The following is a 56590-nucleotide window of genomic DNA, read 5'->3' as shown; positions in this document are numbered from 1 at the left end:
GTCTCGTGGGCGGTGCCACGGGGTGTGCCGACGTCGCCGAAGGAGAACCGCCTGGCCGTTCACACCGAGGACCATCCGCTCGAGTACGCGAGCTTCTCGGGCAGCATTCCCCGCGGCGAGTACGGCGGTGGCACCGTCAGCATCTGGGACGCCGGAACGTACGAACCGGAGAAGTGGCGGGACGACGAGGTGATCGTCCGACTCTCCGGCCGCCGTGTGCAGGGCCGGTACGCCCTCATCCGCACCGCGGGCGACCAGTGGCTGATGCATCTGATGAAGGACGACGGCGACGGCGACCGGACCGGGTTCCCGCGTGGGCTCGCCCCGATGCTCGCCACCGCGGGCCGTCTCGACGGCCTGGACCCAGGCGAGTGGGCGTTCGAGGGGAAGTGGGACGGCATCCGGCTGATCGTCGAGTTCGACGGCACCGCAATCCGTTTGCGGGGCCGGGCGGGCAACGTCGTCACCGAACGATATCCGGCGTTGCAGTCCCTCGCGCGGACGCTGGACGGGCACCGGGTGGTGCTCGACGGGGAGGTCGTCAGCCTGGACCGGCAGGGGCGGACCAGCTTTCCCGCACTGCAGGCCGGCGGAGTGCCGCAGTTCTGGGCGTTCGACGTGCTCTATCTCGACGGAATCTCCCTCTTCCGCAAGAGCTACGACGATCGTCGTCGCATTCTGGACGCGCTGGCCGCGGCGGTCGACGGATTGGTGGTGCCGCCCCAGCTGGAGGGGTCGGTCGACGACGTCGTCGCGCAGAGCCACGATCTCGAGGGCGTCGTCGCGAAGCGCCGCGATTCGATCTATCTGCCGGGCAAACGGGGATCGGCGTGGATCAAGACGAAGAACTGGCTCACCCAGGAGGCAGTGATCGGGGGCTGGCGTCGTGGCCGGGGCGCTCGCGGCGGGGTGCTGGGGTCGCTGCTGCTCGGCATCCCCGACGCGGACGGCCTGCGCTACATCGGGCGGGTCGGAACCGGATTCGGAGAGCGGGAACTCGAACGCCTCACCGCGATGCTGGCACCCCTCGAGTGCGCGACGAGTCCGTTCGTCGGGGAGGTCCCGGACGTCGACCGGGACACGGTGTGGGTGACACCGGCCGTCGTCGGAGAAGTGCGGTATCGGGAACGTACCGAGGCCGGCCGACTGCGGCACCCGAGCTGGCGCGGGGTGCGGGAGGACAAGCGCCCCGACGACGTGCGGGTCGAGTGACCAGGGTGGCCGGTGACCTCGGCGTAGCCGGATCGCGGTGCCCGCTCCGTTAGGATGACTGCGGCGAATGCGACGGACCGGCCGTGTGTCGGCCCCCGGCGCGATGGCTGTCGCCGCAGTTTCCGTGGGGACCACTTCAAGGCAGAGATGAGGGCAGATGCCCCGCAAGCAGGAACATGCCGACCGTTACAACGACGCGTTGGTCACGCTAGCCGCTGCGACGCACCGCCCCGCCAATATCGTCGACGTGGCCGACGGCTACGCGATTCGGGTCGACTTCGAGTTCAACCGCTATGTACTGGCAACAAACGATCGTGGCGGCTTGACCAGCGACGTCGATGCCATCGAGGTGTGGTCGGTGGCGTTCTACCAGCAGTGTGACTCCGCCGCGGACGAGTTGCTCGCCGAGGCCAGTCACGAGTGGCTCGCCGACGCGTTCGACCTGGCCCTCGATTCGCTGCGGAACTCCGAGAACTGGATCGACGCGGACGCGAAGTTCGGAGAACTCACCAAGCCCGGTCCGGCATCGGATGACGTGCTCCGCTGACCGGGGCGAATTGTCGTAGAAGTTTTCGAGGGTGCCCTCGGCAGGATTCGAACCTGCGACACCGGCTTTAGGAGAGCCGTGCTCTATCCCCTGAGCTACGAGGGCGGGGGCGAAGTGAACGCGTGATCGAACCATCGCGCTGTTCCGCAGTAGGGAGTGTAGCGGCCGGGGGCGGTCCGGGATGAATCGGTCGCAGCGTCCCCGGAATCGGGATCGTCCTGCGTGTGCGCCTGCCGGGCCGAAACCGTCCGGGTAAAGATCCGGTAACGCTAGCCAGGACCTATATGAATTTGTTACTTTGGCCCGGCAGCAAGATCGAGTGCACTCCGGAAGTGTGCGGCCGTAGACGAATTGACGAGGTAGCTGACTGTGGGACGCCATCGCCGGACGGAAGCCGACGCTGTGATCTTCGAGCTCGACCCGACCGCCGTGCGGGGACGCCACCGCTGCGAGGCCTCCGGCCCGAGCGCCGGCCTGAAGGCTGCCACGGTCGCCGCGGCCACGGGTGCGATCCTCACCGCCGGTGCGCAGCTCGGCGCAGGTAGCGCCGCCGCCGACACCGTCGGAGCGCCCGCCCAGGTCCAGCTTCCCGAGGGGCTGCTTCCCGCGGGTCTCGAACTCCCGACCCTGCCTCAGGTCCAGTTGCCGGTCCTGCCGCAGCTGCCCTCGCCCGACCAGGCGATCGCCGCGTTCAAGGCCACGCAACTGCCGGCGGAACTGCCGCAGCCGGTCCAGCAGGCCGTGCGTGATCTCACGGCCGCGGCCGAGTCCACGTTCGGTTCCCTCGATCAGGTGACCAAGCCCCGGGCCGTGAAGCCGGTCTCCGGCACGCTCACCTCCGACTTCGGCCCCCGCTGGGGCAGCCACCACGGCGGTCTCGACATCGCCGCGCCGATCGGCACCCCCGTGTACGCGGCCGCCGACGGCGTCGTCGTCGACGCCGGGCCAGCCTCGGGCTTCGGTCTGTGGGTGCGTGTCAAGCACGACGACGGCACCACCACGGTGTACGGCCACATCAACGACTACCAGGTGACGACCGGCCAGCATGTGTCCGCCGGCCAGCAGATCGCCACCGTCGGTAATCGGGGCCAGTCCACCGGCCCGCACCTGCACTTCGAGGTGTGGAGCCCGGGCGGTGCCAAGTTGGATCCCTCGGCGTGGCTCGAGGAGCGCGGCGTGGCGGTCACCTGGCGCGGTGCCTCCACCACCATGTGAGTCAGGCAGTCGGGGCCGTGGTCCGACGGGATGCGTAGGACAGGCCGCAGGCGGTCATCACCTGACCGAGGCTCAGCGGGCCCTCGGCGCCTCGGGCGCGGGAGAATCGACCGTCCGGTCGCACCCACAGTCGGATCGACGCGTCCACAGAGCCCACCGAGTCCGTAGCGTCCGTAGCGTCCGCGCGTCGGAGCACGTACTCGTCGCAGCCGTCGGGGGAGGGCAGCGTCTCACGCACCACGTGCTGGGCGAATGCGAGTTCGATCAGGTCGTCGATCACGAAGGCTGCTCCTCATCTCCTGAATCGACCGGGGTCGATGCGTCACCCCTCGGTAACGGAGATTAGGTTAGCCTTCGCTACTGATGTGTTGTCAACCCTCGTGACGTGCAGGTGAGCGAAGCAACTCCGACGGCCACCTAGCGGACGGACAACGCCACCGAGGCCTCACCGGTGTAGGTGAGGAACGTCAGCGACTCCTGGAAGTACAGCTCGACCGTCTCGGAATCGTGCGACAGGTAGCCGATCGACAGGTCCTGGCCGATCTGTAGGTCGAAGTCGCCACCACGGGAGGTCAGGACGAAGGCGCCGTCGATCGCCGGCGCCCAGATGATGTCCCCGTCGATGAGACGCTTGATGTGCTCGCGGATCGGGTAGCCGTGATCGGACGTCTCGCTCACCTCCGTGTACGCCTCCGCGCTCAGCAGCACCGAGTACGGGCCGTCGACACCGGCCAGGCGGAGCTCGGACAGTGCCTGGCTGATCATCTCGGGCACGTCCCGCACGTCCTCGGGCAGTTGCAGCGGCGCGTTCGACGAACTTGCCCGGATGCCCTCGATGCCGGCGGCGGCATAACCCTCGAAGATCGCCCGGTCCTCGGCGAAGGCGATCCTCTTCGCGGCCTCCTTCACGGCATCCCAGTCGGAGTCCTGCGCGCCGCGTTCGACGTTGTCGATTTCTTCGCGCGACAGCGTGAACGGCACCCGCAACTCGACGAGCGGGGCGACCCGGCGCTGACGGGCCAGGACGCCGGAGGCGGGAGCCTCGATGGTGGTGGTGCGGCCGAGGCCGACGGCGGAGAAGTCGGTGCCGTGCGGACCCGAGACGTCGACGACGAGGCGTCCCGCGATGTGCCGCTTGAATGTTCGGGACGCCTCCTCCTCGATCGACGCCCAGGCGGCGTCGGTGATGGGGGCGAGACCGCGGTAGAGGTTGTTCATCGTGTGGAACTCCTTCTCAGACTGCCAATTCCGAGTGATCCGTCAGCGGCGGGAGACGGGCTCGTGCCTTCGGTGTCGGCCTGCCGGATGCCCGGCGCCGGAGGGAGGGAGTCGAGGAACTCGACGGTGGGGGAGAAGAACAGGCTGCCGGTGACGGCCGTCGAGAAGTCGAGGATGCGGTCGGTGTTGCCCTCGGGCTTGCCGATGAACATGTTGCGCAGCATCTCCTCGGTGACCGACGGCGTCGCGGCGTAGCCGATGAAGTAGGTGCCGAACTCTCCGTCGCCGAGGCTGCCGAACGGCATGTTGACCCGCAGGATCTGCCGCTCGTCGCCGCTGTCGTCGGTGACGGTGTTCAGGGCGACATGGGAATTGGACGGCTTGACGTCGTCGGCGAGTTCGATGTCGTCGAGCTTGGTGCGTCCGATGACGCGTTCCTGCTCCTCGGTGGAGATCGCGTTCCAGGAGTCCATGTCGTGCAGGTACTTCTGCACGATCACGTAGCTGCCACCGGTGAAGTCGGGGTCCTCGTCGCCGACCAGCGCCGCCTCGGCGGCCTCGATGCTCTCGGGGTTCTCGGTGCCGTCGACGAACCCGAGCAGGTCGCGCTGTTCGAAGTAGCGGAAGCCGTGCGTCTCGTCCACGACGGTCGCCGCGCCCCGCAGCCGTCCGACGATCTTCGACGCCAGTTCGAAGCACAGGTCCATCGACACCGCACGGATGTGGAACAGCAGGTCTCCGGGCGTCGCGGGAGCGTGGTGCCGACCGCCGTCGAGTTCGACGAACTCGTGCAGTTCGGCGGGCCGGGCGCCGTCGAACAATCGGTCCCACGCGGACGAACCGACCGAGGCGACACACACGAGCCCGGAATCCGGGACCCGGAATCCGACCGCCTTGCGTAGGCCGTCGACGTCGGAGAGCAGATCGCGCGTCACGGATTCGCCGCCGTCGTCGACGGTGAGGACGAGGAAGATCGCCGCGGGGGTCAGCGGCGTGAGGATCAACTGAGCTCGGGCCACACCTCACGTTAGAACAGACCGCGCGGCTCCGTCGCCCGTGCGCCATTTCGGTAGCCGGAACTACCGGAAATGGCGCACGGGCGCGAGGGGCCTCTAGGCGGTGGCGCCGGCCCAGCTGTCCGGGCCGAACACCTCGTAGTGGATGTTCTCCGCGGGCACGTCGCGCGCGATGAGCGACTCCTTCATCGCGAGCATGAACGGCAGCGGACCGCACAGGAAGGCGCGGGTGCCGGGCTCGAGCGTGACGTCGGTCAGATCCGCGCGTCCCACCCGGGTCCCGGCGAACGCCTCGCGGGCGCCCAGGTCCTCGTACCAGCGGTGCATCACGCCCGACGGCAGCCGCTCGACCAGTTCGGTGAGCTCCGCGCGGTGCGCGTGCTGGGCGGCGGACCGGTCGGCGTGCAGCACCGACACGCTGCGCTTGTCCTCGGTGGACGCGAGGTGCTCGAGCATCCCGATCATCGGGGTGCAGCCGATACCGGCCGAGACCAGCAGCAGCGGGGCGTCGTCGTCGGGCAGGACCAGGTCGCCGAACGGTAGCGAAACGCTCAGCTCGTCGCCCTCGAAGACGTTGTCGTACAGGAAGTTCGACACCTCGCCCGCGGGGGCAGCGCTGCCGTCGGGCAGGGCCTGTCCGGCGATGCGCTTGACGGTGATCCGCCACTGCGCGTCGGTGGGACCGCACGCGAGGCTGTACTGCCGGATCTGGCGGGCGCCGTCGGGCAGGTGGACGGCGACCGAGATGTACTGACCCGGTGCGAACGTCGGCAGGGCCGAGCCGTCGGCGGCGGCGAGGGTGAACGACACGGTGTCCGCGGACTGGTGAGCGCGCCCCGTCACCCGGATTCTGCGCCACACGTCGCCGGCCTCGACACCGGCCTGCTCGTACAGCCCGGCCTCCATCGCGATCAGCGTGTTCGCCATCAGCCAGTAGACCTCGTCCCACGCGGAGGCCACGTCCGGCGTGACAGCCTCGCCGAGGACCTCGACGATGGCCTCGAACAGGTACTTGTGCACGATCCAGTACTGGTCCGCGGTGATGCCGAGCGACGCGTGCTTGTGCGCGATGCGGGACAGGATCGTCTGCACCCGCGCCGGATCGGGATCGAGTTGCAGGGTCGCGAACGCGGCGATGGCGCCGGCGAGTGCCTTCTGCTGCTCGCCCTGCTGCTGGTTGCCACGGTTGAACAGGTCACGCTCGAGCTCGGGGTGAGCTGCGAACAGCTTGCGGTAGAACAGCGTCGTGATGTCGCCGATCGCGGCGCCCACTGCGGGCAGCGTGGCGCGGACGGTTTCCTTCGAGGCCTCCGAGAGCATCGGATTCTCCTGTCGTTCGAGTGGGGTTACTGCTCGACGACTGCCGGAACGGTGGGTGCCGGCAGCACGGTTGTGAGGGCGGTTGTGGTGAGGTCGCGGACGGTCATCGTGTCCAGAGCTGCGTAGAACGCCGACTGGGCTTCGCGCAGTGCCGAACGCAGGAGGCAGCCGCGACGCAGGGGGCACGGTTTGTCGCCCTCGCACGTGACGACCTCGCCGTCGCCCTCGAGTTGCCGCGTCAGCCAGCCGAGCGACGCGCCGCGGCCCAGTTCGGTGATCGAGAGGCCGCCACCGCGCCCCCTGCGCGTGGTGACGACGCCCAGCTCACTCAGCCGTGCAACAACTTTCGTGGCGTGCGTGTACGACACGGCAAGCTGCTCGGCCACCGCTCGGGTGCTGGGAGCGTCGGCGGCGGGCTGGTCGGCCGCCAGTCGCATGACGATCCGCAGGCCCAGATCGGTGAACTGCGTGAGCTGCATGGCTACGACAGTAGAAAATTGGAATCTCAGATTCCAATTCAATGTGACGCGCATCGCCGTCCGATCTGCGAAGTCCCGACCTTCGCCCCCACGGGGTGGGTACTAAGTCCCGAACTACACGGGACTCATGCATCCCCGCGTAATCGCACTCGAGTGACTAACGTCGAAGGCGGCACCACGATCGGCTCGACCCGAGGCTGGGTCGGCCACGAATGCCACACCGATTCGTCGTCAACGGAAGAGGGTGAGCGGGATGACCGCACAGGGCACGGAGCAGGGCACCAGGGAGCCGTCGGCCGCACGGGACGCCAATTCGGTGGTCGTCGGGGTGGACGGTTCGACGTCCGCAGAGGCGGCCGTCACGTGGGCGGCACGGATGTGCGCGGCCCGCAACCTGTCGCTGCGGATCATCCACGCCCTCGACTTCTCGCCCTACACCTACGGGGCGCCGTACCTCGACGTCGCGGGCATCTACGGCTGGATGGAGGATCAGGGCAAGGAGATCCTCGGTCGTGCCGCCGCGGTGGCCCGGGAGGTGTCCGCGGATCTCGACATCTCCACCGAGGTCTCCACGATGGGCGGTGCCCGCTGGCTGGTGTCGCTGTCCGAGGACTCGCGGGCGCTGGTCCTGGGTGCGTCCGGCAGTGGCGCGGCGGGCGGTATCGGATCCACCGCCGTCAACGCCGCGAGCCACGGTGTGTGCCCGGTGGTCGTCGTCCACGAGCGGGACGGCAAGGTCCCCGATGAGGGTCCGGTCGTGGTCGGCATCGACGGCAGCCCCACCAGCGAACGTGCCATCGGCGTCGCGTTCGAGGAGGCCGCGCAGCGCGGGGTTCCGCTCGTCGCGATCCACGCCTGGAGCGACACCCCGCACGGGACGCTCGCCGGCGGACACCGCGGGATCCGCGACCCCCGGGCATTCGAGGACACCGAACGGGAGGTGCTCTCCGAGCGGCTCGCCGGATGGTCCGACCGGTACCCGGACGTGGACGTCCAGCGCGAGCTCTACATCGACGGCCCCCGCACCCACCTGCTGGCGTGGTCGCAGAAGGCGCAACTGGTGGTGGTGGGCAGCCGCGGCCGCGGTGGTTTCCGGGGGCTCCTACTGGGATCGACCAGCAACGAGCTCGTGCAGAAGGCGCAGTGCCCGGTGATGGTGGTTCGGCCCGAGCGGTCGTAGAGTCCACTACGCCGTAACGTCGGTCACAGACAGATACGAGAGTGGGGTCGCCGAAGTGCGCATCGGTATGGGCTTGAACTACAGCGGAGGTTTCGCGGAGACCGTCGACGAGGTCGCCGACCTGGAGCGGGCGGGCCTGGACATCGTCTTCGTCCCCGAGGCGTACTCGTTCGACGCCGTCAGTCAGCTCGGCTACCTCGCCGCCAAGACGTCGAAGGTGGAACTGGCGTCGGGGATCTTCCAGATCTACACCCGCACCCCAAGCCTGACGGCGATGACGGCGGCCGGCCTGGACTACGTGTCGGACGGCCGCTTCGTGATGGGTATCGGGGCGTCGGGACCGCAGGTGATCGAGGGCTTCCACGGTGTCAAGTACGACGCCCCGCTCGGACGCACCCGCGAACTGGTCGACATCTGCCGTCAGGTGTGGCGCCGGGAGAAGGTCGACTACCAGGGCAAGTACTACCAGGTGCCGCTGCCCGCGGATCAGGGCACGGGCCTGGGCAAGCCGCTCAAGCTGATCAACCACCCTGTGCGCGAGCGCATCCCGATCGTGATCGCCTCGCTCGGGCCGAAGAACGTCGCGCTCACCGCCGAGATCGCCGAGGGCTGGGAGCCGATCTTCTTCCACCCGGAGAAGGCGGAATCGGTGTGGGGCGAGGCGCTCGCGGCCGGCAAGGCGAAGCGGGATCCGAGCCTGGGTGACCTGCAGATCTACGCGGGCCCGGCGCTGGCGATCGGCGACGACGTCGAGCCGATGCTGCAGTGGATCAAGCCGCATCTCGCGCTCTACATCGGCGGCATGGGCGCCAAGGGCAAGAACTTCTACAACGATCTCGCGTGCCGCTACGGCTACGAGGAGGAGGCCGAGAAGATCCAGGACCTGTACCTGGCCGGCAAGAAGGACGAGGCTGCTGCGGCCGTGCCCGACGAGTTGGTGCGGGCGGTCTCCCTCATCGGAACCGAGAGCTTCGTCAAGGAACGTGTCGCCGCGTTCGCCGCGGCCGGTGTGACGACACTCAACGTGACGCCGATGGCGGCGGACCGTCCCGGGCGCGTGAAGCTGATCGAGCAGTTGCGGGCCATCGTCGACTGACGGCCGGCACCGAAGATTTGGACGCAGGACCGTCGAAACCGGGACAATGGTGCCCGACCGGTCTGTATGGGCGAAGGAGAATCTGAATCCAATGAGCGCAACCGAAGCGATCGTCGTCGCCGTCGACGGATCCGAGGCGGCATCGAACGCGGTGGTATGGGCGGCTCGGGCCGCCTCGGTGCACCAGCGCCGCCTGCATATCGTGACCGCAGTGCACATCCCCGCGTTCTACTACTCCGAGCCGTACCTGGCTCGTAGCTTCCAGGACGAGTTGCGTGACACCGCGCGTTCGCGTCTCGACAGTGCGCAGGTCCTGGCGAAGCAGTCCGTCGAGGACCTGCCGTCGATCGAGATCACCACCGAGCAGCTCGAGGGCCGGCCGGCGCCCGTACTGATCGACCTGTCGAAGCAGGCGTGGATGGTGGTCCTCGGTTCGCACGGCCACGGCGAGATCACCGGGCTGGTCGTCGGTTCCGTCACCGCTGCGGTGGCTGCGCACACCGCATGTCCCGTCGCGGTCGTCCGCGGCCGCACCCTCGACGGGCGTCCGCCCACCGAGGGCCCGATCGTCGTCGGCGTGGACGGGTCGGAGTCGTGCAAGCCGGCTGTCGCGGCTGCGTTCGAGGAAGCCGCGATGCGCGACGCCGCACTGGTCGCGGTCAACGTGTGGAGCGATGTGAGCGTCCAGCCGTCCCTCGGCGCCACCCCGGACGACCCGCACTGGAGCAGCATTCAGACCGGCGAGGAAGTTGTGCTGGCGGAGCGGCTCGCCGGCTGGCGGGAACGTTATCCGGACGTCGTCGTCGAGCGCGTCGTCGCTCGGGATCGGCCGGTGCGCGTGCTCAGCGAGTACGCCGAGCAGGCGCAGCTGGTCGTCGTCGGCACCCGCGGCCGCGGCGGCTTCAAGGGCATGCTGCTCGGATCCACCAGTCGCGCGATGCTGCACACCGCCGACTGCCCGGTGCTGATCGTGCCGTCGGGCAACGTCGACAAGTAGTCGTTCTCGTCGACGGCGGGGCTGCGGACAGGATCCGGCCCCGCCGTCGACGAGTCTCGCCACCCCGTCCGAGGAACACGACATACCGGTGCGATGCGTGATCGTGCTGCGGCTCCGGGACCGGACGGCTTAGCCTGGTTCTGCGCCCGATGTCGTGGACGATCGCGCGGACGATTGCGTGGATCCCGGGTGCTCCGCCCGACATTCTGGAGGGACAGCGATGAAGATCGTCGTGATCGGTGGCACCGGGACGCTGGGGTCGAAAGTGGTCGACGCACTGCGGGAGCACGGCGACGACACCGTCGCAGCATCACGGAAGGCCGGGGTCGACACGCTCACCGGGGAGGGCCTCGCCGAGGCTCTGGCCGGCGCCGACGTGGTGGTCGACGTGTCCAACTCACCGTCCTTCGAGGACGGTCCGGTGATGGACTTCTTCACGACGTCGACCACCAACCTGCTGGCCGCAGCGAAGTCCGCCGGTGTCGGCCACTACGTCGCGGTGTCCATCGTCGGCGCCGACCAGTTGCCGTCGAGTGGATACCTGCGCGCGAAGGTTGCCCAGGAGAAGCTCATCGAGGCGTCGGGGATTCCGCACTCCATCGTCCGCGCCACCCAGTTCGCCGAGTTCACCGACCGGATCACGGCCTCGATGACCGTCGGTTCCGAAGTGCGCGTACCGGACGCGCTCATCCAGCCCATCGCCGTCGACGATCTCGCCACCGAGGTCGCGCGTGTGGCCGAAGGTGAACCGTCGGGTGGCATCGAGAACATCGGAGGGCCCGAGAAGATCTCGTTCGAGCAGATGGCTCGCGAGGTCCTGGCCCGGCAGGGCGAGTCCAAGACCGTGGTCGTCGACCCCGAAGCGGGTTACTTCGGCACACTGCTTTCCCGGGACAGTCTGGTCGTCGCCTAGCGTCCGCTCCCGGACGGTGTCAGGGTGCGGTAGCCGGCCTCGTTGAGCTGGTGATGGCGCCCCCACCGCAGCTCGGTCCACTCGGGGTCGGTGTGCGCGGCCACCAGCGCGGCCGTCGTCGCCGAGTGCAGATCGAACTCGAGGCCGCGTCGTAGTTCCCGTGCCTCGGCCGGGTCGGATGCGGCGTCGATCTGTGCGATCGTGGCCGCGACCCGGGCGTCGGCGTCGTCGAGGATCCGGCGGTACGACGCGGGCAGCACCCTCCACAGAACGACGACGGCGACGATGACCCCGATCACCGTTTCGAGCAGCCGATCCCGCGTTACCGCGGTCAGGTCGTCCGGTGACCCGAGCCCCGCGAGGAGCAGCGCGAGGATCGTGATGAACACCATCGCCACTCCGTAGTTGCGGACGAGGTACGCCTGGATGCCCGCCATCGACGCGGCCAGCACCAGCACCAGCGCCGTCCCGGTCGGGTCGATCGGGGTCAGGGCGGCGAGGATGACCAGGCCCAGCACGGTTCCCGCGAAGCGGTGCGCCGCCCGATACGTCCCGAGGATCCGGTCGGGGCCCTGGTGCAGGATCATGGCCGCGGTGATGACCGCCCAGTCCGGTCGGGCGACACCGAGAATCATCGCGGCCGCGCCCGCCGCCGGGCAGGCGACGAGGAGGCGCACGACGATGAGCGTCGATCGGCCGCGCAGTTGCGCCGCCCGGCCGAGCCGGAATCGGATGGTCGGCCGCGGTGCGGGAACGCGCCGCGACAGGTCCTCGCCGTCGGCGTCGAGAACCGCCGGGCTGCCGTGCAGCAACGAGACGCAACGGTCCTGGACGGTCAGCAGGTCCCGGGTGAGCGGGTGGTCGCGCGCTGCGATGCCTGCGTCGTGCAGGCACTGCCACGCCGCGTGGACGGCCTTGACGGCCGCATGCCGTCGCGCCGCCGATCCCTGATCGTGATCGAAGGCATCGACCGCGTCGATCGCCGATGCGACCGCTGCGCGTTCGGGGGTGCGTGGCCGCAGGAGACAGCCGGACATCGCGATGGGCACGGCGGTGACCGCCCCGACGACCGTCCAGCCGACGACGTGGCCGACGGGAACTCCCGCCGCGGGCAGCGCCGATGCGATCTCCACCGAGAGCAGAGGGAGGAACGCGCCCGGGGCGCCGATGCGAAGCGCGTCGACGGCGAAGGCGGCGAGGGCCACGAACACCGACATCACGAGTACCAGCGCCATCGGCCACAGCGCGGACCCACCGGCGGACGCCGCGTCGTGGACCGCGCTGCCGACGGTCGCGCCGAGGGCTGCCGCGACCACCATCACTCCTGCGGCGGCCGAGACGGCCCGCCAGCGCACCCGGTACGGCCGGCCTTCTCCGTACACGACGGCGAAGGCGCCGAGCGCCGCCGTCGCAGCCGCGAGGTCGTGACCGAGCGCGACACCGAGCAGGCCGGGCAGCGCGACGGCCGCGGCTGCCCGCGCCGTCCCCGGCCAGCGTCGTCCGTTCCGCGGCACACGCACCAGCGCGGGCCAGGGCCGCGCCGGCGTGGGAATCGGGGGAGGGGCTTCGATCGACACGGGTACTTACGTTACGAAATGATCCGGGGCCCGATCGAGTCGGACAAACCGGGAGCCCCGCCGCCTTCTCGATTCCTCCCCTCCGCGGACCGGATCGGAGTTAAATAGATTCGAACAGGCGCAACGGATTTCGACAGGAGCCAGTGCAACCCAATCCACCGCCCACCCGCTGCGATCCGGTGTCACCCGCGGGAGGCAGATCGTTTCGGGGATGTGCGATGAACGAAGCAGCCTTGGGCATCCATGCGAACGGCAGCGAGCCCGCAACGGACCGACCGGAACCGCCCGAACCGATTCCTGTCGGTGTCACACTTCCGGAGTTGCTCGCGGTCGCACGGCTGACACCGGCGCAAGCCGCGCAACTGGTGGCCGACCTGACCGACCAGTCGGAACTCGTCGGCCGGGGTAGCCGCCCGGTCGCGGTGCGGGCCGACACCACGATGGTGTCCGACGATGGACGGCTCACGATCGACGATTCCGGGAGCGTCGCGTCCCGGATCGAAGTGGCCGGTGCCGTCGAGGACCTGCTCCGTAGCATCGCGGCGAACTGCCGGGGGTCCGGTTTCGGTGACAATCTGACCGAATCGATTTCGGGCACAACCGATCTCGATGATCTGCTGCACCGTGCTCGTCTAGTGGTCACTCCCGAGCTCGATCCGGCCGACGAGGCCCGGCGCAGGCGTGGGATCGGCGATCTGGTCAGGGCGACGAGAGGGCGGCCCCTGCTGGACGGCCCCGCGGCGGAAGGCCGTGAGGACCGGACCGACGTGCAGAACGGGTCGCACCTCCCGGCCGGGTCGCTCGCACCGAGCACGGGCTGGTACCCACCGGTGCGACGGGTCTGGCACAGCCGTCGGAGACGCCTGTCCCGGCGTCAGGTCCTTTTCGCGCTGCTCACCATCGTCGTTCTCGTCGCGGTCGCCGTGACGGCTCCCCGCGCGTGGGAACAACTGCGCCGGGGCTGGGATGCCCTCGTCGACCCGGTGAATACGTCGGAGCCGAACGTCATCGAGCCGGTGTCACCGCCGCCGCCCGAACCGGCCGACCCGGCCGGCGCCGCGGCGGGTGGAGTCGCACCGGGGCCGGTCGACACCGGTGCTCCGGCGGCAGCGGGTCAGATAGCCGGGGTCACAGCGAGTTTCGCCGACGGATCGTGTAGCCCCGGCCGGTCGTGCGCCGTCCGGGTGGACGTCCGCCTGGACCCGTCGGCGGTCGGTGCGGTCACCTGGAAGCTGAACGTCTACGACCGGTGCACCGGTGAGGTGCGCGAGGGCGGTGAGGTCACCATGCCCGCCGAGCAGGGGCGGGACGGCGTCTACGGACTGAGCAGGACCACGCTGCCCGCCGGTTCCGCCCTGGCGGTCGCCGCGGTCACGAGTGCCCCCGCGGTCGCCGCGTCGGAGCCGCTGTACGTGCCCGCCGAGAATGCGACCTGCTGATGATCGGCGACGGCGGCCGGGCGGCCGGCCACGATCGTGAGTCCGACCCCTGGATCGTCGCGGCCGCGATCGCTCTCGCGGTCCTCGGCCTGCTCAACCTGATTTCGATCGGACTGACGTCGCAGGCGATCCGTCAAGCGTGCTTCACCGTGATCGGCCTCGGGGCGATGTGGGTCGTGTCGCGCATGCGGGTGAACAACCTCGCCCGATTCGGGTGGGTGACGCTCGCGGCGTCGGTCGTGATGCTGGCGGCCGTGCCGCTCGTCGGGGTCGCGGTCAAAGGTGCGCAGCGCTGGCTGGACTTCGGCTTGTTCACCGTTCAGCCGTCCGAGATCGTCAAGCTCGGTCTGGTCATGGTGTCGGCGACGATCCTGGCCGGCGGCTACACGTTCGGCCGGTTGGCGGCGGCGTTGGGAATCGCGGCCGGCGTCGTCGCGCTGGTTGCGCTGCAGCCCGACCTGTCGAGCGCCGTGGTGCTCGTCGCGGTCGCGCTGTTGATGCTGGTCCTGGCCCGGGTGCCGATGGCGCCGCTGATGCCGCTGTTCGCATTGGGGATCGCCGCGCTGCCCATTGCCGTGCTCTTCCTCCGGCCCTACCAGCTCGAACGGATCCAGACATTCATCTCGAGCGACGCCGACCCGAGCGGGTCGGGCTGGGCGTCGATGCAGGCCGACATCGCGGTCGGCAGCGGTGGACTGTGGGGACTGGGCCGGGACCCCATGTTCGGACTGAGGGCCGCGTATCTTCCCGAAGCGGAGCACGACCTCGCGTTCGCGAGCGTCGTCTACGGGTGGGGGCTGTTCGCGGGGATCGCCGTCATCGCGGCCAGCCTGGTGATCACGTGGCGTGCCGCGCTCGCCGCACGACGCGCCCGGACCCGGGAGGCGGCCCTGGTGGCCGCGGGCGTCGGTGGCCTGTTCGGGATCCACGCGGTGCTGTCGATCGGTGCGAGCCTGTCCGTGCTGCCCCAGACCGGAATGCCGCTCCCGATGTTCAGCTACGGCGGCACCGTCGCGGTCGTCGGATTCATCTCGATCGGGCTGGTGCTCGCGGTGCGCCGCGACGGTGTCGGCCGGCCGCTGTGGGCGCAGCCGTCCACGCGCCGACGGCGGCCGCGGGGTGTCACGGCAGGCTCCCTCGCCGTCAGCGCGCTCCTCGTGGCGATGTCGGTGTTCGCCTGGCAGTTGCAGAGCGGCCGCGGTCCGGAACTGCGCGCGCTGAGCGACACCCAGATGACCCGCTGCATCCGACTGCCCGCCGAGCGCGGTGAGATCGTCGACCGGAACGGCGTGCCGCTCGCGACCAACGTGCCCGAGTACTCCATCTCGGTGGTCAGCCGGATGTTCGACGAGGACGACTCCGGGGAGCGTGCCAGGCTGGCCTCGCTGCTCGGTGAGCCCGACGCCGAGCTGACGAAGACCCTGGGGGAGCGCGGCGAGGACGAGATGCAGGCCGTCGTCGGACGGGTCGCCCCCGATCAGGCTCGCCGGATCATCGACGCGCAACTACCCGGTGTCCTCGTCGTGCCCTCCGGGAAGCGGCACTATCCGTACGGCGCCACACTCGCCTCCGTCCTCGGGTACGTCGGCGTCGGTGATCCGCAGGACATGGAACGCTGGCCGCAGCTCGCGCTCGGGTCCCGGGTCGGCAGGGCGGGAATCGAGAAGCAGTACGACGCGTTGCTCCGCGGCACCGACGGCCGGCAGTGCGTCTACGTCGACCCGGCCGGAAACCTGGTCGGACCGGCCGAACGCGTGGATCCGGTTCCGGGCCACGCCCTGCGCCTGCACCTGGACGTCGGGCTGCAGACGCTGGCGACGGATGCGCTGGCCCAGGCGGTCCGCAGCAGTGGTGGTGACCTGGGCGCGGCGGTGGTGATGGACGCCCGCACCGGCGCGGTGCTGGCGCTCGCCAGCGTGCCCGGATACGACAACAACGTCTACGGTCCGCCGGTCGACGCCGTCGCGCTGGCAGCCCAGACCGACGGCGCCGGGCCCGGCAGGATGCTCAACCACGCCTACCAGACCGCGGCGCCGCCCGGCTCGACCTTCAAGATCGTCGTGGCGTCGGCGAACCAGGAGGATCAGGTCCTGGACCCGGAGCAGGTGATCGAGACCGGCGCCGCCTACAGCTACGGCGGGCACACCTTCGCGAACTGGCAGCCGATGGGGCCGAACAAGCTGCTGGGCGCGATCCAGTGGTCGGACAACGTGTACTTCTACAAGCTCGGCGAACTGCTCGGTCCCGAGCGGATGGCGAGGACCGCCTCCGAGCTCGGCGTGGGCAGCAGATCGGGGATCGACCTGCCCGGCGAGTCCGCGGGCTTCCTGGGCACACCGGAGAACGTCGGCGACATCGGTGGCACCTGGTATCCCGGCTCGACACTGCTGATGGGTATCGGGCAGGGCACCGTGATCGCCACCCCGATCCAGGTGGCGCGGTGGACGTCCGGCATCGCCACCGGGGCGACGGTCACCCCGCAGCTCGCCGCCGCCGACGGGACCGGCGAGGGTGCGCCGATTCCGACGAGCGAGCCACAGCGGCTTCCCTTCGCCGACAAGCTCGGTCCCGTCCGCGCCGGGATGCGGGCATCGGCCGCGGCCGGTACGGCAGGCCAGCTCGCCACGCTGCCGGTGACGGCCGGCGCCAAGACCGGAACCGCGGAGGATCCGTCGGCGCCGGGCGGTCTCAACGCCTGGTTCTCCGCGGTCGTGCCGTTCGAGTCCCCCGAAATCGTCGTCACGGCACTGGTGCGCGGTGGCGGATTCGGTTCGGCGACATCGGGTCCCGTGGTCAAGGCGATTCTCGAGCGCTACCTCGCGGAGCGGCCGGGTCCTCCGCCGGCGCCGGCGCCGGAACCCGGTCGGTGATCGACTGTCGCAAATGATCCCCCGCAGCGAATGAGATGCTGCGGGGGATCCGAGACTGGGGATACGGGAGATCAGCCGCTGTACGCGGCGACGACCTCCGGGTGGTCCAGGCAGGCCGTGGCACCCTCGGCGACACACGTCAGTGGCCGCTCGGCGGTTTTCACGGGGAGGCCGAACGACTCTTCGAACAGGTGGGACAGCCCGCGGAGCATCGCCCCGCCCCCGATCATCAGGACACCCTCGGACATCACGTCACTGATCGCCTGCGGCGGAAGGTCTTCCAGGCATGCGGTCAACGTCTGCACGATGCCGGCCGTGGTCGGGCGCAGGGCTTCCGCTATCTCCTCGACATCGAGTGAGATCAGCCGGGCGCGACCGGTGACGGCGTCGAGGCCCTCCACCACGAGAGAGTGGTCCTCGGCGGTGTCGGGTGCGCCGATCTTGGCGCGTTCGGCGGTGAGTTCCCCGACGATGATCTGGTGCTCCTCGCGGAGGTAGTGGTGCAGCGCCTCGGTCAGCTCCTCACCGGCCAGTTGGCAACTGCGGTGCGAGATGACGCCACCGAAGCAGATCGCGGTGACCTCCGAGGTGCCGCCGCCGACGCTCACGACGAGGTGGGCGCGAGGCTCGAGCGGATTGACTCCACACCCGAGAGCGCCCGCCACCGGTCCGGGGATCAGTGCGACCTTGCGCAGGCCGGCCTCGTGCCCGACCTCGAGCAGTGCGCGACGTTCGAGCGGGGTGGCCCCGGCGGGTGTCGCGATGACGGCCCTCGGCCGCCGCCCGTACCGTCTGTGCGGGGCGACCTGCTCGACGACCGCCGCGACGAACGCCCGGGCCGACTCCAGGTCGACGATCACGCCGTCGCGCATGGGGCGGACCTGCGTGATCCCCGCGGGCGTGCGGCCGACGAGGTTGCGCGCGTCCTGGCCGATCGCGAGGGCGCGGTGTGGATCCTTGTTCCGCACCAGCATGAAAGACGGTTCGTTCAGGACGATCCCCTCTTCGAGGGTCCCGACGACAGTGTTCGTTGTTCCGAGATCGATGCCAAGTCCGTGCACGTCGGCCTCCCGAGGGAATCGAACGAGATGGCCTCGATGCTAATCGAGTCGGGGCACGTTCATGACAGGTTTCGCACGGCAGCGCCCGCGGGCGCTGCCGTGCGTGGATGGTGGACGTGCCTAGATGGTCCGCGCCAGGCGGTTTGCGAGCATTCTTGCGAAGTGTGCCGGATCTTCCAGCTCGCCACCCTCCGCGAGAAGTGCCGTGCCGTAGAGCAATTCGGCGGTCTCCGCGAGGCTCGGGTCGTCGCCGCGTTCGGCGTGGGCGGCGCGCAGGCTCTCGACCAGCGGGTGCGCCGGATTGAGCTCGAGGATCCGCTTGAAGTGCGGGACCTCCTGGCCCGATGCCCGGTACATGCGCTCGAGCGACGGCGTCATGCCGAACTCGTCGCCGACGATGCAGGCGGGGGAGTCGGTGAGGCGGGTCGACAGGCGCACCTGCTTGACCTGGTCCTCGAGGGTCGAGGTGAGCCACGCGAGGACATCGGCGAACTGCTTGTCCTGTTCCTCGCGCTTGGCCTCGGCGTCCTTCTTCTCCTCCTCGGTGTCGAGGTCCACCTCACCCTTCGCGATCGACTGCAGCGGCTTGCCGTCGAACTCGGGGACCGATGTCACCCACATCTCGTCGACGGGGTCGGTCAGCAGCAGGACCTCGAGGCCGCGGGCGCGGAACGCCTCCATGTGCGGCGACGCCTCGAGTTGCTGGCGGGACTCGCCGGTGAGGTAGTAGATCTGCTCCTGGCCGTCCTTCATCCGCTCGACGTACTGCGCGAGCGTGGTCTGCTCGTCCTCGCTGTGCGTAGAGGGGAACGAGGAGATCTCGAGCAGGATGTCCCGGTTGTCGAAGTCTGCGAGCAGGCCCTCCTTGAGGACCCGGCCGAACTGCGACCAGACCGTCCGGTACTTGTCCTGGTCGGCTTCGTCCTCGGAGTGCTGCATCTCCTTGATCGTGGTGAGAACCTTCTTGGTGAGCCGACGACGGATCGCCCGGATCTGCCGGTCCTGCTGCAGGATCTCGCGAGAGACGTTGAGCGACAGGTCCTGTGCGTCCACCACGCCCTTGACGAAGCGCAGGTACTCGGGCATGAGTTCCTCGCAGTCGTCCATGATGAAGACGCGCTTGACGTACAGGTGGATGCCGGCGCGGTGCTCGCGCGAGAACAGGTCGAACGGCGCGTGCGTCGGAATGAACAGCAGCGCCTGGTATTCGAACGTGCCCTCGGCCTTCATCGGGATGACCTCGAGCGGGTCGTCCCACGAGTGGCTGACGTGCTTGTAGAACTCGTTGTACTCGTCGTCGGAGACCTCGCTGCGCGGGCGGGCCCACAGCGCCTTCATCGAGTTGAGCGTCTCGGTTTCGACGACGGTCTTCGGCTCCGCATCGTCGGCGTCGTCGTCACTCTTCGGTGCCGGACGCTCGACCTGCATTCGGACCGGGTACGCGATGAAATCGGAGTAGCGCTTGACGATCTCGCGGAGCTTGCGCTCGGACGCGTAGTCGTACAGGTGGTCCTCGACGTCCTCGGGCTTGAGGTGCAGCGTCACCGACGTGCCCTGCGGGGCGTCGTCGACGGCCTCGATCGTGTACGTCGCGTCGCCGCTGGACTCCCAGCGCGTCCCGTGCTTCTCGCCGGCCTTGCGGGTGAGGAGCGTGACCTTGTCGGCGACCATGAACGTCGAGTAGAAGCCGATGCCGAACTGGCCGATCAGTTCCTCGGATGCCGCAGCATCTTTCGCCTCGCGCAGCTTGCGGCGCAGCTCGGCGGTGCCCGACTTCGCGAGGGTGCCGATCAGGTCGATCACCTCGTCGCGGGACATGCCGATGCCGTTGTCGCGCACCGTCAGCGTGCGGGCCTCGGCGTCCACCTCGAGCTCGATGTGCAGGTCCGAGGTGTCGGCCTCGAGCTCCTTGTCGCGGTAGGCCTCCAGCTTGAGCTTGTCGAGCGCGTCGGACGCGTTCGAGACGAGCTCGCGGAGGAAGGTGTCCTTGTTGGAGTACACCGAGTGGATCATCAGATCCAGAATCTGGCGAGTCTCCGTCTGGAACTCGCGCTGTTCGATTCCCGTGGTCATTCCTGGTTCCCTTCGGCAGCAGAACGGTCGAACCGAATCGTAGCGCTCGTCGTGTGGGGGCCCGAGCGTGAACCGACCGATCGTGCGCTTCCGGGCGGGGCGGCGACCGGCCGGCGAGAGTGCCTCCATGCGACGGGGCGGACGTATCTTGGAATCGTGCACGACGCTGTGCGAGCCGATGTCCGGATCGGCAGAGGCGGCCTGCCCGAGGAGCTCGACAGCTTCGTCGGCAGGCGCGCAGAAGTGGCGGAAACCCGTCGGCTGCTCTCCGAATCGCGGCTCGTGACCCTGATCGGTTCGGGCGGGGTGGGCAAGACCCGGCTCGCGCTTCGTGCGGCGCGGGAGTCGCAGCGGGTGTTCACCGACGGCGCGTGGTTCGTCGAGTTGGGTGAACTCCGGGATCCGGACCTGCTGGGGCAGACGGTCACCAGCGTGCTCGGCATCCAGGACTGGTCGGCTCGCCCTCCGCAGGAGGTGCTGATCGAGCATCTGGCCGACAGTCGGACGCTGCTGGTGCTCGACAACTGTGAGCATCTCGTGGCCGCCGTCGCCGACCTCGCGCAGACCCTGCTGCGGGCCTGCCCCGGGTTGTCGATCCTGGCGACCAGCCGTGAACCGCTCGGGGTCGGTGGGGAAACCGTCATGCGCGTCCCACCGTTGAGCGTGCCCGACGCGAGCGGAACGAATCCGGCGTCCGACGCGGTGGAACTGTTCGCGGAGCGGGCGCGTGCCGCCGTGCCGGGGTTCGTGCTGACCGACGACACCCGGCCCGTGGTCGTGGAGATCTGCGAGCGGCTCGAGGGATTGCCACTGCCGATCGAGTTGGCGGCCGCCAGGCTGCGGGCCCTGTCGGTCCACCAGATCCTGGAACGGTTGAGCGACAAGTTCCGGCTGCTGACCCTCGGTGGCCGCACCGGTCCGGGCCGCCAGCAGACCCTGCGGATGAGCATCGACTGGAGTTACGACCTGTGCACGGTGGAGGAGCAGGCGCTGTGGGCGTGCCTGTCGGTGTTCGCGGGCGGGTTCGATCTCGAGGCGGCGGAGGGCGTGCTGGCGGGCGAGACGGTCGACCCCGATCTCGTCGACGCCGTGGCGTCGCTGGTGGACAAGTCGATCCTGATCCGGGAGGAAGCGGATCGAACCGTGCGGTACCGGATGCTCGACACGATTCGCGAGTTCGGCCAGGAGAAACTCGAGGCCGTCGGGGAGTCGGAGGCCCTGCACCGCCGCCACCGGGACTGGTACGAACGACTGGTGCTGCGCGCGCGGGCGGACTGGATCGGTCCCCGGCAGGTGGAATGGATGGCGGAGCTCGACCACGAACAGTCGAATCTCCGTGCCGCGCTGGAGTTCTGCATGGACGAGACGGAGTCTGTCGGTCACGCCATGCGGACGGCCGGTGGGCTGTACACGTTCTGGATCGTGCGGGGACGGTTCAACGAGGGCCGGTACTGGCTCGACCGAGCCCTGCGCGGAGACGGTGGTTCGACGGCGGACCGCATCGGAGCGTTGTGCGTCGACAGCATGCTGGCTGCGCTGCAGACGGATGCCTCCGCCGCGGCCACGCTTGCCGACGACGCACGGCGACTGGTCGAACGGTCCGAGTGGTCCGGGGATGCCGGCACGGCAGCGTTGTCCGCCTTCGCGGTGGGCTGTGCCGCGGTGACCCGCGGATCCGTGGCGGAGGCACTCGACGATCTGGAGCGGGCCGTCGCGGGGTTCCGGGCCGTCACCGACGAGTTCCATCTCGTGCAGGCGCTGTACTGGCTGGGTTTCGCGGTCGACGTGCTGGGGGAGCAGGACCGGGCCTCCGACATCTACGACGAGGCCATCGCCCTCACCGAATCCCGCGGCGAGGTGATGTGGCGTGCGATGGCGATGTCCGACCACGGTTCGATGCTCTGGCGCCGTGGCGAGACGGACCGGGGAACGGCATTGCTCGAGGATTCTCTGCCCCTGTTGCGCCTGCTGGGCAATGAGTTCGGCGCGGCGTGGTGCTTCGAGGAGCTCGCCTGGACTGCCGCGGAACGGGAACCGGAGCGGGCGGCGGTGCTGTTGGGGGCCGCGGAGGTGCTGTTCACCGCCACCGGCAGCCCGATCACCGCCTTCGAATTCCTGGTCACCCACCACGATCGGTGTGAGCGCACCTCACGGGAGGCGCTCGGCGACAAGGCGTTCGGCGAGGCGCACGCACGCGGTGCCGCGATGGGCACCGACGGAGCCATCGCGTACGCGCTCCGGGAGCGGACCCCGGACGTCGTGGCAGCGCCCACCGGCGGTGGCCACGGACTGACCCGACGCGAACTGCAGGTCGCCGAACTCGTGGCCGAGGGCCTGACCAACCGGGCCATCGCCGAACGGCTCGTGATCGCGCCACGGACCGTGGACGGCCACGTCGACCACATCCTCACCAAGCTCGGCTTCACGTCCCGAACCCAGGTCGCCGCGTGGATCGTGCAACGCTGAGCCGGCCGACCCCGCGGCTCAGCTGTCGAGTATCGACTCCTCGACGTGACAGAAGCTGTGGCACAACGCGGTCACTATCCGTCGGCCACGCTCGGGGTCGAACCATCGGTCGACGTGCGCCCAGTGGTACGGGTGGGTCATGTAGGGCCCGGTGAGTCCGTCGAGACTCACGTACTCCTGCTCCCACACGTGCGTCCAGCGTGCGGTGCCGGATGCGTCGTGCACCCGGCTCAGCTGCGACGCCCCGATCGAGGTGATGTACTCCGGCATCGCAGCGGTCTCGGTCTCGAACTGCCGCACCAGTTCCGGGTCGGTGGCCTGATCGACCGCGACGAGCAGCGTCCGGAACACCGTCGGCGGCCGCCCGCCGGGGGCGGGGCGCGCAGTCCCGGTGTGCGTGACCGAATCCACGTGCGCGACCGACCCCGTCCACAGTCGCCCCTCGACATCCTTCTGCGCTGCGCGCCAGTCGGATTCGCTGTCGAAACGGAATCGTGCGAGGGCGTCCCCGGCCGAGATTCCCCCCGGCAGGGTGCGGCGGACCAGTGCGTGCCGTGCATGCGGCGCGACATCGGACGCGAGGCCCGACAAAAGCGCCTCGCGGCCGGATTCACCGATGTCGTCGGCGAACCGGATCAGCTTCGTGACCTCAAACACTGGTCACCGCCGTGACGTCGTCGGCCGCGCAGGACGTGCTGCGACTCCGTCGGATCAGCCAGTCGTCGGCGTCGGCCCACCACTGCGCGACACTGGGATCGCGTCCCGCCGCCCACCGCTGCTGCCACCACTCGTCCGCTCCCGCCACGGTCCACGTCACGGTGACCGTGTTCGACTGATCGGTGAGCCACACCGGTGGACTGACCAGCACGCGGTCGAGGGTGAGGCCGCGCGCCTTCGCCCCCGGTGCGTACCGCTCGAGGTACGACGCGAGGAACGCGCGCGCCCGGCCGGGCACGACCTCCATCTCGTCGACGATGTAGACGGTGGCCTCCGCCGCACTCGTCATCGGACTCCTCTCAACGCACCGACACGGGACCGACGCTAGAGGGACGCCCACCCCGCCGGCAGATCGGATTCCGTGCAGCGGGAGGTCCGGCATCGGTCACGGGCACGCGGCGCGGTAGCGTCGTTTCCGACAGCTACGGAAGGTGCACCGATGACCCGGGTCTTTCTCGTCGACGATCACGAGATCGTGCGACGCGGACTGGTGGATCTCCTGGGCAGCGCGCCCGACCTCACCGTCGTCGGCGAGGCCGCCTCGGTGGGCGAGGCGATGACCAGGATCCCGTCCAGTGGCGCCGACGTCGCCGTACTCGACGTCCGCCTGCCAGACGGCAACGGTGTCGAACTGTGCCGCGACCTGCGGGCCGTGCTGCCGGATCTGCGCTGCCTGATGCTCACGTCGTACGCCGACGACGAGGCCCTCTTCGACGCCGTCATGGCCGGCGCATCGGGCTTCGTGCTCAAGCAGATCCTCGGCACCGACCTGATCTCGGCGGTTCGGACGGTCGGCGCGGGCGGTTCGCTCCTCGACAGCCGCGCCACGACCGCGCTGATGCAGCGGATCCGCTCCGAGCGCACCGTCGACCCGCTCGCCGAACTGTCCGAACAGGAACGCGCGGTCTTCGACCTGATCGGGCAGGGCCTGACCAACCGGGAGATCGCCGAGCGACTCTTCCTCGCGGAGAAGACGATCAAGAACTACGTCTCGCGCCTGCTCGCCAAGCTCGGCATGCAGCGGCGCACCCAGGCCGCGGTCCTCGCGACGGAACTGCGAAGCAGCCGGCGCCGCTAGTCGCGGTTGGTGTGATTCCGGAGCCGAGTATGGCATTCACCTGAGTGCCTCCGGTTCGTGGGCATGTGCCGGCGAAGTGCTCATCAAAGCAGATCAGACCGACGTGTTTGATTGTCGGATCTCTGTGCGAACATCCTCGCCATGGCCACGATCTCGACCGTTGACGATTCCCCGAACGAAAGCGCGCTCTACCTGGCGGCGCTTCCCTTCGCCCGCGCCCAGGTTCTGTCTCGTCCGTGCCCGGTGCCGGCCTCTCCTGGCGTCTATGGCTGGTGGTTCCGGGAGTTGCCGGCCGACATCGATACGTCGAGCTGTGCAAAGAAGGACGGACTGACCCTGCTGTATACGGGAATCAGCCCCTCAGCGCCGCCTGCCAATGGGAAAGCGCCCAGCACCCAGGACATCCGCAAGCGCATCCGAACCCACTACACGGGGAACGCGGAAGGCTCGACACTTCGCAAGACTTTGGGGTGCCTGCTGTCGGATCGCCTGGGGATCGAACTGCGTCGAGTTGGTTCGGGCAATCGACGGACCTTCGTGGCGGGAGAGAAGACGTTGTCCGAGTGGATGGCGGAGAACGCCTTGGTGTCGTGGGTGTGTCATCCCGAACCATGGGTACTGGAACACCAGTTGATCACCAGCCTGGACGTTCCACTCAACCTGGATGCCAACGCACACAATGGCTTCTACTCGACATTGAAGTCCGTCAGACGCGCCGCAGTCGTCCGTGCAAACGAGCTGCCCGTTCTTCCGAACCCGGGAGTGGGAGGGCGGTAGTGCGCCAATCTTGCTCGACTGGACGAATCGGTGTTGAAACAGGTCTCGATGTGAAGCGGACGGGGAGCATGTCATGCTCCCTGCTCCAATTCTCAGGGGTTCGCGAGAACGGCGACGAGTACCACAATTCCAACAAGTGACAAGTAGCCGAGAATCAAACCAGCCAAAGCCATCCCGCTGCCCTGTTCGCCAGTGGCTTTGATCTGGGCTCGGGAGACATGCCCGACCGGAATAGCGAGGGGAGCGACCACCAGCCCGAGTACAAGCGCAACCACCGCGAGTGAATTCGTGCGGGGACTGTACGGGCGGCCACCTACAACGCGATCAGCAGTTACGGGTTGGCCGTCAGAGGTGTAGCCGACCACCTGATAGATCGGTTGCCCGGTGTCTGTATAGCCAATCGGTGCCGACGATGCTGGCTGCTTCTTCTTTGTTGAGCTCGTCGCGACGACGAGGCCGACCACTAGTGCCAAGATCAAGACCGGGAAAATGAGCTCCATGCGCCGACACCCTAGCGGTGTGATCCCTTCGAACGGTGGCGTTTGAACGCATGATATGCCCGACGTTCGGCGGCCCGTCGTCCCGAAGACTCCCCTATCCCGGAACGTCGATGCGCTGTCAATGCGCGGGGTGGTGCAGGACTACCGGCGCACGTAGTTCTCGGGATCAAACTCGTCGATGGGTGCGGGTTGGATCGCTCGCTTCTTGTTGGCAGGCACGAGGCGGAAATGTGCTGTTGTTTGTAAATCACGACCGAAGTGATGCACTGGCCGATCCCCGAACGAACGGAGCATTTGGGTGGGGCGTCGCGATCGGGCGGAAGCGGTGAGGTCGGTAGGCTCCTGCGAGGCCGGTCACTTTCGGCATGAATCTGGGGGGGGGGAGCTGTGGGCATGACAACGGACACTGAAGTCAGGTACGAGACGAGGACGGTCCGCGCGATCCGCGGCATGGAGTCGCGGACCATCAAGAAGTGGGAAGACGATGGCTGGGAGTTTGTCTCTCAGGCGCCCGGTAAGGTGCAGACGGAAATCACGTTCCGACGCCCGAAGCCCAAGTCTCGCCAGCTTCTTTGGATCGTCGGTGGCGGCGTGTTCGTGCTCGCGACCATCATCGCCATCGGGGTGAGCGGCGAGAGGAACACTGCTCCAGCGGAATCCGCGAGTCCTGTGCCGAGCCAAACGGCAGCTGCACCGAGCGAACAACCGTCCCCGGAATCGACAGACGCGGCACCAACGCCATCGCCGGAACTTGATGACGTTGTGCTCACGCCTGAGAACAGTCCTGAGCTCGCGGCTATCCTCGCCGGGACTGACTACTGCGCGCCAGACATCGCAGCGTTCGCTGCGGCGCATAGAGGTCAGACGATCGCGTTCCCGGGCTACATCGGCGCGATGGGACCCCATGGGGGCGCGAGTACCAGAACCGAAATCCTCATCAATGCGGGCGACTTCAGCGAAACGTCCTCGCCCGGGCCGAATTTCAAGTTCCGTGGTGTGAGCACCCTGAACGATCTTCCCTGGGTCGGCTCGGTGCCGGACACGATCGGCGTGGGGACGAACCTGAGCGTCACGGCAGAGGTCGACCGCTATGAGGAGCGGTCGTGCCACTTCTTCCTTGACCCGGTTACCACCGCCGTCCGCTAACTCTGCGCGACCCCGCTCACTACTGCGGGAACAGGTGAAGCCGGTGTGACACAGGTTTCAAGCCGGCTCGTGACCCTAGTCTCCCCGTTTCTCCAGGTAGTTGACGTGCTGTCAAAGAAGTGGGGTGGTGTTGCTGGAGGAGTGCGCCAATCGCTAAGCACCCCAAGGCGATTCCCCATCTTACCCCTTTGGTCTATCCCGTGCTTCTTCTCGGTCTCGGCGCGCGCTTTGAAGCAGTGAAGCTGCCTTGACGATGGTAGTGGTGTCCTCGATCTTCTCGGGTACGCCAGATGCCTCCGTAGACCGGCGCACGTAGTCCTCGAGATCGAACTCCGGGCGAGGGGCGGGCTTGATCGCTCGCTTCTTGTTTGCAGGCGCGACACGCAAATGTGCCGAGCTTTGTACCCGGCGGTTGTCGTTCGACGGCTGATCGCGCGATTGTGTCGGCGGTGGTTTGTACGATCAAGCGCAGACAAACCGAACGAAAGGTACGTGATGGGGAAGAGTCCGGGGCGTCGGAGCAAGAACCGCAAGCCAAAGCCGGCGAGGGTTGTCGCGAAGCGCGTTGCCACAGTGGCCTCTGAATCGATGCCTGAGCAAGGGTTCATGTCGCTTGAGTACGGCCCGTCGTGCTTCATGCTCAAGATCACTGGCGCGGAGAGTCAGTTGTTGACAAACAGCATCGAGGTGACCGCGATTCCGCTGGAAGACACGATCATGCCCGTCGAGCTGAAGTTCCCTGCGCCGCTGAAGGAATTCGCGCGTGATCCGATGGGCTTCGACTACCACTGGGGGCGGCTGACCTACCTGTTCGACCTTGACGATCCAGCGGAGTTCCCCTACCTCCGGGGCTTCCTTAGCGAGTCCGAGCGAGCGGCTGCGCAACGGTTCGTCGAGACCTGTAAGAATCTCGCTTCGTACTCAGTCGTGAACGACGACGGTGGTATGACGCTCTCATCGCACAATGGCGAGTGGTCTGTCGATGGTGACCTGCCGAGTCACGAGGCTTTCACCGGCTTCTCGACTACGTTCCGTCAGATCCACAACGCCGGTGACGAGGCAAGCTTCTCCAAGATCATGGCATTTCTCGAAAAGGCAGCTGGTGAGCTTGAAGAGGCTCAGGCCAAGGAGACTCGTGAGATCTTGCAGAGCTGGCGCAGCTCTCGCGGCAAGCTGATGGACAAGATGGCCGCAACTCTGATTTGTGAGCGCCTTCAGCCTGACAATCGTCCCGATGTTCCGAAGACCTTCATGGGCGTGAAGCCTGACGAGATTATCGTCACCTACAACTACGGCGACAGCTTGCACTGGGGTAAACACCGCGAGCGCCTCGCTGAGATGACAAGCGACCCGTACAACGAGACCTTCTACAAGCATGCCTGCGTAACTGCGATGATCCAGCTGAGCCACTTCTACTTCGGGTTTGCGGAGCTGGTTGCGGGTGCACTCGGGTACGCCAGGGTTGTCAGCTCGTGAGCGCTGGTGGTGACAAGCCTCCCCGTGGGTACATGACGCTGAGCTGGATTAGCAAGCTACTTCTCATGCCTACCCTGCTCTTCTCACTGTTCTTTCTGATCAAGTACTTGGTGTCCAGCATCAGCCGATGGTCTGGATGGACAGGATCGGAATGGGCAGCGGCGGGTGCTTGGTTCGGTGGATTGATGACGTTCGGGGCGGTGAGCGCGGCGCTACTCCAGACATGGCTCGGCCGGCGGGACGCGAAGGAGGCGGCCGAGCGGGCGGACGCTCGGCTCTTCCACGAGCTTGACTCCAAGCGCAGAGACGAGATGCTCAAGGCCATCCCGCCAATTTGGGCTGCGATTGCTGATCTTAATCAACCGTACATCCGGGCTAGAGAGGCAATTTATGAAGTCGCGAACGCTCCGTCGAGGACTGTCGAACTAGCCGAAAGATTGTATGCGGAGTACATGCCATGGCTCGACGCACTGAAGAATCTGGAGATGGTCTTCACGCCAGCCCTGATGATGGTTACAGAGCCGAACACTCAGCAGGCGATCACGGACCTCTACGAAGACACACGCGAGCTACTCGACAAGAGCTTCGATGCGCTCGGTGACGTAGTGCAACATCACGAAAGTCCCAATATGCATGAGGTCGAGACGCTGATGCGAAAGATCAACATGCAGAGGAAGTCGATGACGCAGGTCGTACGTATGCACCTCACGGAGGCCCAGCCGCTCGTGTCCCGTAGGGACCGGGTAGAAGATCAACTCTGATCTTTCCGGAGCGCACGCGCTGACTGACTTGTTTCCCCAGGTAGTTGACGTGCTGTCAAAGATGTGGGGTGGTGTTGCTCCAGGAGTCAGCCGAAATGGGCGCGTGCGTAGCCTCACCGCAGCGGCACCCGCCACGTCAGTTCGGTTCCGCCGCCGGGTCCGGGGAGGACGGTGCAACTGCCGCCGCACTGTTCGGCCCGCCGGGCCAGGTTGTCGAGCCCGCTGCGCCGCGTCGTCTCGGAGACCCCGACGCCGTCGTCGCAGATGCGGATGGTCAGGTGATCGGCGGCGTCGATCGCGACGGTGATCGTGGTCGCGTCCGCGTGCCGCAGCGCATTGCTCAGGCCTTCGCGCAGCACCGACTCGGCGTGCGGATGGATCCGCGTCGGCACCAGCGTGTCGATGGCGCCGGTGAACTGCACGTTCGGGACCAGCACCGACCGGGTCGTCAGATCGCCGATCGCGTCGAGCAGTCGTCGCCGCAGGCTGGTGGGGGCCTGCTCACCGGCGGTCTGCAGGTCGAAGATAGTGGTGCGGATCTCGTGGATCATGCGGTCGAGCTGGGACACCGACTTGGTGAGCGTGCCCGCCGCGGACTCCGGCACGGGTGCGTTCTCGTCGAGCAGCAGACTCTGCAGGCTCATCCCGGTCGCGAACAACTGCTGGATGACGTTGTCGTGCAGGTCGCGGGCGATGCGGTCACGGTCGGCCAGTACGTCGAGCTGTCGGCGCCGGTGCTGCTGGTCGGCGAACTCGACGGCGAGCGCGGCCGAGTCGGCCATCGAGCCCAGCCGCGCGATCTCGTCCGGTGTCCACCCCAGACCCTCGCGCGTGACGACGAGCATGCCCGCGACACCGGACGTCGTGGACAGCGGCAGGGCCGCGACCCGGGCGTCGCTGCCGGCGGCGAACGGGGCCACGCGGTCCTGCTTCGTGAACAGGGCGGGCCTGCGCGCGCGGACCACCGGCAGCAGGTCCGAGCCCGACAGGTCGATCCGGCTACCCGGTCGCGGGCCGTCGCCGCCGGCCGCCGCCTCGACGACGGCGCCGTCCTCGTCCTCGACCACCAACACGTATGCGCCGGTCGCCCTGCACAGGTCGAGGGTGCGCGTCACCAGGAGCTCGAGCGCCTCGTCGATGGACCCGCCGGACAACAGGCGGGCGTTGGACGACGCGAGCGCGGTCAGCCAGCGTTCCCGGGTCCGGGACTCCTCGAACAGGTGGGCGTTGTCGATCGCGACGCCCGCGGACGTGGCGAGGGCGTCGAGGATGGTCTCGTCCTCGTCGGTGAACTCCGGTCCGGTCCGCTTCTCGGTGAGGTAGATGCTGCCGAACACCCGTCCGCGCACGATGATCGGCATGCCGAGGAAGCTGTCCATCGGTGGATGGTTCGGCGGGAAGCCGACCGACGCCGGATGTGCGCCCAGGTGTGCGACCCGGACCGGTCGGGGGTGCTCCATCAGCAGGCCGAGCAGCCCGTGGCCCTCCGGCAGATGCCCCATCCGGGCCCGTTCCTCCGGGGTGATGCCCTCGTACACGAACTCGGACAGCCCACCGTCGGGATCGCGCACACCCAACGCGCCGTAGCGCGCGTCCAGCAGGGTCGTCGCGGCCTGCACGATCCGCTGCAGGATCGAATCGAGTTCCAGTCCGGCGCCCACCACCAGGACCGCCTCGAGCAGTTCCCGCAGCCGGGCCGGCGTCGCGACACTGTCGACCAGTCGACTGCGCATGTCGGCGAGCAGCTCCTCCAGGTTGTCGAACTCCCCGAAGTTCCAGTTTCCGCTGTTCACCATGCCCGCAGCATAGTGGCGAGAACTTTTTCCGCCGCACGTGTAACACGTTGCACTCCGACGTCGATTCAGTTGGTGAAGTTGTCTTCGGCGGGGTCGTGGTGGCCTGCCGACGGCACCTCGACTGTCCGGCGTCGATCCTCGGGGGAGGGGGTCGGCGCCGGACTCCTTTCGATCCGGTCGCAGGTCGCGAGATCGACGCGGTTGCACCGAAGTGCCGGATGCGCCTGTTCAGGGGGACCGCGCCGCTACACTCTCTGCGGTGAACTCCCGTGCACAGGATTTGAGCCCCACCGCGATTCGAGAACGCATCCTCGATGCGGCCGAGGCGTGCCTGATCGACGTCGGCTACAGCACGCGGCTGCACGCCCAGATCGCCGAGCGAGCGGGCCTGTCGCGGCCGACCGTCTACAAGCATGTGGGCGACCAGACCGCGATATTCGAGGGACTGTTCCAGCGCGAGCTCGCGCGGTTCTTCGCCCAGCTCGATCCGGTGCTGCGCGGCCGCGACCGACTGCAGGGCGGATTCGTCGACTGCATCGTCTTCGCGGTGTGTTACGCGCGGCGGCACACGCTGCTGCAGAAGGCCCTTCGCGACGATCCGGCCCTCGTGTTGCCGTGGTTCACGGTGCGTGCGGCGCCGCTGATCGAACGAGGATCCGATTTCCTGATCCCGCACTTCGAACGACTGTTCACCCCGCAGCAACTCGTGGCGCTGAGTGCCCGCACGGTCTGTGAGTGGGCCTTCCGGTTGGTGGCCTCGCTCATCGTCGTCGAGGGTGCCGTCGACACGGCGGACGAGGCCGCGTTGCGCGGGTTCGTCGAAGGTCTGCTGTCGATCGGGCTCCTGCCCGACGTCGACGCGCAGATGGTCTGACTACTTCGCGACCGTCAGCAGGAACGCGACGTCCTCGAGCGCCTCGACGCTGTGCCGGGCCGCGGGAACGATCAGCATGTCCCCGGTCGAGCCCTTCCACGAGTCCTCGCCGCAGATCAGCGCGAGCTTGCCGCTGAGCACGATCAGCGTCGCCTCGCCGGGGCTGTCGTGCTCGGCCAGGCTCCTGCCGGCGCCGAGCGCGATCACCGTCTGACGCAGACTGCGTTGATGGCCGCCGTACACGGTCTGCGAACTGCGCCCACTGGACGACGTGGCCGCCAGCTTGAGTTGCTGCCGAGCTAGGGCCGTCAGCGAGGTCTTGTCCATCACAGGTCACTCCCGGAGACTGCAGGGACGGTGCCCCCGCAGTATGACCCACCGTGCCGGAGACATCCGGGTTATCGGGCTAACGGTTCGGACACCGTCGAGCGGGACGGTCAGCCGCGGACGTAGGTGAGGAAGCGGTAGCGCAGACCGGACTTCTCCGAGATGTGCCAGTCGCCCTCGTCGCCGACGACCCAGTCGTCGCCGATCTTCGGCGCGAAGGCATCGCCCTCGATGTCCGCGTCGATCTCGGTCACCGACAGCAGATCCGCGAATGGCATTGCCGCCGTGTAGATCTGGCTGCCGCCCATGACCCAGGCGGTGTCGCCTGCCAGGGTGAGTGCCTGCTCGATGCCGTGCGCGGTCTCCACGCCGTCCGCATTCCACCCGTCCTGGCGGGTGACGACGATGTTCCGGCGTCCGGGCAGCGGACGGAACTTCGGCGGCAGCGAATCCCACGTCAGCCGGCCCATCACCACGGGTTGGCCCATGGTGGTGTCCTTGAAGTGCGCCATGTCCTCGGGGACGCGCCACGGGATCGTGTTGTCGCGGCCGATCACCCCGGCCGTCGTCTGCGCCCAGATCAGACCGATCATCAGATCGCCACCGGCGCCTTGATCGCGGGGTGGTGGCGGTAATCGACGATCTCGACGTCTTCGAAGGTGTAGTCGAAGATCGAGTCCCGCTTGTTCAGTTTCAGCGTCGGATACGCCAGCGGCTCGCGCGAGAGTTGCTCGGTGACCTGGTCGACGTGGTTGTCGTAGATGTGGCAGTCGCCGCCGGTCCAGATGAAGTCGCCCACCTCGAGCCCGGCCTGCTGCGCCACCATGTGGGTGAGCAGCGCGTAGCTGGCGATGTTGAACGGCACGCCCAGGAACAGGTCGGCACTGCGCTGGTACAGCTGGCAGCTGAGCTTGCCGTCGGCGACGTAGAACTGGAAGAACGCGTGGCACGGCTGCAGCGCCATGTCGTCGAGGTCGGCCACGTTCCACGCCGAGACGATGATCCGGCGCGAGTCAGGGTTGGTCTTCAGCATCTCGATGACCTTGGTGATCTGGTCGATGTGTTCGCCGGACGGCGTCGGCCACGAGCGCCACTGCACGCCGTACACCGGGCCCAGCTCGCCGTCGGCGTCCGCCCACTCGTCCCAGATGGTGACGCCGTGCTCCCGCAGCCACTGGACGTTGGACTCGCCGCGCAGGAACCACAGCAGCTCGTAGACGATGGACTTGAGGTGCACCTTCTTGGTGGTGACCAGAGGGAACCCCTCGGCGAGATCCCAGCGCATCTGGTGTCCGAAGATGCTGCGCGTCCCGGTTCCGGTGCGGTCGGCCTTCGGCGTTCCGGTGTCCATGACGAGGCGGAGCAGGTCTTCATACGGCGAGTGCACGGACCCGAGTCTAGGTGGGGTCGTCGGTTGCCGGGACAATTGCCCCATGCGTGAGCTCCTCGTGATCGGCATCGGTGCCGGCGACCCCGACCAGGTGACGATCCAGGCCGTGAAGGCCATGAACCGGGCCGATGTGTTCTTCGTCATCGGGAAGGGCGACGAGAAGCAGGAACTCGTCGACCTGAGGACCACCATCCTGTCCGAGCACATGGACCGCGACTACCGGATCGTCGACATCGTCGACCCGCCGCGCGAGCGCAACAACGTGCCTTCTGTTCGCTCCGCGGGCTCCGCTCAGGCCGACTACGGCACCGTCGTCGACGACTGGCACGACCGTCGGGCCCAGGTGTTCGAGGAGAGGTTCGCGGCCGAGGACGGCGTCGGCGCGATCCTCGTGTGGGGCGACCCGTCGCTCTACGACAGCACGCTGCGGATCGTCGAACGCGTCCTCGCGCGCGGCAACGAGACCTTCGACTACACGGTGATCCCCGGCGTCACGAGCATCCAGTCCCTCGCCGCGCAACACCGCATCGTCCTCAACCGGATCGGCGAGCCCGTCCACGTCACCACCGGCCGCAAGCTCCGCGACGGTCTGCCCGACGGTGTCGGCACGGCCGTGGTGATGCTCGACGCCGAATGCAGCTTCACCCACGTGCCCGGTGACGACGCCGAGATCTGGTGGGGCGCCTACCTGGGCCTGCCCGACGAAGTCCTGATCTCCGGCAAGCTGCGCGAGGTGGAGGACGAGATCGTCCGCGTGCGCGCCGAGATGCGGGAGCGCAAGGGCTGGATCATGGACATCTATCTGATCCGTCGCTGAGCCTGCTGCGGTCGGCTTCCCGACGCCGCGCGCGAACTGGCGTCCTGCGCGCGCGACAGTGCGCGCGGGAGACGAATCCGCGCGCGGCCGTCGGTGCCCGGGCCTACGCTGACCCCATGCCCGAACTGCCCGAGGTGGAGGCCCTGGCACAGTTCCTGCGCGACCATGCGGTCGGCGCGGTGGTGGGGCGCGTCGACGTGGCCGCGCTGAGCGTGCTCAAGACGTTCGATCCGCCGATCAGCGCGCTGCAGGGCCGCAACGTGACCGGGGCGCGCCGGTTCGGCAAGCATCTCGCGCTGGACTGCGACGGGCTGTGGCTGATCACGCATCTGTCCCGGGGCGGCTGGCTGCGCTGGATCGACAACCCCAGCCCCGCGCCGCCCAAGCCGGGCAAGGGGCCGCTGGCGCTACGGGTGCACTTCTTCACCCCGGACGGCGAGACGCCCGCGTTCGATCTCACCGAGGCCGGGACCAAGAAGCGGCTCGCGGTGTGGGTGGTCGCCGATCCGGACGAGGTGCCGGGCATCGCGCGACTCGGGCCGGATGCGCTCGAGGTGACCCGCCCGCAGTTCGGCGAGATCCTCTCCGCGACCACCGCCCGGATCAAGACCGCGCTGGTGGACCAGTCGCTGCTCGCCGGGATCGGCAACGCCTACTCCGACGAGATCCTGCACGCCGCCCGGCTGTCGCCGTTCGCGACGGCGTCCAAGCTGACGCCCGACGAGGTGGACGCGCTGTACGACGCGATGCTGGCGGAACTGTCCGGCGCCGTCGAGCGCTCGGTCGGTCAGGAGGCTGCCCGGCTCAAGGGCGAGAAGCGGGCCGGGATGACCGTGCACGCACGGACGGGAATGCCGTGCCCGGTGTGCGGGGACACCGTGCGGGAGGTGTCGTATGCGGAGCGGTCGTTCCAGTACTGCCCGACGTGCCAGACCGGCGGGAAGGTCCTCGCGGACCGGCGGATGTCACGACTGCTGAAGTAGCCGGTCCCGGCGGCCGAACACCCAACCGCGCAGTGCGATGAACCGGAGACCGCCGACGACGCCGCTGACCGCGATCACCAGCGCGATCGAGACCAGACCGCTGACGTCGGGGAAGAAGAAGTGCAGCATGGCGAGCACCAGGGAACTGATGACGAGGCCGAGGAGCGCGAGCGCGCCGCCCTCCCACTGTGCGGCGAACCAGGGCACCCGGTCGGCGGCGCGGAAGGTGCGGCGGCGATGGAGTTCGTTGGCCAGGACCGTGCTCGTCGCGACGCCGACGGCGTTCGCCATCAGCGTCCCGTAGGCATCGAGGGCGAGGAACGACAGCGCGTACAGCACATTGCTGGATCCACCCACCAGGGCGAACCTGGTGAGCTGGGCGGCCCATCCGTCGCCGCCCAGGCGCCTGTCGAGCACGGACATCGGGTCTCCCACAGCCTGAGATTTGGTTGCAGTTTGCAACCATAACTCACGGGATATTTCAGTGCCGGTGCCGGTATCCCAGCCACGCCTCGCGGCGGGTGCGCAACGGATCCGACTCGACGCGGGACACCTCGTCGATGATCAGGGTCTCACGACGCTCCAGCGAGTACCGCGGCCAGGTCCCGAGCGGGCGCCCGCCGCGCGCGAAACCGAGCCAGTGGCCCTGCATCGTGTCGGTCACGGCGTCGAGTCCGCGGCGGCCGCCGAGCGAGGTGAGGGTGCGGGTTGCGGCACCCCGCGCACCGAACACGGCGAACAGTTCCGTCGCGTGCGTCGCTCCCAGTCCGCTCAGGCGCAGCAGTCGGGGCGCGAAGTCGTACCGGTACATGTAGGTGTCGCTGTGCCGGGTGTGCGCGTGGGCGCAGCGGACCGACGGCTCCCAGAAGACGACGTCACCGCCGAGATCGGCGGCGGCCCGCCGGCCCGGGTAGCCGGGATACGCGCCGATCACCCGGGTCCTGATCGCGGGATCGGTGTCGGCGAGCATCGTCTCGATCCGATCCCGGTTCGTGGGCAGGATGTCGAGGAAGCGCGGGAAGACCCGCCCCTCGTGCGCGTTGGTGCCGATCAGCAGCGGCACCCGGTGTTCGGTTCCCGCCTCGAATGCGTTCAGCGGGTGCTCCGGCAGCAGGTCGCCGTCGGAGACCGCGGCGAACGGGCGGGTGCCGGGCACCTCGTCGGCCCCGTGGGCGCTGAGAGTGGCCGCGGTGCGGACGAGCGCCTCGGGCGCCGCCGACACGAGATAGTCGGCGGCGTCCGCCCGCGACACCCCCGCGAGGTCCAGGAACTCCCGTGCCCACCGCGCCGCCAGTTCCCGGCTGTTCGAGGTGGCCGGGGGAGGGCTCTGGGCGATGGCACGCGCGAACAGGCCCTTCGCGGCCGGCGTGCACATCAGCGTCACGACGGCGTCGGCGCCGGCCGATTCGCCGAACAGTGTCACGTTCGCCGGGTCGCCGCCGAACGCGGCGATGTTGCGCTGCACCCACTGCAGTGCGGCGACCTGGTCACGAAGGCCGAGGTTGGTGTCGAACGGTCGCTCGGGCGTGGAGAACTCGGAGAAGTCGAGATAGCCGAGGGCGCCGAGGCGGTAGTTGAGCGAGACGAACACCACGTCGCCGCGGCGGACCAGCGCGGCGCCGCTGTAGAGCGGATCCGACGACGTCCCGGCCGTGTGCGCGCCGCCGTGCACGTACACCATGACCGGTCGGGCGACGGCACTCGGTTCCGCCGACCTCAGCACGTTGACCGTCAGGCAGTTCTCGTCCCCCCGGCGGCGCTGCTGCGGTGCCGGCGGCCCGAAGTCGGTGGCGTCGAGCACTCCGGCCCACGGCCGCACCGGTTCCGGAGCGCGTAGGCGCAGCGCCCCGACCGGGGGTGCTGCGTACGGAATCCCCCTCCACGACAGCAGGTCCGGAAGTCGGCGACCGCGAACCACGCCGTCCTGGAGGGTGACCTCGGGGCCGATGCCCGTCATGCCCGATGCTCGGGTCCGGTGCGGCCGCGCGCCGGGTCCTCGCCGCCGTATCCGCGGTAGTCGGCCCACGCGAGCCGCCGGTCCCGGCCCGGATCGCGTTCGATCCGGGTGGGAACGTCGACGACGAGGGTGCGGCGTACGTCGGCGTCGTAGGTAGGCCACCACGGTGCCGGTGACCCGTTGCGGGCGAACGAGATCCAGTGCTCCTGCACTCGCTCGGTGACGAAACGCAGTCCACGTCGGCCACCGACCGCGGTGAGGGCCCGTCCCGCGGCGGAATCGCCGTACCCGAACACCGCGAACAGTTCGAGTGCGTGTGTGGCGCCGAGGCCGAGTCGGTGCAGCAGGCGCGGTGCGAAGTCGAAGCGGTAACAGTAGGTGGGGGCGTGGGCGGAGTGCGCCTCGGCGATCTGGACCGACGGTCTCCAGAACGTCAGATCCCCGCCCAGGTCGATCGCCGCGACCGGATCCGGATAGCCGCCGTACGCGGCGACGACGCGTGCTCGGGCCTCCGGATCGGTGAGGGCGAACATCGCGTCGATGCGGGCGGCATCGGTGGGCAGGCCGTCGAGAACCTTGGGGAAGAGGGTGCCCTCACGGGCATTGGTGCCGATGATCAGCGGAATCCGGTGCGCGGTGCCGTCGGCGAATGCTCGCAGTGGTGTGACGGGCAGGTAGTCGCCGTCGACGACGGGGCCGAACGGGTGCAGCCCCGGCGTCTCGGCGAGAACCTTCGCGCCCAGTCGGTGTCCCGCCCTGCCGAGTTCTGCCGGGGTGGCCGCGGACAGGGCGGCCGCCGCCGCCCCAGTGTCGTCCGCGTTCGATCCGAGCAGTGCCATGAAGTCCCGCGCCCACTGCCGCGCGCGGGACGCGTCGTTCACCAGTACCGGTGCCGAACTCTCCGAGATCGCCCGCGCGAACAGCCCCCGCGCGGCCGGCGTCGCCATCAGCGTGGTCACCGAGGTGGCACCCGCGGACTCGCCGAACAGCGTGACGTTGTCGGGATCGCCGCCGAACGCGGCGATGTTCCGCTGCACCCACTCCAACGCCGCCACCTGGTCGCGCAGGCCCAGGTTGGAGTCGAACGACCGTTCGGGCGTGGAGAACTCGCTGAAATCGAGGTATCCGAGCGAGCCGAGCCGGTAGTTGACCGACACGAAAAGCACATCGCCCCGGCGGACGAGACGGTCCCCGCTGTACAGGTCCAGCGCGGTGGTGCCCATCGTGAAGGCGCCGCCGTGGATGAACACCATGACCGGACGCGGCGTCGAACTCGGGGTCGCCGGGGCGAGGACGTTGAGCGTGAGACAGTCCTCGGACATCGGCTGGTACCGGCCCGGCCGCAGTGCCGAGCCCATCCGGTGCTGCGGTGCGGCATCGCCGAACGCGGTGGCGTCGCGGACTCCGCTCCACGGTTCGGCGGGCTGCGGTGCGCGCAGGCGCAGCGGCCCCATCGGCGGCGCCGCGAACGGGATTCCGCGCCAGGCGAGCAGGTCGCCGATCCTGCGGCCGCGCACGACACCGTGGGTGGTGCCCACTTCCAGGCTCGGGGTCATGGCGCGACTATACGTCGGTGCGGGACTGCGATCGGGCGAGCCGGAACGGATCCCGAACTAGCCGAGCGTGCACCGTTCGGTGCCCCCGCGCGTCAGCGGGATCCCCGTCGTGGTGACCGTGCTGCGCGCGCTCGGCCCGATGCGGCCGCCGCGGGCGCTCCGTCCGTCCGGGCCGACGAGCATCGCAGGACGCGTCGCCGAACGCAGGGCCTTCCACACGACCGCGGTCTGCTCGCGTAACAGTCGAGCGGTGTCGGGATCGACCTCGGCTTCGGACCACCGCACCGCGAGCCTGCCCGCCTGGAATGCGGTGTCGTCGCCCGGGGAGTCGTCGTCCCGGCACCGCCCCCACTCCTCCTGCACCAGCCGAGAACGCAGGAGTTGCACGATCGCGCGCCGAGCCGGCCCCGGAGTGGTCCCGACGTCGTCGGCCGCCTCGACGCCGGCGGGCGGCGCGGCCCCGAACGGCAGGAGAAGGAAGGCCTGCACAGGCCCGCAGGCGAACGCCTCCTCGACCGCCCGGTGCAGATGGACCGGATGGAGGCCGACGGGGCCGGGACGGCTGCACATCCAGGCCGCGTCGGGAGCGGCCTCGGTGACGGCCCGTCCGACGAGAGCCTCGTCCTCGGGAGTGAGCCAGACGTGCGTCGATGTCGTTCGAGACCCCTTGTACGCCACTACGACAGGATGGCATCCCGGGCCGGACGGCGTCAGCAACCTGTCGGTGGCCGACCGTAGGGTCGTGGCAACGGGCCGACCGGCCGGCGGATCAGAAGGAGTGAGGCATGGGGACGTGGGGATCGGGACCGTTCGAGAACGACGGAGCGGGCGACCTGCTCGCTGCAATCCGGGCAGGTGACTTCGACATCGACGACTACACCCGGCACGTCGACGAGGAGTACCTCGAGGCGGACGACGCGCAGGCAGCCGTCGCGCTCGCGGAGGTCGTCGCAGTGGCCCACGGCCTCCGCCCGGCACCCGTACAGCTCGAGGGCATCGACGCCGCCGGGTACGCCCGGTCCCTGACCGCGGAGCAGCGCGCCTGGATCCTCACGACCCTCGAACGCACGATCGCCGACAGCGACACCTCCGAACTCCACGAGTTGTGGGCCGAGAACGGGCCCGAGGATCTCGCGGAGTGGCGGACACCGATCTCGAGCAGGTTGGAAAGCCTCAGGGCACTCAGCTGATTCGAGCCTTCAGGAAGGATCCGGTCCGCGACGAGCCCAGCACCGGGTCCGGCTGACCGTCACCGAAGACGTACCGGCCGCCGACGAGGACCGCGGACACGGCGTCGTCGTTGCGGTTCACCATCCGGGACAGGTTGTCGTACTCGGGGATCGGGCACTCGGCGTACGTGTCGAGTGAGGCGTCGAGATGCGCGGGGTCGATCACCACCAGATCGGCGCGGTCGCCTTCGCGCAGGTGCCCCGCATCCAGGCCGTACCAGTCGGCGAGTTCCCCGGTGAGCCGGTGCACGGCGCGCTCCGGTGACAGGAACGGTGTGCCCGCTTGCTCGGCGTCGCGCACCCGCCGCAGGAAGCGCAGGCCGAAGTTGTAGAACGCCATGTTCCGCAGGTGCGCGCCGGCATCTGAGAAGCCCAGTTGCACACCGGGATCGGCGGCGAGGATGTTCAGTACCTCGGGCCGGTGATTCGAGATCGTGGTACGCCACCGCACCTTGGGGCCGTATTCGACCACCAGGTCGAGGAAGGCGTCGACGGGGTGCACGCCGCCGCGGTCCACCCCGACCTGACCGAAGGTCTTGCCGATCACCGATTCGTCGGGGCACTCGACGATCTCGGCGTCGAAGAAGTCGCGGTGCCACACCCGCGGGCCGTACTTCTTGTCGTAGTCCTTGCGGAACCGGCGCCGGTAGCTCTCGTCGGCCAGCAGTGCCCGCCGCTCGTCGAGCTGGTTGGACAGGTGCAGCGCCGCCGCACCCGAGCCGAACTCCTCGAACACGGGGAGGTCGATGCCGTCGGAGTACACCTCGAACGGCACCGGCAGGTGCTGCCACCGGAAGTCGCCGCCGAGGCCGTTGAGGACCTTCGCCATCAGCGGAAAGAGTCGCGCGATGCCGGGGATCGCCTTGACGTCGGCGGCCGAGAGCAGGCTCGTCTTGAGCGGCTTGCGGAAGATGCCGAGGCTGCTGAGCGCCATCACCATCATGCTCTGCGGGCGGGCCACGTCCGGGCCGCCCTGCAGCGCGCGGCCGCGGCGCCGCAGGACAGCGTTGAGCCGGCGACGCTCCCGGGTGGTCGCGTACGTCGACGGCAGTGTGCGGGAACGGCAGACCTCGCCGTCGAGCTTGTCGAACATCAACTGCTGCGACGACATCCCGACGAACCCGGCGTCGAGGGCCTCGGTGAGTTGCCGCTCCATCGCGGTGAGTTCGGCCCCGGTGGGTGCGACCTCCTTGCGGGTGGCCCGGTCGAGACCCATCAGCGCCGCCCGCATGTCGGAGTGGCCGATGAACGCCGCGACGTTCGGTCCCAGGGGGAGCGATTCGAGCGCATCGACGTATTCGCGTGCCGAGTTCCACGTCTTGCGTTCCTCGAGGCCGTCGACGACGTGGCGGCGGGGGATCGCCTCCACCCGGCCGAACAGGTCACCCGCATCCGACGGGTCCACATGGATCGTCGACAGCGAGCACGAGCCCACGAACACGGTGGTGATGCCGTGCCGCACCGACTCGTCCAGCTGGGGCCGGAGCAGGACCTCGACGTCGTAGTGGGTGTGGATGTCGAGCATGCCGGGGATCACCCACTTGCCGGCCGCGTCGATCACCCGCGGGCAGTCGGTCTCGTCGATCGGCGCGGCGGAGACCGTGGCGACCCGGCCGTCCCGGATGCCGAGGTGCCGGGTCGCGGACGGTGCGCCGGTGCCGTCGAACCATCGGCCGTTCTTGACGATCGCGTCGTAGCTCATCGGAAAACTTGCCTCTTTCAGCGGTGGGTTCGGGAAACGGTGTCGCTCACAGGGTGATTTGTGTGCGCATCGTTTTTCCGGTCGCATTGCGCGGCAACGAGTCGGTGGTGATCTTCCAGCGAGTGGGCACCTTGAAGTACGCGAGTCGTTCGGACGCGAACTCCCGCAGTTCTTCTGCCGTCACCGACATCCCGGGCCGGACGACCACCACGGCGCCGACCTCCTGTCCCAGGTCGGCGTGGTCGATGCCGACCACCGCGGCCTCCGCGACCGCGGGATGCTCGTCGAGGCACTGTTCGATCTCGACCGGGTAGACGTTCTCGCCGCCGCGCAGGATCAGGTCGGAGCGACGTCCGGTGAGACGCACCATCCCGTTCTCGATGACGCCGAAGTCGCCGGTGTGCAGCCAGCGTCCGGGGCGGATGGCGGCGGCGGTCGCCGCCTCGTCGTCCCAGTAGCCGAGCATCACGTACGGGCTGCGCGCGCAGATCTCGCCCTCGGTCCCGTCGGACACCGGCTCTCCGAGCGAGTCGCGGATCTCCACGCTGACACCGATGATCGGCCGGCCGAGGGTGCCGGGGAACGCCTGCAGATCCATCGGCGTCGCCACCGAAATGGCGGTGCTGCACTCGGTGAGCCCGTAGCTGTCGACCAGCGCGTTGCGGGCGAACGGCAGCTTCTCGCGCAGTCGCTGCTGGAAACCCGGAGACGACGGCGCCGACGCGAGCGCGAACGAGGTCAGCGACGACAGGTCGTACCGCGTCACGTCGTCGTGTTCGAGGAGCCGGCCCGCCATGGTGGGCACCGCACCCCAGTTGGTGACCCGCTCGCGCTCGATCAACCGCAGCACCCGGTCCGCGTCGAACGACCCCTGATGGATCACGACCGCGCTGCCTGTGGCGAGACGCGGGACGACGAGGTTGTGCAGGCTCGCGATGTGGAACAGCGGTGAGGTCAACAGGTACCGCAGGTCGCTCGGCGCATCGGAGTGCGGGTCGCCGCCGGTGAACGCTGCCGCCAGCGCGTCGCTGTATCGGTGATATCCGATGACGGACAACAGGTTCCGGTGCGAGTGGACGGCGCCCTTCGGGCGGCCGCTGGTGCCGCTGGTGTAGAGGATCACCGCAGGATCGTCCTCGGCGACGTCGGTGTCGGGCAGGTCGGTGCCCGCGAACTCCTCGATCAGTTGCGGCAGGTCCTGCTCCATCGTGAGGACCGGGACGCCGACGTCGAGTCCGTCGAGGACGGCTGCCCGCTTGGCGTCGACGATCAGTGCCGACGGCCGCGCGTGACCGATGCCGTACTCGATCTCCCGCGTGGTCCACCACGCGTTGAACCCGACCGCGATCGCGCCCAGTGCCTGTGCGGCCCAGAACGATACGACCCACTCGGGGGCGTTGGCGGCGAGGATGCCGACACGATCGCCCTTGCCGACGCCATACTTTTCGCGCAGGGCGCGGGCCAGCGCGGCAGCGGCCGCCCCGTGCTCGGCGTAGCTCATTCGGCGGTCCTCGGTCACCAGGTAGTCGCGGTCACCGAAGGTGATGGACGTGGCCAGGACATCGCCGAGAGACCGATCGCGGTGCTTCATCACCGGTATCCGGACGCCGAGGACGTCCTCTTCGTGGAGTTCGAACGGGCCGCCCGGCCCTGTCAATCCGGCCATGACGGACGCGATGTAGGCCTGCGGGTCGACAGACTTGGTCACGGGATGGTTCCTTTCGACGCGGGCAGTCGTCGCCGTGGTCGACACCGGCGCACTCCAAGGTGATGTGCGTCATATTTCAGTCCGGCTGACGATGTGTCAAGTGAATGACGATCCGTAGTTCGAATCAGCGATTCGACTTGCCTGGGCCCGTCCGTGTGGGCGATCGTCTAGGCGTGGGAGCTGCTGCGGACGAGATCAAGAGCCGGCGGGGAAGCCTGCGGGACGAACAGAAACGGTGGACCCGTACCCGGCTGATGGAGTGTGCTCGGGAACTGTTCTGCGCGCACGGCTACGCGGCGGTCACCGTGGACGACATCGCCGCCGCGGTCGGGTGCAGCCGCGCCACGTTCTACCTGCACTTTCCCGGCAAGGTCGAGATTCTGCGGGCTATCAGCACGGAGAAGATGGTGCCGAGCGTCTTCGCGTTCTATGCGGACCTCGATCGTGTGCTCGACACCGGCTCCCGCGCCGAGTTCACGGCCTGGGTGAACCGGGCCATCGACTGGTTCGACGAATGCAAGGACATCCTGCCCGCGTGGGACGAGGCCGTCGCCCTCGAACCCACGTTCCGTGAGACGTCCCGCGACGGAATCGTGGCCCTGCCCAACTCGATGACGCAGTACCTCGCGCGCTGGCCGCAGCACCGGCAGGACGAGGCCCGGTTGCGGATCGAGCTGCTCGTCGCCCAGCTCGAGCGGTTCTTCACCCGGTGGGCCCTGCAGGGGACGATCGAGGTCCCCCGCGAGCAAGCGGCCGAAGTGCTCACCGACATCTGGTTCCCGGCGCTCAGCGCGCCGATCGCCCCGTGACAGGGATCAGCCGGTGCGCCGGGACTGTCGCCGCGCCTCGAGCAGGCGCAGCCACACCTCGCTGACCGTCGGGTACGACGGGACCGCGTGCCACAGCGTCTCGACCGGCACCCGGCCCACCACCGCGACCGTCGCCGCGTGTACCAGTTCCGCGACCCCGGACCCGACGAACGTCGCGCCCACCACGGTGTCGGTGGCCCGGTCGATCACCAGTGCGGCACGTCCGGTGTAGTCGTCGCGGGACAGGGCGGCGCCGGCGACGTCGATGTCCACCTCGACCACCTCGACGTCCAATCCGTCTGCGCGGGCTTGACGTTCGGTACGGCCCACCGCGGCGACCTCCGGCGTCGTGAACACCACCTGCGGCACCTGCCCGTGATCGGCGGACGCCACGAACCGCGGTCCGTCGAGCGGGCGGCCCTCCGCCCGCGCCGCGATCACGTCGCCGCACACCCGCGCCTGGTACTTGCCCATGTGGGTGAGCGGGGAGCGGCCGTTGACGTCGCCCACCGCATACAGCCAGTCGCCGTCGACGCCTACGGCCGTGAGGTGGTCGTCGACGGCGACGTAACCGCGGCCGGGCAGGCCGAGCGCCTCGAGCCCCAATCCTGCTGTGGCAGGGGTACGTCCGGTCGCGACGAGGATCTCGTCGACTTCCGTTCCGGAGTCGGAGTCGGCGCCGCTCAGCGTCAGTGTGACGGGTCCGCCGTGGATATGGCCGATGCCGGTGTCCGACGGGTCGGTCCGGGACACCGACTCGAGTCCCGTGCCGAAGCGCAAACCGATACCGTGCTTGCGCATCTTCTCGGCCACCATCGTGCCGGCGAACGGTTCGGTGCGGCTGAGCAACTCGGATCCCCGGACGACGAGCGTCACCTCGTCGGCCCCCAGCTCGTGCAACCACGTCGCGGCCTCGCAGGCCACCACGCCCCCGCCCACCACCGCGAGGCGTTTCGGGATCTCACGGACGTTCGTGGCGTCGCGCGACGTCCACGGCAGCGCCTCGCGCAGTCCCGGGACTCCGGGGACGGTGGCGGTCGTGCCGGTTGCGAGGACCACCGCGTGCCGGGCCCGCAACACCCGATCGCCCACGGTCACCTCGCGGACACCGGTGAGCGCCGCGCTGCCGCGGATCACGTCGATACCGACCGAATCGGCCCACAGGACCTGCGACGAGTCGTCGAGGTTGTGCGTGAAACCGTCCCGGCGGGCGAGCACCGCCGCCACGTCCAGTCCGTACGCGTTGACCTTCTCCTCCACACCCGGCATGTGCCGCGCGGTGCCGAGCACCTCCACCGGCCGCAGCAGCGCCTTCGACGGCATGCACGCCCAGTACGAGCACTCGCCGCCCACCAGCTGGTGCTCGACGAGTGCCGCGGTGCGGTCGCTTCCGGCGATGGCGTAGGCCGCCGCGTTCTCCCCGGCCGGCCCGCCTCCGATCACGATGACATCGAACTCTTCGGGAGCCATGAATCCACGGTAGGCCCGGGAGCGGGGTTTCGCGTGAGGTTCTGCTGTTCCCTCTCCTCACCACGACCGTGCGGTGAGCCCCCACTTCGCGAGATGCGCCACCGTGAGATCCCGCAACCGCTCGCCGCTGTCGAAGCGCACCGGATCCACGCCGACCAGGGACAACGTGTACGTGCCGTCGAGTGCGCACAGGTACGCAGACAGGTGGGTGGTGGTTCGCGCCGGATGGTCGACGGTGAGTCCCGGGTGCATCGCCCTCGTCGCTATCCCGGTGGTGCGGTACGGACCGAGTGATGCCAGCGAGTCGGGCAGTCGCCCGATGTTCGAGCACAGGGCATCGAGTTCACCGGCCCCTGAGGTGAGGCGGGCCGCGATCCGGTCGGGAAGGACCTGCGCGGTCTCCTCAGGGAACCCCGACGGTGCACCCATCGGGCGGGCAGCGAAGGCCTCGCGGCTCGACTCGCGGATGTCGGCGAGTGAATCGGTCGGTGTCACAACCACTTCGGTGATGACCATCGCATTGTCGACGGCGTCGGAGGTGCGCGTGTCGACCGGCACACTGATGTGCAGCGGCATCGGCACACCGGCTGCGTCGGCGACGGCAGTGACCAGGGCGAGGAACAGTCCGTTCGCGGTGCCGCCCTCGGCGGCGGCGGCCGCGTCCCATGCCCCCGCGTCGACATCGACGATCGCTGCGCAAGTGCCGGTGGTGCTGTGCGGCCGCGACTGCCGGCCGGCGTCCGTCGTCTCACGGAACTCGCGCAGTTCACGCCGGCGCCGGGCGCTGAACGCGAGACCCAGCGACGCCTTGGCACCACCGATCAGGACGGTGCCGACGGTCCGGAGAGCGTCCACGACGTCGGACGTCCGCGTCGGCGCCGGGCCCGGGGGCCGTCCGGCGAGGGCCGCATCCACAGCCGACACGAGACCGCGGGCGTCCGCGACGACATGCGAACACACCAGCGAGATCACGGTGCCGCCGCCGGCGACCGGCGCCGCCGACAGGGCCCACCCCGGCCCGAACTCGGGGTCGACGGCAACCGTGGACCGCGCGTCGGCCCACCGCACCACGTCGTCGACCGGGTCCCGGTCGTAGCGGAGGGGATGAGCCGCCGTGCTGGTATCCCAGCGCAGCCGGGCGCCGGGCACCCGCGGTCGGACGACCCGCCGGGCCAGCGCCCCGCGCCGGAGTCCGTCGTGCACCGACTCGAGGACCGCGGCATCCACGGGTTCGGTGGTGCGCCACAGACCCTGCATCACGATCGGCAATCCGTAGCCGTGATGTCGGCGCAGGAATATCTCGTCCACCATGGTCAACCGGTCCATGGGACCGGACGTTACAGCCAGCCGAGCCTCATCCGTCGAAGGCTCCGTGTCGGCCCTCGCCGGCCGCGAACCGGGCGGCGCCACCGAGTGCGTCGACGGTGACCGCGACCATGCCGTGCCGGAACTCGGACGCCAGAGCGTCCTCCTCGGACAACCCCTCCTGCTCGAGTGCCGACATCCGGTCTTCGCGCAGACAGGTCTGCGGGAAACCGGCGAGTCCGGCGGCCAACTCCTCGGCCGCGGTCCGCGCCTGCCCGGTCGGAACCACCCGATTGACGAGGCCGATCGCGAGTGCCTCCTCGGCGTCGACCGCGCGGCCCGTCAGGATCAGGTCCATCGCGCGTCCCGCACCGATGACGCGGGGCAGTCGCACGGTGCCACCGTCGATCAGCGGAACGCCCCACCGCCGGCAGAAGACGCCGAAGACGCTGTCGGACTCCGCGACTCGCAGGTCCGCCCACAACGCCAACTCCAGACCGCCGGCCACCGCGTGCCCTGAGATCGCGGCGATCACCGGCTTCGACAGCACCATACGAGTCGGCCCCATCGGTCCGTCGCCGTCGGGGGTGACGTGGTTGGACCGGTCCGTGCCCAGAGCCTTCAGGTCGGCGCCCGCGCAGAACGTGCCGCCCTCACCCCACAGGACCGCGACCGCCGCGTCGGGATCGTTGTCGAACTCGCGGAACGCTTCGGCCAGAGCTGCCGCGGTGGGCCCGTCCACCGCGTTGCGCACCTCGGGCCGGGACAACACGATGGTCGTGACGGGCCCGCTTCGCTCTGTCCGCACCGACATGGTTCGACGCTACCCGCGGTGGCCGCGTGGGAAGGGGGAATCGTGGGTTCGCAGGCCGTACTGGAACACTGATCCCATGGCCTATCGTCGAACCCCCGCCGTCGAGGCGCGTCTCGCGGCTCAACGCGACGCCATCTTCCAGGCCGCGGTCGCGGTGCTGTCCGAGGAGGGCTACCAGGCGTTGACGATCGCGGCGGTCGCGACCCGCGCGGGAGTTGCGACCGGCAGTGTCTACACGCACTTCTCGGGCAAGTCGGATCTCGTGGTCGCGGTGTTCCGCGAGATCGTCGGTCGTGAGGTCGCCGAGGTGAACATGGCTGCGGGGCCGGGCCGTTCGGCCGCCGAGCGGATCGCGGCGGTCATCGAGACTTTCGGCGGACGCGCCCTGCGCAACCCGAAGCTGGCGTACACGCTGCTTGCGGAACCTGTCGACGCGGCGGTCGACGCGGAACGCCTCATCTTCCGGCGTACCTTCGCCGACGCGTTCGCTGCCGCCGTCGCGGACGGCATCGCCGCCGGCGAACTCGGGCCCCAGAACGTTCCGCTGGTGGCGGCGTCGCTGGTCGGCGCCACCGCCGAGGTCCTGACCGGTCCGCTCGCATCCGGCGGCGCCGAACCCGACGTGATCGAGGACCTGGTCCAGTTCGCGCTCACCGCGGTCGGCGGTGTGCACGCGGCACGCTGACCAGCATGTTTGCCGTGCAGGAGCATACTGGGTGCAGCGAATGTCCTTTCATCACGGAGCACGTCATGCTTGTCCACACGAGATGGAGCGCCTGGGACGAGGAGATCGAGGTCCAGGTCACCGAAGCCGCGGCGCTGGGGCCCGCGGCGGGACTCGTCAGCGTGGTCCTCGCCGAGTCCGAGGCCTCCTGCAGTCTCCACCGCGGCGACGCCGAGATCCACGCGGTCAACCTGGCACAGGGGCTACCGGTGCGAGTCAGCGTCCGCCTGGCCAGGCTCCTGCGCTCGGCGCTCTGGGTGGCGCGCATGACCGACGGGGTGGTCAGCCCACTCGCCTTCGAGGAACCGCCGTCGAGTATCCCGTCCATCCATCCGGAACCCACGTTCGCGGACGTGCAGATCCACGACGACACCGTGCTCGCGCCGTGGGGGGTGTCGTTCGACATCGCCGACACCGCGAAGGCGGACACCGCGGACCGGGCGGCCGCCCTGGTCGCCGACGAGCTCGAGTGCGGTGCACTCGTCCGCATCGGCGGCAATGTCGCGACGGCCGGGCACTGTCCGGCCGGGGGATGGCAGGTCCCCGTCCCCGGTGACGGGGCGATCGAGTTGCCCGCTGGAACCGCACTGGCGACCGACTCCGCCGACCGCACCCGGACGAGTGAAGGTGTCGGCGGCAGTTGGGAACAGGTCACCGTGATGGCCGAGGACGCGCTGTGGGCGTATGCGGCCGCGGCGTCGTCGAACCGACGGAGTCTCGGCGCGGTGGCCTGGCTCGAACAACAGGAACTGGCCGCCCGACTCGTCGACCACGACGGGCGCGTCTACATCACGTGCGGATGGAGCCATCCACACGCGGCGTGAGCTCAGACGGCCCGGCCGCGCTGGCTCCGGTACCAGCGCACCAGGGTATCGGTCGACGAATCGTCCTGCCGCGGAGGAGCTTCCGCGGAGGTCAGGACGGGGCCCAGCTCGAGAGCCTGGGTCTTGCCGAGTTCGACACCCCACTGGTCGAACGAGTCGATGCCCCAGATCACGCCCGCGACGAACACCTGGTGCTCGTACAGCGCGATGAGCTGACCGATGACCGCCGGCGTCAGCCGTGGGGCCAGGACCGTGGTGGACGGCCGGTTGCCCGGCATCACCTTGTGCGGCACCAGATCCGGTGCGGTGCCCTCGGCGGCGATCTCCTCGGCGGTCTTGCCGAACGCGAGCACCTTCGTCTGCGCGAACAGGTTGCTCATGAGCAGATCGTGCATGCTGCCCGTGCCGTCCGCGGTGGGCAGATCGTCGGTGGGCTCGGCGAAGCCGATGAAGTCGGCCGGGACCAGGCGGGTGCCCTGATGCAGCAACTGGTAGAAGGCGTGCTGGCCGTTGGTGCCCGGCTCGCCCCAGAAGATCTCACCGGTCTTGGTGGTGACCGGTGAGCCGTCGGCGCGCACCGACTTGCCGTTGGACTCCATCGTCAGCTGCTGCAGATATGCGGCGAACCGGGCCAGGTCGTTTGAATAGGGAAGCACTGCACGGGATTCGGCATCGAAGAAGCTCGAGTACCAGACGCCGATCAGTCCGAGCAGCACCGGCGCGTTCTGCTCGAGCGGCGCGGTCCGGAAGTGTTCGTCGATGGTGTGGAACCCCGACAGGAACTCGGCGAACCGTTCCTTGCCGATCACTGCCATCACCGACAGTCCGATCGCCGAATCCACCGAGTAGCGGCCACCCACCCAGTCCCAGAACCCGAACATGTTGTCGGTGTCGATGCCGAACTCCGCGACCCGCTGGGCGTGCGTGGACACCGCGACGAAGTGCTTGGGCACCGCGCCCTCGCCGAGTTCGTCGACCAGCCACCGGCGCGCCGCCGACGCGTTGGTGAGCGTCTCGAGCGTCGAGAACGTCTTCGACGCGACCACGAACAGCGTTGTGGCCGGATCGAGGTCGGCGAGCGTTCCCACCAGATCCGACGGATCGACATTCGAGACGAACCGCGCCGAGATCCCGGCGTCCGCGTAGTGGCGTAGTGCGCCGCACACCATCACCGGTCCGAGATCCGAGCCGCCGATACCGATGTTGACGACCGTGCGGATCCGTTCACCGGTGGCGCCGCGCCACTGCCCGGACCGGAGTCGGTCGGTGAAGTCGCCCATGCGGCGCAGGACGTCGTGCACGTCCGCGACGACGTCCTGGTCGTCGACGGTCAACTCCGCATCGGCCGGCAGCCGGAGCGCCGTGTGCAGCACCGCGCGGTCCTCGGACGTGTTGATGTGAGCTCCCGCGAACATGTCGTCACGGCGCTGCTCGACGTGCGCGGCGCGCGCCAGCTCGAGCAGCAGCGCGAGGGTTTCACGGGTCACACGGTGCTTGCTGTAGTCGACGTACAGGTCGCCGGCGGTGACCGTCAGATCGGTGCCTCGCCGGGGATCCTGTGCGAACAAGTCTCGTAGATGGGCAGATTCGATCACTCGATGATGCGCATCCAGGTTCTTCCAGGCTGCGGTACCGGTGATGTCTGTGCTCATGGACGCAGCTTATCGGCACCGCGTGCGAACACGCTGTCGGCTCTCGGTCACCGACACGGAACCGCTCGCGGGGCGCGGACTCGGCGCATGATGGAGATCATGAACCCAGCCGAATTGATTCGTGCCGTTCCTACCAAGCTCTGGATCGGGGGCACCCCCGTCGACGCCGAGAACGGTGCCACCTTCCCCGTGTACGACCCCGCGACCGGTGACGTCCTCACCCAGGTCGCGGACGCCAGTCCCGGCGATGCCGTGAAGGCGCTCGACGCGGCCGCGGGCGCGCAGCCGGGCTGGGCCGCGACCCCGGCCCGCGACCGCGGTGAACTTCTCCGTTCGGTGTTCGAGAAGATCACCGCCCGCGCCGAGACGTTCGCGCAGTTGATGACCCTCGAGATGGGCAAGGCGCTGCCCGAGAGCCGGGCCGAGGTGAAGTACGGCGCCGAGTTCTTCCGCTGGTTCGCCGAGGAGGCCGTCCGGATCGAGGGCAGCTACCAGTCGGCGCCGGCCGGCAATGGCCGCATCCTCGTCAGCAGGCAACCGGTCGGCCCGTGCCTGGCGATCACCCCGTGGAACTTCCCGCTCGCGATGGGCACCCGCAAGATCGGGCCCGCGCTCGCCGCCGGCTGCACCATGATCGTCAAGCCCGCGTCGGAGACGCCGCTGACGATGCTCGCGCTCGCGGAACTGTTCGTCGAGGCGGGGCTGCCGCCGGGCGTGCTGTCGGTGCTGCCGACGTCGCATTCGAGCGCCGTCACCGAGCCGCTGCTCGCGGACCCGCGCCTGCGCAAGCTCACCTTCACCGGGTCCACCGGCGTCGGCCGACTGCTGGTCGAGAAGTCCGCCGAGGGCTTGCTGCGGACATCCATGGAACTCGGCGGCAACGCGCCGTTCGTCGTGTTCGAGGACGCCGATGTCGATGCGGCCGTCGACGGAGCGATGCTCGCGAAACTTCGCAACGGCGGCGAGGCGTGCACGGCTGCGAACCGTTTCCACGTCGCGAACGCGGTCCGGGAGGAGTTCACCGCGAAACTCGCCGAACGCATGGCAGCGGCGAAGATGGGCCCCGGTATCGACCCCGAGACGACGCTCGGTCCACTGATCAACCGCGATCAGCTCGACACCGTCACCGACCTGGTCGACGACGCCGTCCGGGCCGGAGCGAAGGTACTGCTCGGCGGGGACGCCCCGGGCGGGCCGGGCTGGTTCTACCCCGCGACCGTCCTCGCCGACGTCCCGGCGTCCGCCCGGATCCTGCGCGAGGAGGTGTTCGGTCCCGTCGCCGCGATCACCGGCTTCGACACCGAGGACGAGGCGATCGCCGCCGCCAACGACACCGAGTTCGGACTCGCCGCGTACATCTACACCCGCGATCTGGACCGGGCCCTGCGCGTGGCGGACGCTCTCGAGACGGGCATGGTGGGCGTCAACCGCGGCGTCATCTCCGACACCGCGGCCCCGTTCGGCGGCGTCAAGGCGTCCGGGTTCGGGCGGGAGGGCGGCAGCGAGGGCATCGCCGAGTACCTCGAGACCAAGTACATCGCACTGACCTGAGCCCGACGTACGAGAACCGCCCGATCACAGGATCGGGCGGTTCTCGGATGACGCTCGGTGCGGGTGCGGTCAGTGCCCCAGCCGGCCGCGCCCGAGGCGCAGCAGCAGCATCGCGAGGGTGTGGCCCTCCTGGCCGAGTTCGCTGAACCGCTCGAGGACCTTCATCTCCCGGCTGTGCACCAGTCGGGGACCGCCCGACGCCATCCGGGTACGCCCGATGATCTGGGACACCTCGCTGCGGCGCTTCACAGCCGCGAGAATCTCGGCGTCGAGGCGGTCGATCTCCTTGCGGAGTTCGTCGATCTCGGCCTCGCTCGCAGGGACGGGTGACTCGGATGAAGGAGTTGCGGTCGGAATGCTCATAGTCTTCTCCTCGTGTCAGAACTAGGTTCGTTCGGTTCGCTCGAGTCGTTACGAATCCGGGTCCAGCTCACAAGAACGCCCCGGGATCCGGTGTGGACCTCGGGGCTCGCGGGGGATCAGGCCGCGGGCACCATAGGCCGGTACCCGCTCGGAAATCGCCAGTGCTCACGGGGCGAGCGCCATCGGGCACCCGACTGATGCCCCAGCGTGGCAATGATCATCACTCCAGTTTGCCACGCGCAGGAGACCAACCCAAGCAGAGGTGACTGCCTTCACCGTCGTCGTGATCGGGTAGCTGCCGAAGTGTCGGACTTCGCCGGTAGCGTGGACAGGCGATGAACACGATTCCCGGCTCCACGATGTCGTCCTCCGGTTCCCTCCTCGAGGGTCTCAACCCGCAGCAGCGCGAGGCCGTCCTGCATGCGGGATCGCCGCTGCTCATCGTGGCCGGCGCCGGTTCCGGCAAGACCGCGGTCCTCACCCGACGAATCGCGTATCTGCTGGGTGAGCGCGGCGTGATGCCCGGACAGATCCTGGCCATCACCTTCACCAACAAGGCCGCCGCCGAGATGCGCGAGCGGGTGGCCCAGTTGGTAGGCCCCCGGGCCAACAGCATGTGGGTCTCGACGTTCCACTCGAGCTGTGTGCGGATCCTGCGGGCGCAGTCCGCGTTGCTGCCCGGCCTGAACTCGAACTTCTCGATCTACGACGCCGACGACTCCCGCCGCCTGCTGACGATGATCTCCAAAGATCTGGACATCGACACCAAGCGTTTCTCGGCCCGATTGCTCGCGACGCACATCTCGAACCTCAAGAACGAGTTGATCGATCCCAGTGAGGCGGAGGCGGCCGCCGCGGCCGACGACGCCGGCGATCTCGACAAGCTCGTGGCGCGGGTGTACGCCCACTACCAGCAGCGACTGCGGGCCGCGAACGCGATGGACTTCGACGACCTGATCGGCGAGACCGTCGGACTGCTGCAGGCGTTCCCGCAGGTCGCGGAGTACTACCGGCGGCGATTCCGGCACGTGCTGGTCGACGAGTACCAGGACACCAACCACGCCCAGTACGTGCTGGTGCGCGAACTGGTGGGGGAGCCGAGCGACGACCCGCACGCCGTACCGCCGGCCGAACTGTGCGTCGTGGGTGACGCGGACCAGTCGATCTACGCGTTCCGCGGTGCGACGATCCGCAACATCGAGGAGTTCGAGCGCGACTACCCGGACGCCCGGACGATCCTGCTCGAGCAGAACTACCGGTCCACGCAGAACATCCTGTCGGCCGCGAACTCGGTGATCTCCCGCAACACCGGTCGTCGCGAGAAGCGCCTGTGGACCGACTCCGGCGAGGGCGAACTCATCACCGGCTACGTCGCCGACAACGAGCACGACGAGGCCCAGTTCGTCGCGTCGGAGATCGACCGCCTGGTCGACGCCGGGGATGCGAAGTTCGGTGACGTCGCGGTGTTCTATCGGACGAACAATTCCTCCCGTGCGCTGGAAGAGATCTTCATCCGCCTCGGCATCCCCTACAAGGTGGTCGGCGGTACCCGGTTCTACGAGCGCAAGGAGGTCCGCGACATCGTCGCGTACCTGAGGGTGCTCGCGAACGAGGACGACACGGTGAGCCTGCGCCGCATCCTCAACACGCCCCGTCGCGGCATCGGGGACCGCGCCGAGGCATGTGTGTCGGTGTACGCCGAGCAGAAGGGGGTCGGGTTCGCGCAGGCCCTCCGCGCCGGCGCCGAGGGTGTCGTGCCGCTCCTCAACACCCGGTCCGCGAAGGCCATTGCGTCGTTCCTCGAGCTGATGGACGGGCTGCGGGGACTGATGGTGAGCACCGACGCCGACGGCAACGATCTCACCGACATCGGTGAGATCATCGAGGCCGTCCTCGACCGCACCGGGTACCGCAGCGAACTCGCGGCCAGCAGCGATCCGCAGGACGGTGCCCGGCTCGACAATCTCCACGAATTGGTGAGCGTTGCAAGGGAATTCAGTTCCGACGCCCGCAACGCCGCCGCCTTCGCGGAGGACAACGGGGACATCGACGCCGACGAGACGGTCGACGACGAGGGACTGCCCGATCCCGGTTCGCTGGCGGCCTTCCTCGAACGGGTGTCGCTGGTCGCCGACTCGGACCAGGTGCCCGACTCGGGCGAGGGTGTCGTGACGCTGATGACGCTGCACACCGCGAAGGGGCTCGAGTTCCCGGTGGTCTTCGTGACCGGCTGGGAGGACGGACAGTTCCCGCACATGCGCGCGCTCGGCGACCCGGCGGAGTTGTCGGAGGAGCGGCGCCTGGCGTATGTCGGTATCACCCGGGCCCGGCACCGGCTGTACCTGACCCGCGCGATCGTGCGTTCGGCGTGGGGGCAGCCGGTCACCAACCCGGAATCGCGCTTCCTGCAGGAGATTCCGGCGGATCTGGTGAACTGGCGGCGCGAGGACCCGGGTGTGCTCGGTGCCGGCGGAGCCATCGGTGGTGGTCGCGTGCGCGGCCAGGGGTACGGCGGATCCGGTTACGGTGGTTCGGGATTCGGCGCTTCGGGTTTCGGGGGCGGCGGTGGCCGGAGTGCCGGTGCGACGCCGAGTTTCGGGGCTCCCCGCGGACGCAACAACAACCTGGTGCTCGCGGTCGGGGACCGGGTCAGTCACGACAAGTACGGGCTCGGCAAGGTTCTCGAGACGAAGGGCGCCGGACCGACCGCCACCGTGACGATCGACTTCGGTTCGGCCGGCAAGGTGCGGTTGATGCTGATCGGTGGCGTCCCCATGGTCAAGCTCTGACCCGAGCATCACAAGCGAAAACGCCTCCGGCCCAAGCGAAATGCTTGCGCCGGAGGCGGTCGTGGATCTGGGGGTGCGGCCGGATCAGGGCTGCTCGACGCCGAGGCTGATGCCACGGGTGGCGAGCCAGGGGAGCGGATCGATCTTGTTCTCGCCGCCCAGGTGCACCTCGAAGTGCAGATGCGGACCGGTGGAGAAGCCGCGGTTGCCCATCGTGGCGATCTGGTCGCCGGCCATGACGTTCTGGCCGACCGTCACGAGAGAGTCGTTGATGTGGCCGTACACGGTGATGGTGCCGTCGGCGTGCTGGAGGCGCACCCACATGCCGAAGCCGGCCGCCGGGCCGGAGTCGATGACCACGCCGTCGGCGACGGCGTAGATCGGGGTGCCGATGGCGTTCGCGATGTCGACGCCGGCGTGCAGGGTGCCCCAGCGGGCTCCGTACGACGACGTGTAGGTGCCGTGAGCGGGCAGCGCGAACAGTGGGCGGCGGGCGGCGGCCTCACGGGCGGCGCGCTCCTCGCTGAAGCGCTGGCCCTTGGCCAGGAGGTTGGAGAACTGCCCCAGATCGGTGGGGTTCGCGACCGCGAGCACCTGGGGTGCCGAGCTGTCGGCGGAGGAATTCTTGGCAACGTCGCTGAACTGGGCGGCCTGCGGAACGGCGGTGGTTGCGGGAGCGCCCGAGGCGGTGAGGGCGACCTCGGAGTGGTCGGAGTTCCCGGCCGGCGAGTTGGTTGCTGCCTGGCCTGCGGCGACGACTGCGCCGGCGGCTACCGCGATGACTGCGGCGCGGCCCTTGAGGGCGGAGGGGGGGGT

At 68.7% G+C, this 56590-nt stretch carries 51 protein-coding genes and 1 tRNA gene (1 of these 52 cut by a window edge); 24 read left to right on the top strand and 28 right to left on the bottom strand.

The features are described 5' to 3' along the window. Positions 1 to 1212, top strand: the 3' portion of a protein-coding gene (locus IJ15_RS0112945; protein WP_031938763.1) for an ATP-dependent DNA ligase. The gene continues 1023 nt to the left of window position 1, outside the view; 1212 of the gene's 2235 nt are visible here — the last part of the coding sequence; its start codon lies beyond the left edge, outside the window; it ends in the stop codon at positions 1210 to 1212. Between the two features lie 157 nt (positions 1213 to 1369). After that, a complete protein-coding gene (locus IJ15_RS0112940; protein WP_031938762.1) occupies positions 1370 to 1759 on the top strand; it encodes a hypothetical protein in 390 nt (129 codons plus the stop codon). 32 nt (positions 1760 to 1791) lie between these two features. Here IJ15_RS0112940 and IJ15_RS0112935 read toward each other — a convergent pair. Then, positions 1792 to 1864: transfer RNA gene (locus IJ15_RS0112935), tRNA-Arg, on the bottom strand. 264 nt (positions 1865 to 2128) lie between these two features. Between IJ15_RS0112935 and IJ15_RS0112930 the strand changes: the two genes are divergently transcribed. Continuing rightward, entirely contained in the window at positions 2129 to 2974 is an 846-nt protein-coding gene (locus tag IJ15_RS0112930) for a M23 family metallopeptidase (protein WP_031938761.1), read from the top strand. Between the two features lies 1 nt (position 2975). Here IJ15_RS0112930 and IJ15_RS0112925 read toward each other — a convergent pair whose 3' ends face one another. From IJ15_RS0112925 to IJ15_RS0112905, 5 genes are all read right to left on the bottom strand, one after another. Further along, positions 2976 to 3254, bottom strand: a complete 279-nt coding sequence (locus tag IJ15_RS0112925) for a hypothetical protein (protein ID WP_031938760.1) — start codon at positions 3252 to 3254, stop codon at positions 2976 to 2978. 137 nt (positions 3255 to 3391) lie between these two features. Further along, positions 3392 to 4192: a family 1 encapsulin nanocompartment shell protein gene (locus tag IJ15_RS0112920; RefSeq protein WP_031938759.1), complete on the bottom strand. Its 801-nt coding sequence runs from the start codon at positions 4190 to 4192 to the stop codon at positions 3392 to 3394. Then, on the bottom strand, positions 4189 to 5211 hold the full coding sequence (locus IJ15_RS0112915) for a Dyp-type peroxidase (protein ID WP_031938758.1): 1023 nt from the start codon (positions 5209 to 5211) through the stop codon (positions 4189 to 4191). The genes IJ15_RS0112920 and IJ15_RS0112915 overlap by 4 nt, the downstream gene beginning before the upstream one ends. Before the next feature lie 93 nt (positions 5212 to 5304). Continuing rightward, positions 5305 to 6528, bottom strand: a complete 1224-nt coding sequence (locus IJ15_RS0112910) for a globin domain-containing protein (RefSeq protein ID WP_031938757.1) — start codon at positions 6526 to 6528, stop codon at positions 5305 to 5307. Between the two features lie 26 nt (positions 6529 to 6554). Then, positions 6555 to 7007, bottom strand: a complete 453-nt coding sequence (locus IJ15_RS0112905) for an RrF2 family transcriptional regulator (RefSeq protein ID WP_031938756.1) — start codon at positions 7005 to 7007, stop codon at positions 6555 to 6557. A 253-nt stretch (positions 7008 to 7260) separates the two neighbouring features. Between IJ15_RS0112905 and IJ15_RS0112900 the strand changes: the two genes are divergently transcribed. The 4 genes from IJ15_RS0112900 (at position 7261) to IJ15_RS0112885 (ending at position 11193) form a co-directional block, all read left to right on the top strand. Then, positions 7261 to 8187: a universal stress protein gene (locus tag IJ15_RS0112900; RefSeq protein WP_031938755.1), complete on the top strand. Its 927-nt coding sequence runs from the start codon at positions 7261 to 7263 to the stop codon at positions 8185 to 8187. 55 nt (positions 8188 to 8242) lie between these two features. After that, positions 8243 to 9283 (top strand): LLM class F420-dependent oxidoreductase, encoded by a 1041-nt coding sequence (locus IJ15_RS0112895; protein WP_031938754.1) that lies wholly within the window; start codon positions 8243 to 8245, stop codon positions 9281 to 9283. Between the two features lie 91 nt (positions 9284 to 9374). Continuing rightward, entirely contained in the window at positions 9375 to 10280 is a 906-nt protein-coding gene (locus tag IJ15_RS0112890) for a universal stress protein (protein WP_031938753.1), read from the top strand. 220 nt (positions 10281 to 10500) lie between these two features. Beyond that, positions 10501 to 11193: an SDR family oxidoreductase gene (locus tag IJ15_RS0112885; RefSeq protein WP_031938752.1), complete on the top strand. Its 693-nt coding sequence runs from the start codon at positions 10501 to 10503 to the stop codon at positions 11191 to 11193. Here the strand turns inward: IJ15_RS0112885 and IJ15_RS0112880 are convergent. After that, on the bottom strand, positions 11190 to 12770 hold the full coding sequence (locus IJ15_RS0112880) for an FUSC family protein (protein WP_031938751.1): 1581 nt from the start codon (positions 12768 to 12770) through the stop codon (positions 11190 to 11192). The two genes, IJ15_RS0112885 and IJ15_RS0112880, sit on opposite strands and share 4 nt — an antisense overlap. Positions 12771 to 12988: 218 nt before the next feature. Between IJ15_RS0112880 and IJ15_RS0112875 the strand changes: the two genes are divergently transcribed. Together IJ15_RS0112875 and IJ15_RS0112870 are read left to right on the top strand one after the other, a co-directional pair. Further along, complete coding sequence (locus IJ15_RS0112875; RefSeq protein ID WP_031938750.1) at positions 12989 to 14209, top strand: hypothetical protein; 1221 nt, start codon at positions 12989 to 12991, stop codon at positions 14207 to 14209. Further along, entirely contained in the window at positions 14209 to 17079 is a 2871-nt protein-coding gene (locus IJ15_RS0112870; RefSeq protein ID WP_051918836.1) for an FtsW/RodA/SpoVE family cell cycle protein, read from the top strand. Before IJ15_RS0112875 ends, IJ15_RS0112870 begins: the two co-directional genes overlap by 1 nt. Positions 17080 to 17150: 71 nt before the next feature. Here the strand turns inward: IJ15_RS0112870 and mreB are convergent, their stop codons facing one another. Together mreB and htpG are read right to left on the bottom strand one after the other, a co-directional pair. Continuing rightward, positions 17151 to 18140 carry a rod shape-determining protein gene (gene mreB / locus IJ15_RS0112865; protein ID WP_031938748.1) on the bottom strand — a complete coding sequence of 330 codons (990 nt, stop codon included), beginning with the start codon at positions 18138 to 18140 and terminating at the stop codon, positions 17151 to 17153. Positions 18141 to 18260: 120 nt separating this feature from the next. After that, positions 18261 to 20213 (bottom strand): molecular chaperone HtpG, encoded by a 1953-nt coding sequence (gene htpG, locus IJ15_RS0112860; protein ID WP_031938747.1) that lies wholly within the window; start codon positions 20211 to 20213, stop codon positions 18261 to 18263. A 156-nt stretch (positions 20214 to 20369) separates the two neighbouring features. On the opposite strand from htpG, the gene IJ15_RS0112855 reads away from it, so the two are divergent. Beyond that, positions 20370 to 22679: an ATP-binding protein gene (locus IJ15_RS0112855; protein ID WP_231569522.1), complete on the top strand. Its 2310-nt coding sequence runs from the start codon at positions 20370 to 20372 to the stop codon at positions 22677 to 22679. Positions 22680 to 22697: 18 nt separating this feature from the next. Here the strand turns inward: IJ15_RS0112855 and IJ15_RS0112850 are convergent, their stop codons facing one another. Then, positions 22698 to 23336 carry a Dabb family protein gene (locus IJ15_RS0112850; protein WP_031938745.1) on the bottom strand — a complete coding sequence of 213 codons (639 nt, stop codon included), beginning with the start codon at positions 23334 to 23336 and terminating at the stop codon, positions 22698 to 22700. Beyond that, positions 23329 to 23685 carry a hypothetical protein gene (locus IJ15_RS0112845; protein WP_031938744.1) on the bottom strand — a complete coding sequence of 119 codons (357 nt, stop codon included), beginning with the start codon at positions 23683 to 23685 and terminating at the stop codon, positions 23329 to 23331. The genes IJ15_RS0112850 and IJ15_RS0112845 overlap by 8 nt, the downstream gene beginning before the upstream one ends. Before the next feature lie 150 nt (positions 23686 to 23835). Here IJ15_RS0112845 and IJ15_RS0112840 point away from each other — a divergent pair, with 150 nt between their 5' ends. Continuing rightward, positions 23836 to 24474: a response regulator gene (locus tag IJ15_RS0112840; protein WP_031938743.1), complete on the top strand. Its 639-nt coding sequence runs from the start codon at positions 23836 to 23838 to the stop codon at positions 24472 to 24474. 141 nt (positions 24475 to 24615) lie between these two features. After that, positions 24616 to 25251, top strand: coding sequence for a GIY-YIG nuclease family protein (locus tag IJ15_RS0112835; protein WP_031938742.1), 636 nt, complete (start codon positions 24616 to 24618; stop codon positions 25249 to 25251). 92 nt (positions 25252 to 25343) lie between these two features. Here the strand turns inward: IJ15_RS0112835 and IJ15_RS0112830 are convergent, their stop codons facing one another. Then, positions 25344 to 25751: a DUF4190 domain-containing protein gene (locus IJ15_RS0112830; protein ID WP_081880718.1), complete on the bottom strand. Its 408-nt coding sequence runs from the start codon at positions 25749 to 25751 to the stop codon at positions 25344 to 25346. Between the two features lie 393 nt (positions 25752 to 26144). Here IJ15_RS0112830 and IJ15_RS25275 point away from each other — a divergent pair, with 393 nt between their 5' ends. The 3 genes from IJ15_RS25275 (at position 26145) to IJ15_RS0112815 (ending at position 29134) form a co-directional block, all read left to right on the top strand. Then, positions 26145 to 26897 (top strand): DUF4839 domain-containing protein, encoded by a 753-nt coding sequence (locus IJ15_RS25275; RefSeq protein ID WP_156112090.1) that lies wholly within the window; start codon positions 26145 to 26147, stop codon positions 26895 to 26897. Between the two features lie 495 nt (positions 26898 to 27392). Next, positions 27393 to 28373, top strand: coding sequence for a hypothetical protein (locus IJ15_RS0112820; protein ID WP_231569521.1), 981 nt, complete (start codon positions 27393 to 27395; stop codon positions 28371 to 28373). Between the two features lie 32 nt (positions 28374 to 28405). Beyond that, positions 28406 to 29134 (top strand): hypothetical protein, encoded by a 729-nt coding sequence (locus IJ15_RS0112815; RefSeq protein WP_031938738.1) that lies wholly within the window; start codon positions 28406 to 28408, stop codon positions 29132 to 29134. A gap of 113 nt (positions 29135 to 29247) precedes the next feature. Here IJ15_RS0112815 and IJ15_RS0112810 read toward each other — a convergent pair whose 3' ends face one another. Then, positions 29248 to 30930 (bottom strand): sensor histidine kinase, encoded by a 1683-nt coding sequence (locus IJ15_RS0112810; protein WP_031938737.1) that lies wholly within the window; start codon positions 30928 to 30930, stop codon positions 29248 to 29250. 259 nt (positions 30931 to 31189) lie between these two features. Between IJ15_RS0112810 and IJ15_RS0112805 the strand changes: the two genes are divergently transcribed. Continuing rightward, a complete protein-coding gene (locus IJ15_RS0112805) occupies positions 31190 to 31804 on the top strand; it encodes a TetR/AcrR family transcriptional regulator (protein WP_031938736.1) in 615 nt (204 codons plus the stop codon). Here the strand turns inward: IJ15_RS0112805 and IJ15_RS0112800 are convergent, their stop codons facing one another. The 3 genes from IJ15_RS0112800 to IJ15_RS0112790 all read right to left on the bottom strand — a co-directional run bounded on the left by IJ15_RS0112800 (position 31805) and on the right by IJ15_RS0112790 (position 33566). After that, a complete protein-coding gene (locus tag IJ15_RS0112800; protein WP_031938735.1) occupies positions 31805 to 32131 on the bottom strand; it encodes a cupin domain-containing protein in 327 nt (108 codons plus the stop codon). A gap of 110 nt (positions 32132 to 32241) precedes the next feature. Next, a complete protein-coding gene (locus IJ15_RS0112795; protein ID WP_031938734.1) occupies positions 32242 to 32724 on the bottom strand; it encodes a dihydrofolate reductase in 483 nt (160 codons plus the stop codon). Continuing rightward, positions 32724 to 33566, bottom strand: coding sequence for a thymidylate synthase (locus IJ15_RS0112790; RefSeq protein WP_051918830.1), 843 nt, complete (start codon positions 33564 to 33566; stop codon positions 32724 to 32726). Before IJ15_RS0112790 ends, IJ15_RS0112795 begins: the two co-directional genes overlap by 1 nt. Here IJ15_RS0112790 and cobF point away from each other — a divergent pair. Both cobF and IJ15_RS0112780 read left to right on the top strand, forming a co-directional pair. Further along, positions 33565 to 34338: a precorrin-6A synthase (deacetylating) gene (gene cobF, locus IJ15_RS0112785; RefSeq protein WP_031938732.1), complete on the top strand. Its 774-nt coding sequence runs from the start codon at positions 33565 to 33567 to the stop codon at positions 34336 to 34338. The genes IJ15_RS0112790 and cobF overlap by 2 nt on opposite strands. Positions 34339 to 34454: 116 nt before the next feature. Beyond that, positions 34455 to 35321, top strand: coding sequence for an Fpg/Nei family DNA glycosylase (locus IJ15_RS0112780; protein ID WP_031938731.1), 867 nt, complete (start codon positions 34455 to 34457; stop codon positions 35319 to 35321). On the opposite strand, the gene IJ15_RS0112775 is transcribed toward IJ15_RS0112780, so the two are convergent. The 4 genes from IJ15_RS0112775 to IJ15_RS0112760 are packed head-to-tail and all read right to left on the bottom strand — an operon-like array spanning position 35304 to position 39512. Then, on the bottom strand, positions 35304 to 35744 hold the full coding sequence (locus IJ15_RS0112775; RefSeq protein ID WP_031938730.1) for a GtrA family protein: 441 nt from the start codon (positions 35742 to 35744) through the stop codon (positions 35304 to 35306). The two genes, IJ15_RS0112780 and IJ15_RS0112775, sit on opposite strands and share 18 nt — an antisense overlap. Positions 35745 to 35802: 58 nt before the next feature. Next, a complete protein-coding gene (locus IJ15_RS0112770; RefSeq protein ID WP_031938729.1) occupies positions 35803 to 37278 on the bottom strand; it encodes a carboxylesterase/lipase family protein in 1476 nt (491 codons plus the stop codon). Further along, positions 37275 to 38834: a carboxylesterase/lipase family protein gene (locus IJ15_RS0112765; protein WP_051918828.1), complete on the bottom strand. Its 1560-nt coding sequence runs from the start codon at positions 38832 to 38834 to the stop codon at positions 37275 to 37277. The genes IJ15_RS0112770 and IJ15_RS0112765 overlap by 4 nt, the downstream gene beginning before the upstream one ends. A 57-nt stretch (positions 38835 to 38891) precedes the next feature. Continuing rightward, a complete protein-coding gene (locus IJ15_RS0112760; protein WP_031938727.1) occupies positions 38892 to 39512 on the bottom strand; it encodes a hypothetical protein in 621 nt (206 codons plus the stop codon). 107 nt (positions 39513 to 39619) lie between these two features. On the opposite strand from IJ15_RS0112760, the gene IJ15_RS0112755 reads away from it, so the two are divergent. Beyond that, positions 39620 to 40024: a DUF4259 domain-containing protein gene (locus tag IJ15_RS0112755; RefSeq protein WP_031938726.1), complete on the top strand. Its 405-nt coding sequence runs from the start codon at positions 39620 to 39622 to the stop codon at positions 40022 to 40024. On the opposite strand, the gene IJ15_RS0112750 is transcribed toward IJ15_RS0112755, so the two are convergent. Beyond that, positions 40017 to 41765 (bottom strand): N-acyl-D-amino-acid deacylase family protein, encoded by a 1749-nt coding sequence (locus IJ15_RS0112750; RefSeq protein ID WP_031938725.1) that lies wholly within the window; start codon positions 41763 to 41765, stop codon positions 40017 to 40019. The two genes, IJ15_RS0112755 and IJ15_RS0112750, sit on opposite strands and share 8 nt — an antisense overlap. 46 nt (positions 41766 to 41811) lie before the next feature. Then, a complete protein-coding gene (locus IJ15_RS0112745; protein WP_031938724.1) occupies positions 41812 to 43473 on the bottom strand; it encodes a class I adenylate-forming enzyme family protein in 1662 nt (553 codons plus the stop codon). Between the two features lie 155 nt (positions 43474 to 43628). Here IJ15_RS0112745 and IJ15_RS0112740 point away from each other — a divergent pair, with 155 nt between their 5' ends. Continuing rightward, entirely contained in the window at positions 43629 to 44282 is a 654-nt protein-coding gene (locus IJ15_RS0112740) for a TetR/AcrR family transcriptional regulator (RefSeq protein ID WP_407984087.1), read from the top strand. A gap of 6 nt (positions 44283 to 44288) precedes the next feature. On the opposite strand, the gene IJ15_RS0112735 is transcribed toward IJ15_RS0112740, so the two are convergent. From IJ15_RS0112735 to IJ15_RS0112725, 3 genes are read right to left on the bottom strand one after another with little or no spacing between them, the layout of a single operon-like run. Next, positions 44289 to 45752 (bottom strand): dihydrolipoyl dehydrogenase family protein, encoded by a 1464-nt coding sequence (locus IJ15_RS0112735; protein ID WP_031938722.1) that lies wholly within the window; start codon positions 45750 to 45752, stop codon positions 44289 to 44291. Positions 45753 to 45809: 57 nt separating this feature from the next. Continuing rightward, positions 45810 to 47078 carry a hypothetical protein gene (locus tag IJ15_RS0112730; RefSeq protein ID WP_031938721.1) on the bottom strand — a complete coding sequence of 423 codons (1269 nt, stop codon included), beginning with the start codon at positions 47076 to 47078 and terminating at the stop codon, positions 45810 to 45812. Positions 47079 to 47106: 28 nt separating this feature from the next. Beyond that, positions 47107 to 47871, bottom strand: a complete 765-nt coding sequence (locus IJ15_RS0112725; protein ID WP_031938720.1) for a crotonase/enoyl-CoA hydratase family protein — start codon at positions 47869 to 47871, stop codon at positions 47107 to 47109. 76 nt (positions 47872 to 47947) lie between these two features. Here IJ15_RS0112725 and IJ15_RS0112720 point away from each other — a divergent pair, with 76 nt between their 5' ends. Together IJ15_RS0112720 and IJ15_RS0112715 are read left to right on the top strand one after the other, a co-directional pair. Continuing rightward, entirely contained in the window at positions 47948 to 48556 is a 609-nt protein-coding gene (locus IJ15_RS0112720) for a TetR/AcrR family transcriptional regulator (protein ID WP_031938719.1), read from the top strand. 65 nt (positions 48557 to 48621) lie between these two features. Beyond that, complete coding sequence (locus IJ15_RS0112715; protein WP_031938718.1) at positions 48622 to 49419, top strand: FAD:protein FMN transferase; 798 nt, start codon at positions 48622 to 48624, stop codon at positions 49417 to 49419. A 2-nt stretch (positions 49420 to 49421) separates the two neighbouring features. On the opposite strand, the gene pgi is transcribed toward IJ15_RS0112715, so the two are convergent. Further along, positions 49422 to 51071, bottom strand: a complete 1650-nt coding sequence (pgi, locus tag IJ15_RS0112710) for a glucose-6-phosphate isomerase (protein ID WP_031938717.1) — start codon at positions 51069 to 51071, stop codon at positions 49422 to 49424. 99 nt (positions 51072 to 51170) lie between these two features. Here pgi and IJ15_RS0112705 point away from each other — a divergent pair, with 99 nt between their 5' ends. Then, complete coding sequence (locus IJ15_RS0112705; protein WP_197059816.1) at positions 51171 to 52622, top strand: NAD-dependent succinate-semialdehyde dehydrogenase; 1452 nt, start codon at positions 51171 to 51173, stop codon at positions 52620 to 52622. Positions 52623 to 52691: 69 nt separating this feature from the next. Here IJ15_RS0112705 and IJ15_RS0112700 read toward each other — a convergent pair whose 3' ends face one another. Next, positions 52692 to 52985, bottom strand: a complete 294-nt coding sequence (locus tag IJ15_RS0112700) for a chorismate mutase (RefSeq protein ID WP_031938715.1) — start codon at positions 52983 to 52985, stop codon at positions 52692 to 52694. 335 nt (positions 52986 to 53320) lie between these two features. On the opposite strand from IJ15_RS0112700, the gene pcrA reads away from it, so the two are divergent. Continuing rightward, a complete protein-coding gene (pcrA, locus tag IJ15_RS0112695) occupies positions 53321 to 55774 on the top strand; it encodes a DNA helicase PcrA (protein ID WP_031938714.1) in 2454 nt (817 codons plus the stop codon). Between the two features lie 84 nt (positions 55775 to 55858). Here the strand turns inward: pcrA and IJ15_RS0112690 are convergent. Further along, positions 55859 to 56590, bottom strand: a 732-nt coding sequence (locus IJ15_RS0112690; RefSeq protein ID WP_031938713.1) for a M23 family metallopeptidase, incomplete at its 5' end; no start/stop codon positions are given.

It is taken from the genome of Prescottella defluvii, assembly GCF_000738775.1.
In the GTDB taxonomy this organism is placed as follows: Bacteria; Actinomycetota; Actinomycetes; order Mycobacteriales; family Mycobacteriaceae; genus Prescottella; species Prescottella defluvii.
This window is presented reverse-complemented; position numbering and strand designations above follow the sequence as displayed.

What these genes read in the sequence shown, in the direction of transcription:
- IJ15_RS0112940 (WP_031938762.1), top strand. Translation starts at nt 1,370, where the DNA reads ATGCCCCGCAAGCAGGAACATGCCGACCGTTACAACGACGCGTTGGTC.
- IJ15_RS0112920 (WP_031938759.1), bottom strand. Translation starts at nt 4,192, where the DNA reads ATGAACAACCTCTACCGCGGTCTCGCCCCCATCACCGACGCCGCCTGG.
- IJ15_RS0112910 (WP_031938757.1), bottom strand. Translation starts at nt 6,528, where the DNA reads ATGCTCTCGGAGGCCTCGAAGGAAACCGTCCGCGCCACGCTGCCCGCA.
- IJ15_RS0112905 (WP_031938756.1), bottom strand. Translation starts at nt 7,007, where the DNA reads ATGCAGCTCACGCAGTTCACCGATCTGGGCCTGCGGATCGTCATGCGA.
- IJ15_RS0112900 (WP_031938755.1), top strand. Translation starts at nt 7,261, where the DNA reads ATGACCGCACAGGGCACGGAGCAGGGCACCAGGGAGCCGTCGGCCGCA.
- IJ15_RS0112890 (WP_031938753.1), top strand. Translation starts at nt 9,375, where the DNA reads ATGAGCGCAACCGAAGCGATCGTCGTCGCCGTCGACGGATCCGAGGCG.
- IJ15_RS0112885 (WP_031938752.1), top strand. Translation starts at nt 10,501, where the DNA reads ATGAAGATCGTCGTGATCGGTGGCACCGGGACGCTGGGGTCGAAAGTG.
- IJ15_RS0112875 (WP_031938750.1), top strand. Translation starts at nt 12,989, where the DNA reads ATGAACGAAGCAGCCTTGGGCATCCATGCGAACGGCAGCGAGCCCGCA.
- IJ15_RS0112870 (WP_051918836.1), top strand. Translation starts at nt 14,209, where the DNA reads ATGATCGGCGACGGCGGCCGGGCGGCCGGCCACGATCGTGAGTCCGAC.
- htpG (WP_031938747.1), bottom strand. Translation starts at nt 20,213, where the DNA reads ATGACCACGGGAATCGAACAGCGCGAGTTCCAGACGGAGACTCGCCAG.
- IJ15_RS0112845 (WP_031938744.1), bottom strand. Translation starts at nt 23,685, where the DNA reads ATGACGAGTGCGGCGGAGGCCACCGTCTACATCGTCGACGAGATGGAG.
- IJ15_RS0112840 (WP_031938743.1), top strand. Translation starts at nt 23,836, where the DNA reads ATGACCCGGGTCTTTCTCGTCGACGATCACGAGATCGTGCGACGCGGA.
- IJ15_RS0112835 (WP_031938742.1), top strand. Translation starts at nt 24,616, where the DNA reads ATGGCCACGATCTCGACCGTTGACGATTCCCCGAACGAAAGCGCGCTC.
- IJ15_RS0112830 (WP_081880718.1), bottom strand. Translation starts at nt 25,751, where the DNA reads ATGGAGCTCATTTTCCCGGTCTTGATCTTGGCACTAGTGGTCGGCCTC.
- IJ15_RS25275 (WP_156112090.1), top strand. Translation starts at nt 26,145, where the DNA reads ATGACAACGGACACTGAAGTCAGGTACGAGACGAGGACGGTCCGCGCG.
- IJ15_RS0112820 (WP_231569521.1), top strand. Translation starts at nt 27,393, where the DNA reads ATGGGGAAGAGTCCGGGGCGTCGGAGCAAGAACCGCAAGCCAAAGCCG.
- IJ15_RS0112815 (WP_031938738.1), top strand. Translation starts at nt 28,406, where the DNA reads ATGACGCTGAGCTGGATTAGCAAGCTACTTCTCATGCCTACCCTGCTC.
- IJ15_RS0112810 (WP_031938737.1), bottom strand. Translation starts at nt 30,930, where the DNA reads ATGGTGAACAGCGGAAACTGGAACTTCGGGGAGTTCGACAACCTGGAG.
- IJ15_RS0112800 (WP_031938735.1), bottom strand. Translation starts at nt 32,131, where the DNA reads ATGGACAAGACCTCGCTGACGGCCCTAGCTCGGCAGCAACTCAAGCTG.
- IJ15_RS0112795 (WP_031938734.1), bottom strand. Translation starts at nt 32,724, where the DNA reads ATGATCGGTCTGATCTGGGCGCAGACGACGGCCGGGGTGATCGGCCGC.
- cobF (WP_031938732.1), top strand. Translation starts at nt 33,565, where the DNA reads ATGCGTGAGCTCCTCGTGATCGGCATCGGTGCCGGCGACCCCGACCAG.
- IJ15_RS0112790 (WP_051918830.1), bottom strand. Translation starts at nt 33,566, where the DNA reads ATGGGGCAATTGTCCCGGCAACCGACGACCCCACCTAGACTCGGGTCC.
- IJ15_RS0112780 (WP_031938731.1), top strand. Translation starts at nt 34,455, where the DNA reads ATGCCCGAACTGCCCGAGGTGGAGGCCCTGGCACAGTTCCTGCGCGAC.
- IJ15_RS0112775 (WP_031938730.1), bottom strand. Translation starts at nt 35,744, where the DNA reads ATGTCCGTGCTCGACAGGCGCCTGGGCGGCGACGGATGGGCCGCCCAG.
- IJ15_RS0112770 (WP_031938729.1), bottom strand. Translation starts at nt 37,278, where the DNA reads ATGACGGGCATCGGCCCCGAGGTCACCCTCCAGGACGGCGTGGTTCGC.
- IJ15_RS0112765 (WP_051918828.1), bottom strand. Translation starts at nt 38,834, where the DNA reads ATGACCCCGAGCCTGGAAGTGGGCACCACCCACGGTGTCGTGCGCGGC.
- IJ15_RS0112755 (WP_031938726.1), top strand. Translation starts at nt 39,620, where the DNA reads ATGGGGACGTGGGGATCGGGACCGTTCGAGAACGACGGAGCGGGCGAC.
- IJ15_RS0112750 (WP_031938725.1), bottom strand. Translation starts at nt 41,765, where the DNA reads ATGAGCTACGACGCGATCGTCAAGAACGGCCGATGGTTCGACGGCACC.
- IJ15_RS0112735 (WP_031938722.1), bottom strand. Translation starts at nt 45,752, where the DNA reads ATGGCTCCCGAAGAGTTCGATGTCATCGTGATCGGAGGCGGGCCGGCC.
- IJ15_RS0112730 (WP_031938721.1), bottom strand. Translation starts at nt 47,078, where the DNA reads ATGGACCGGTTGACCATGGTGGACGAGATATTCCTGCGCCGACATCAC.
- IJ15_RS0112725 (WP_031938720.1), bottom strand. Translation starts at nt 47,871, where the DNA reads ATGTCGGTGCGGACAGAGCGAAGCGGGCCCGTCACGACCATCGTGTTG.
- IJ15_RS0112720 (WP_031938719.1), top strand. Translation starts at nt 47,948, where the DNA reads ATGGCCTATCGTCGAACCCCCGCCGTCGAGGCGCGTCTCGCGGCTCAA.
- IJ15_RS0112715 (WP_031938718.1), top strand. Translation starts at nt 48,622, where the DNA reads ATGCTTGTCCACACGAGATGGAGCGCCTGGGACGAGGAGATCGAGGTC.
- pgi (WP_031938717.1), bottom strand. Translation starts at nt 51,071, where the DNA reads ATGAGCACAGACATCACCGGTACCGCAGCCTGGAAGAACCTGGATGCG.
- IJ15_RS0112705 (WP_197059816.1), top strand. Translation starts at nt 51,171, where the DNA reads ATGAACCCAGCCGAATTGATTCGTGCCGTTCCTACCAAGCTCTGGATC.
- IJ15_RS0112700 (WP_031938715.1), bottom strand. Translation starts at nt 52,985, where the DNA reads ATGAGCATTCCGACCGCAACTCCTTCATCCGAGTCACCCGTCCCTGCG.
- pcrA (WP_031938714.1), top strand. Translation starts at nt 53,321, where the DNA reads ATGAACACGATTCCCGGCTCCACGATGTCGTCCTCCGGTTCCCTCCTC.